56 protein-coding genes and 1 tRNA gene (2 of these 57 running past the window's edge) are annotated in these 56,498 nt (G+C 61.9%); 34 read left to right on the top strand and 23 right to left on the bottom strand.

Translation table 11 applies throughout. The features are described from left to right. Nucleotides 1-426, top strand: partial view of an oligosaccharide flippase family protein gene (locus GTZ99_RS12205; protein ID WP_227711303.1) — the final stretch only. It extends 1,134 nt beyond the left edge of the window; only the last 426 of its 1,560 coding nucleotides appear in the window; its start codon lies off the left edge, out of view; it ends in the stop codon at nt 424-426. 49 nt (nt 427-475) lie between these two features. Next, a complete protein-coding gene (locus GTZ99_RS12200; protein WP_161719175.1) occupies nt 476-2,308 on the top strand; it encodes an ABCB family ABC transporter ATP-binding protein/permease in 1,833 nt (610 codons plus the stop codon). A gap of 90 nt (nt 2,309-2,398) precedes the next feature. Here GTZ99_RS12200 and GTZ99_RS12195 read toward each other — a convergent pair whose 3' ends face one another. The 5 genes from GTZ99_RS12195 to GTZ99_RS12175 form a co-directional block, all read right to left on the bottom strand. Further along, a complete protein-coding gene (locus GTZ99_RS12195; protein WP_161719173.1) occupies nt 2,399-3,145 on the bottom strand; it encodes a TorF family putative porin in 747 nt (248 codons plus the stop codon). Between the two features lie 274 nt (nt 3,146-3,419). Then, nucleotides 3,420-3,659, bottom strand: coding sequence for a DUF1737 domain-containing protein (locus GTZ99_RS12190; protein ID WP_161719171.1), 240 nt, complete (start codon nt 3,657-3,659; stop codon nt 3,420-3,422). A gap of 12 nt (nt 3,660-3,671) precedes the next feature. Then, a complete protein-coding gene (gene hslU, locus GTZ99_RS12185; protein WP_161719169.1) occupies nt 3,672-4,973 on the bottom strand; it encodes an ATP-dependent protease ATPase subunit HslU in 1,302 nt (433 codons plus the stop codon). Between the two features lie 11 nt (nt 4,974-4,984). Continuing rightward, nucleotides 4,985-5,560 carry an ATP-dependent protease subunit HslV gene (gene hslV, locus GTZ99_RS12180; RefSeq protein WP_161719167.1) on the bottom strand — a complete coding sequence of 192 codons (576 nt, stop codon included), beginning with the start codon at nt 5,558-5,560 and terminating at the stop codon, nt 4,985-4,987. Nucleotides 5,561-5,620: 60 nt separating this feature from the next. After that, nucleotides 5,621-6,142: an outer membrane protein assembly factor BamE gene (locus tag GTZ99_RS12175; RefSeq protein WP_161719165.1), complete on the bottom strand. Its 522-nt coding sequence runs from the start codon at nt 6,140-6,142 to the stop codon at nt 5,621-5,623. A 324-nt stretch (nt 6,143-6,466) separates the two neighbouring features. Here GTZ99_RS12175 and GTZ99_RS12170 point away from each other — a divergent pair, with 324 nt between their 5' ends. Next, the gene (locus tag GTZ99_RS12170; protein WP_161719164.1) at nt 6,467-7,021 is read left to right on the top strand and encodes a ubiquinol-cytochrome C chaperone family protein; all 555 of its coding nucleotides are present in this window, start codon (nt 6,467-6,469) and stop codon (nt 7,019-7,021) included. Continuing rightward, on the top strand, nt 7,018-7,542 hold the full coding sequence (locus GTZ99_RS12165; protein ID WP_161719163.1) for a YceD family protein: 525 nt from the start codon (nt 7,018-7,020) through the stop codon (nt 7,540-7,542). The genes GTZ99_RS12170 and GTZ99_RS12165 overlap by 4 nt, the downstream gene beginning before the upstream one ends. Here the strand turns inward: GTZ99_RS12165 and GTZ99_RS12160 are convergent. The 6 genes from GTZ99_RS12160 to GTZ99_RS12135 form a co-directional block, all read right to left on the bottom strand. Then, nucleotides 7,539-7,769, bottom strand: a complete 231-nt coding sequence (locus GTZ99_RS12160) for a hypothetical protein (RefSeq protein WP_161719161.1) — start codon at nt 7,767-7,769, stop codon at nt 7,539-7,541. The two genes, GTZ99_RS12165 and GTZ99_RS12160, sit on opposite strands and share 4 nt — an antisense overlap. A gap of 38 nt (nt 7,770-7,807) precedes the next feature. Then, nucleotides 7,808-8,389: a single-stranded DNA-binding protein gene (gene ssb / locus GTZ99_RS12155; RefSeq protein WP_161719159.1), complete on the bottom strand. Its 582-nt coding sequence runs from the start codon at nt 8,387-8,389 to the stop codon at nt 7,808-7,810. Nucleotides 8,390-8,404: 15 nt separating this feature from the next. Further along, entirely contained in the window at nt 8,405-10,258 is a 1,854-nt protein-coding gene (gene feoB / locus GTZ99_RS12150) for a ferrous iron transporter B (protein ID WP_161719157.1), read from the bottom strand. Beyond that, nucleotides 10,255-10,527 (bottom strand): FeoA family protein, encoded by a 273-nt coding sequence (locus tag GTZ99_RS12145; protein WP_201742498.1) that lies wholly within the window; start codon nt 10,525-10,527, stop codon nt 10,255-10,257. The genes feoB and GTZ99_RS12145 overlap by 4 nt, the downstream gene beginning before the upstream one ends. A gap of 87 nt (nt 10,528-10,614) precedes the next feature. Further along, the gene (locus GTZ99_RS12140; RefSeq protein WP_161719155.1) at nt 10,615-11,268 is read right to left on the bottom strand and encodes a COQ9 family protein; all 654 of its coding nucleotides are present in this window, start codon (nt 11,266-11,268) and stop codon (nt 10,615-10,617) included. 27 nt (nt 11,269-11,295) lie between these two features. Continuing rightward, complete coding sequence (locus GTZ99_RS12135; RefSeq protein ID WP_161719153.1) at nt 11,296-11,907, bottom strand: ankyrin repeat domain-containing protein; 612 nt, start codon at nt 11,905-11,907, stop codon at nt 11,296-11,298. Between the two features lie 174 nt (nt 11,908-12,081). Between GTZ99_RS12135 and GTZ99_RS12130 the strand changes: the two genes are divergently transcribed. The 6 genes from GTZ99_RS12130 (at nt 12,082) to GTZ99_RS12105 (ending at nt 16,094) form a co-directional block, all read left to right on the top strand. Next, a complete protein-coding gene (locus GTZ99_RS12130) occupies nt 12,082-12,708 on the top strand; it encodes an SCO family protein (protein WP_227711302.1) in 627 nt (208 codons plus the stop codon). 7 nt (nt 12,709-12,715) lie between these two features. Next, nucleotides 12,716-13,201 (top strand): YcgN family cysteine cluster protein, encoded by a 486-nt coding sequence (locus GTZ99_RS12125; RefSeq protein ID WP_161719149.1) that lies wholly within the window; start codon nt 12,716-12,718, stop codon nt 13,199-13,201. A 19-nt stretch (nt 13,202-13,220) separates the two neighbouring features. Further along, a complete protein-coding gene (locus GTZ99_RS12120; RefSeq protein WP_161719147.1) occupies nt 13,221-13,946 on the top strand; it encodes a M48 family metallopeptidase in 726 nt (241 codons plus the stop codon). 98 nt (nt 13,947-14,044) lie between these two features. Further along, nucleotides 14,045-14,503: a hypothetical protein gene (locus GTZ99_RS12115; RefSeq protein ID WP_161719145.1), complete on the top strand. Its 459-nt coding sequence runs from the start codon at nt 14,045-14,047 to the stop codon at nt 14,501-14,503. Then, a complete protein-coding gene (gene ribD, locus GTZ99_RS12110; protein WP_161719143.1) occupies nt 14,503-15,504 on the top strand; it encodes a bifunctional diaminohydroxyphosphoribosylaminopyrimidine deaminase/5-amino-6-(5-phosphoribosylamino)uracil reductase RibD in 1,002 nt (333 codons plus the stop codon). The genes GTZ99_RS12115 and ribD overlap by 1 nt, the downstream gene beginning before the upstream one ends. Further along, nucleotides 15,477-16,094 (top strand): riboflavin synthase, encoded by a 618-nt coding sequence (locus tag GTZ99_RS12105; RefSeq protein ID WP_161719141.1) that lies wholly within the window; start codon nt 15,477-15,479, stop codon nt 16,092-16,094. The genes ribD and GTZ99_RS12105 overlap by 28 nt, the downstream gene beginning before the upstream one ends. A gap of 80 nt (nt 16,095-16,174) precedes the next feature. Here GTZ99_RS12105 and GTZ99_RS12100 read toward each other — a convergent pair whose 3' ends face one another. Next, a complete protein-coding gene (locus GTZ99_RS12100) occupies nt 16,175-17,353 on the bottom strand; it encodes an amino acid aminotransferase (RefSeq protein WP_161719139.1) in 1,179 nt (392 codons plus the stop codon). A gap of 70 nt (nt 17,354-17,423) precedes the next feature. Then, nucleotides 17,424-18,374: a DUF1134 domain-containing protein gene (locus GTZ99_RS12095; protein WP_227711301.1), complete on the bottom strand. Its 951-nt coding sequence runs from the start codon at nt 18,372-18,374 to the stop codon at nt 17,424-17,426. Nucleotides 18,375-18,626: 252 nt separating this feature from the next. Between GTZ99_RS12095 and GTZ99_RS12090 the strand changes: the two genes are divergently transcribed. Beyond that, nucleotides 18,627-18,718: transfer RNA gene (locus tag GTZ99_RS12090), tRNA-Ser, on the top strand. Between the two features lie 94 nt (nt 18,719-18,812). Here GTZ99_RS12090 and GTZ99_RS12085 read toward each other — a convergent pair. Beyond that, the gene (locus GTZ99_RS12085) at nt 18,813-19,922 is read right to left on the bottom strand and encodes a tyrosine-type recombinase/integrase (RefSeq protein WP_161719137.1); all 1,110 of its coding nucleotides are present in this window, start codon (nt 19,920-19,922) and stop codon (nt 18,813-18,815) included. 225 nt (nt 19,923-20,147) lie between these two features. Next, on the bottom strand, nt 20,148-20,351 hold the full coding sequence (locus GTZ99_RS12080; protein WP_227711300.1) for a helix-turn-helix domain-containing protein: 204 nt from the start codon (nt 20,349-20,351) through the stop codon (nt 20,148-20,150). Nucleotides 20,352-20,461: 110 nt separating this feature from the next. Between GTZ99_RS12080 and GTZ99_RS12075 the strand changes: the two genes are divergently transcribed. The 3 genes from GTZ99_RS12075 to GTZ99_RS12065 all read left to right on the top strand — a co-directional run bounded on the left by GTZ99_RS12075 (nt 20,462) and on the right by GTZ99_RS12065 (nt 23,280). After that, nucleotides 20,462-20,851, top strand: a complete 390-nt coding sequence (locus tag GTZ99_RS12075; protein WP_161719135.1) for a helix-turn-helix domain-containing protein — start codon at nt 20,462-20,464, stop codon at nt 20,849-20,851. A gap of 1 nt (nt 20,852) precedes the next feature. Continuing rightward, nucleotides 20,853-21,239, top strand: a complete 387-nt coding sequence (locus GTZ99_RS12070; protein ID WP_161719133.1) for a hypothetical protein — start codon at nt 20,853-20,855, stop codon at nt 21,237-21,239. Between the two features lie 121 nt (nt 21,240-21,360). Beyond that, nucleotides 21,361-23,280, top strand: coding sequence for a competence protein CoiA family protein (locus tag GTZ99_RS12065; protein ID WP_161719131.1), 1,920 nt, complete (start codon nt 21,361-21,363; stop codon nt 23,278-23,280). A 230-nt stretch (nt 23,281-23,510) separates the two neighbouring features. Here the strand turns inward: GTZ99_RS12065 and GTZ99_RS12060 are convergent, their stop codons facing one another. Continuing rightward, entirely contained in the window at nt 23,511-26,195 is a 2,685-nt protein-coding gene (locus tag GTZ99_RS12060) for an ATP-binding domain-containing protein (RefSeq protein WP_161719129.1), read from the bottom strand. A 63-nt stretch (nt 26,196-26,258) separates the two neighbouring features. Further along, complete coding sequence (locus GTZ99_RS12055) at nt 26,259-26,477, bottom strand: hypothetical protein (RefSeq protein WP_161719127.1); 219 nt, start codon at nt 26,475-26,477, stop codon at nt 26,259-26,261. 79 nt (nt 26,478-26,556) lie between these two features. Here GTZ99_RS12055 and GTZ99_RS17045 point away from each other — a divergent pair, with 79 nt between their 5' ends. After that, the gene (locus tag GTZ99_RS17045; RefSeq protein ID WP_320076679.1) at nt 26,557-27,216 is read left to right on the top strand and encodes a lytic transglycosylase domain-containing protein; all 660 of its coding nucleotides are present in this window, start codon (nt 26,557-26,559) and stop codon (nt 27,214-27,216) included. An 84-nt stretch (nt 27,217-27,300) separates the two neighbouring features. Here GTZ99_RS17045 and GTZ99_RS12045 read toward each other — a convergent pair whose 3' ends face one another. Both GTZ99_RS12045 and GTZ99_RS16855 read right to left on the bottom strand, forming a co-directional pair. After that, nucleotides 27,301-27,807 (bottom strand): hypothetical protein, encoded by a 507-nt coding sequence (locus tag GTZ99_RS12045; protein ID WP_227711299.1) that lies wholly within the window; start codon nt 27,805-27,807, stop codon nt 27,301-27,303. An 87-nt stretch (nt 27,808-27,894) separates the two neighbouring features. Beyond that, a complete protein-coding gene (locus GTZ99_RS16855) occupies nt 27,895-28,284 on the bottom strand; it encodes a hypothetical protein (RefSeq protein ID WP_227711298.1) in 390 nt (129 codons plus the stop codon). 295 nt (nt 28,285-28,579) lie between these two features. Between GTZ99_RS16855 and GTZ99_RS12035 the strand changes: the two genes are divergently transcribed. The 18 genes from GTZ99_RS12035 to GTZ99_RS11950 all read left to right on the top strand — a co-directional run bounded on the left by GTZ99_RS12035 (nt 28,580) and on the right by GTZ99_RS11950 (nt 47,193). Then, nucleotides 28,580-28,903 (top strand): hypothetical protein, encoded by a 324-nt coding sequence (locus tag GTZ99_RS12035; protein ID WP_161719125.1) that lies wholly within the window; start codon nt 28,580-28,582, stop codon nt 28,901-28,903. A gap of 93 nt (nt 28,904-28,996) precedes the next feature. Further along, complete coding sequence (gene traL, locus GTZ99_RS12030; RefSeq protein WP_161719123.1) at nt 28,997-29,281, top strand: type IV conjugative transfer system protein TraL; 285 nt, start codon at nt 28,997-28,999, stop codon at nt 29,279-29,281. 1 nt (nt 29,282) lies between these two features. Then, nucleotides 29,283-29,846, top strand: coding sequence for a type IV conjugative transfer system protein TraE (locus GTZ99_RS12025; protein WP_161719121.1), 564 nt, complete (start codon nt 29,283-29,285; stop codon nt 29,844-29,846). Further along, entirely contained in the window at nt 29,843-30,685 is an 843-nt protein-coding gene (locus tag GTZ99_RS12020) for a type-F conjugative transfer system secretin TraK (RefSeq protein ID WP_227711297.1), read from the top strand. The genes GTZ99_RS12025 and GTZ99_RS12020 overlap by 4 nt, the downstream gene beginning before the upstream one ends. Beyond that, nucleotides 30,682-32,034, top strand: a complete 1,353-nt coding sequence (locus tag GTZ99_RS12015) for a TrbI/VirB10 family protein (protein ID WP_161719119.1) — start codon at nt 30,682-30,684, stop codon at nt 32,032-32,034. The genes GTZ99_RS12020 and GTZ99_RS12015 overlap by 4 nt, the downstream gene beginning before the upstream one ends. Before the next feature lie 35 nt (nt 32,035-32,069). Then, nucleotides 32,070-32,927 (top strand): DsbC family protein, encoded by an 858-nt coding sequence (locus GTZ99_RS12010; protein WP_406818596.1) that lies wholly within the window; start codon nt 32,070-32,072, stop codon nt 32,925-32,927. A 3-nt stretch (nt 32,928-32,930) separates the two neighbouring features. Next, the gene (locus tag GTZ99_RS12005) at nt 32,931-33,632 is read left to right on the top strand and encodes a hypothetical protein (RefSeq protein WP_161719117.1); all 702 of its coding nucleotides are present in this window, start codon (nt 32,931-32,933) and stop codon (nt 33,630-33,632) included. 6 nt (nt 33,633-33,638) lie between these two features. Continuing rightward, a complete protein-coding gene (gene traC / locus GTZ99_RS12000) occupies nt 33,639-36,185 on the top strand; it encodes a type IV secretion system protein TraC (RefSeq protein WP_161719115.1) in 2,547 nt (848 codons plus the stop codon). Next, nucleotides 36,182-36,517, top strand: coding sequence for a hypothetical protein (locus tag GTZ99_RS11995; protein ID WP_161719113.1), 336 nt, complete (start codon nt 36,182-36,184; stop codon nt 36,515-36,517). The genes traC and GTZ99_RS11995 overlap by 4 nt, the downstream gene beginning before the upstream one ends. Further along, nucleotides 36,510-37,064 (top strand): TrbI F-type domain-containing protein, encoded by a 555-nt coding sequence (locus GTZ99_RS11990; RefSeq protein WP_161719111.1) that lies wholly within the window; start codon nt 36,510-36,512, stop codon nt 37,062-37,064. The genes GTZ99_RS11995 and GTZ99_RS11990 overlap by 8 nt, the downstream gene beginning before the upstream one ends. Next, the gene (locus GTZ99_RS11985; protein WP_201742497.1) at nt 37,048-37,590 is read left to right on the top strand and encodes a S26 family signal peptidase; all 543 of its coding nucleotides are present in this window, start codon (nt 37,048-37,050) and stop codon (nt 37,588-37,590) included. The genes GTZ99_RS11990 and GTZ99_RS11985 overlap by 17 nt, the downstream gene beginning before the upstream one ends. Continuing rightward, nucleotides 37,587-38,249: a type-F conjugative transfer system protein TraW gene (gene traW, locus GTZ99_RS11980; protein WP_161719109.1), complete on the top strand. Its 663-nt coding sequence runs from the start codon at nt 37,587-37,589 to the stop codon at nt 38,247-38,249. The genes GTZ99_RS11985 and traW overlap by 4 nt, the downstream gene beginning before the upstream one ends. Before the next feature lie 83 nt (nt 38,250-38,332). Further along, nucleotides 38,333-39,334: a conjugal transfer pilus assembly protein TraU gene (traU, locus tag GTZ99_RS11975; RefSeq protein ID WP_161719270.1), complete on the top strand. Its 1,002-nt coding sequence runs from the start codon at nt 38,333-38,335 to the stop codon at nt 39,332-39,334. 14 nt (nt 39,335-39,348) lie between these two features. Beyond that, complete coding sequence (gene trbC / locus GTZ99_RS11970) at nt 39,349-40,107, top strand: type-F conjugative transfer system pilin assembly protein TrbC (RefSeq protein WP_161719107.1); 759 nt, start codon at nt 39,349-39,351, stop codon at nt 40,105-40,107. After that, entirely contained in the window at nt 40,104-42,032 is a 1,929-nt protein-coding gene (locus tag GTZ99_RS11965) for a conjugal transfer protein TraN (RefSeq protein ID WP_227711295.1), read from the top strand. Before trbC ends, GTZ99_RS11965 begins: the two co-directional genes overlap by 4 nt. After that, complete coding sequence (locus GTZ99_RS11960) at nt 42,016-42,966, top strand: conjugal transfer protein TraF (protein ID WP_161719105.1); 951 nt, start codon at nt 42,016-42,018, stop codon at nt 42,964-42,966. The genes GTZ99_RS11965 and GTZ99_RS11960 overlap by 17 nt, the downstream gene beginning before the upstream one ends. Beyond that, the gene (locus GTZ99_RS11955) at nt 42,966-44,396 is read left to right on the top strand and encodes a conjugal transfer protein TraH (RefSeq protein WP_161719103.1); all 1,431 of its coding nucleotides are present in this window, start codon (nt 42,966-42,968) and stop codon (nt 44,394-44,396) included. Before GTZ99_RS11960 ends, GTZ99_RS11955 begins: the two co-directional genes overlap by 1 nt. A gap of 10 nt (nt 44,397-44,406) precedes the next feature. Next, nucleotides 44,407-47,193 (top strand): conjugal transfer protein TraG N-terminal domain-containing protein, encoded by a 2,787-nt coding sequence (locus GTZ99_RS11950; protein WP_161719101.1) that lies wholly within the window; start codon nt 44,407-44,409, stop codon nt 47,191-47,193. 9 nt (nt 47,194-47,202) lie between these two features. On the opposite strand, the gene GTZ99_RS11945 is transcribed toward GTZ99_RS11950, so the two are convergent. The 4 genes from GTZ99_RS11945 to GTZ99_RS11930 all read right to left on the bottom strand — a co-directional run bounded on the left by GTZ99_RS11945 (nt 47,203) and on the right by GTZ99_RS11930 (nt 53,662). After that, nucleotides 47,203-47,550 carry a hypothetical protein gene (locus GTZ99_RS11945; RefSeq protein ID WP_227711294.1) on the bottom strand — a complete coding sequence of 116 codons (348 nt, stop codon included), beginning with the start codon at nt 47,548-47,550 and terminating at the stop codon, nt 47,203-47,205. A 90-nt stretch (nt 47,551-47,640) separates the two neighbouring features. Then, nucleotides 47,641-49,767 (bottom strand): DEAD/DEAH box helicase, encoded by a 2,127-nt coding sequence (locus GTZ99_RS11940; RefSeq protein ID WP_201742496.1) that lies wholly within the window; start codon nt 49,765-49,767, stop codon nt 47,641-47,643. A gap of 65 nt (nt 49,768-49,832) precedes the next feature. Continuing rightward, complete coding sequence (locus GTZ99_RS11935) at nt 49,833-51,137, bottom strand: ATP-binding protein (RefSeq protein ID WP_161719097.1); 1,305 nt, start codon at nt 51,135-51,137, stop codon at nt 49,833-49,835. After that, a complete protein-coding gene (locus GTZ99_RS11930; protein WP_227711293.1) occupies nt 51,137-53,662 on the bottom strand; it encodes a tellurite resistance TerB family protein in 2,526 nt (841 codons plus the stop codon). Before GTZ99_RS11930 ends, GTZ99_RS11935 begins: the two co-directional genes overlap by 1 nt. A gap of 212 nt (nt 53,663-53,874) precedes the next feature. Here GTZ99_RS11930 and GTZ99_RS11925 point away from each other — a divergent pair, with 212 nt between their 5' ends. Beyond that, nucleotides 53,875-56,498, top strand: partial view of a class I SAM-dependent DNA methyltransferase gene (locus GTZ99_RS11925; RefSeq protein WP_161719095.1) — the 5' portion only. It continues 154 nt past the right edge of the window; the window shows 2,624 of its 2,778 coding nt (coding positions 1-2,624); the start codon lies at nt 53,875-53,877; the stop codon falls past the right edge of the window.

The following is a 56,498-nucleotide window of genomic DNA, read 5'->3' as shown; positions in this document are numbered from 1 at the left end:
GTGTTCAATGTCATCGACACGGTGATGTCCTTGTCGCTGCTGGCGGTGGGGTGTTTGTGGTTCGGCACGCTGGGCGCGGCGGGATCACGGGTGGTCTATGGCGTGTTCTGGGTGGCGCTCTATGCGCGGTTTCTACAAGGACTGGTCGGCTTTGACGTCCGGGCCCTGCTGATCACCTATGCCAAAAGCGGGATCGCCACGCTGGCCGCACTGGCCCCGCTGGCGGCGGTCTATGCGCTGTGGATGGGGCCACGCGTCATCACCCTGCCGGTGCTGATCCCGGCGGTGGGCGCGGGCATCGGGCTGTGGCTGGTGACGCTGGTGCTGATCCGCCATCCCGCGCTGGACGATCTGTTCGGGCTGATCACCCATCTGCCCGGCGGTCACCGGCTACGCCCGCTGCATCAGGCAATCACGGCACGCTAACCCCGCGCTTTGGGCTTTTGTTTTGGTGGCGCCGCCCTACATAGGCGCGATGCCGCCAGAAACGCCCCAATCCGCCGACAAAGCCGCCCGCCATGATGGCTGGCAGACGCTGCGCCGCTTCCTGCCCTATTTGTGGCCCGCCGATAATCGCGCGCTGCGCTGGCGGATCACGGCGGCGGTAGGGCTGATCCTGCTGTCGACCGCCACGCAACTGGCGCTGCCCTATGCGCTGAAATGGGCGATCGACGCGATGGGGCCAAACGGCGGCCTGTCCGGCCCGCGCCCGATGCAATTGGCGATGTGGCTGGTGCTGGCCTATGCGGCGGGGCGCTTTGCCGGCACGCTGTTCGACAATCTGCGCAACATCGTGTTCGAACGCGTCGGGCAGGACGCCACCCGCGTGCTGGCCGAGAACGTCTTTGCCCGGCTGCACCAACTGTCGCTGCGCTTCCATCTGGCCCGCCGCACCGGCGAAGTCACCAAAACCATCGAGCGCGGCACCAAGAGCATCGACACGATGCTGTATTTCATGCTGTTCAACATCGCCCCCACGGTGTTGCAACTGATCATCGTCGCGGTGATCTTTCAGCTGAATTTCGGCTGGGGGCTGGTGGCAGCCACGGCCGCGGCGATCGCGTCCTATATATGGGTGACGCGGACCATCACCGAATGGCGCACCCATCTGCGGGAAAAGATGAACCGGCTGGATGGCCACGCCCTGTCGCGCGCGGTCGATTCATTGCTGAATTACGAGACGGTCAAATATTTCGGCGCCGAAGCGCGTGAGCAGGAACGCTATGCCAGCGCGACGCGGGCCTATGCCGATGCGGCGGTGCGTTCTGAAAACTCGCTGGGGCTGCTGAACATCGCACAGGCGCTGGTGGTCAATCTGCTGATGGCGGGGGCGCTGGCCTATACCGTGTGGGGCTGGGCGCATGGCGAATATACCGCGGGCCAACTGGTGTTCGTCCAGACCTATCTGACGCAATTGTTCCGCCCGCTGGACATGCTGGGCATGGTCTATCGCACCATTCGTCAGGGCCTGATCGACATGGCCGAAATGTTCCGCCTGATCGACACCCATGTCGAGGTGCGCGATGTCGCTGGCGCTCCGGCCCTGATCGCACACCAGCCCAGCGTGGTGTTTGACGATGTGGTGTTCGGCTATGACCGTGACCGCACCATCCTCAAAGGCCTGTCCTTCGAGGTGCCAGCGGGCCACCATGTCGCCATCGTTGGCCCATCGGGCGCGGGCAAAAGCACGATCGGGCGGCTGTTGTTCCGCTTTTACGATCCGTGGTCGGGCCGCATTCTGATCGATGGTCAGGACATCGCGCAGGTCACGCAAACCAGCTTGCGCGCGATTCTGGGCATTGTCCCGCAGGATTCGGTGCTGTTCAATGAAAGCATCGGCTATAACATCGGCTATGGCCGGGATGGCGCAAGCATGGCCGACATTCAGGAAGCCGCGCGCGGGGCCGCGCTGATGGGCCTGATCGAGCGTCTGCCGGCCGGTTTGGACACCGAAGTGGGCGAGCGCGGGCTGAAGCTGTCTGGCGGGGAAAAGCAGCGGGTGGCCATCGCCCGCACGCTGGTGAAAAACCCGCGCATCCTGTTGCTGGACGAGGCCACCAGCGCGCTGGACACCCGCACCGAGCAGGACATTCTGGCGACCCTGCACACGCTGGCCGCGAACCGCACCAGCCTGTCGATCGCCCACCGCCTGTCCACAATTGTTGACGCTGATAGCATTATCGTCCTGTCAGAAGGCCGTTTGGCCGAACAGGGCAGCCACGCCGAGCTGCTGCGCTATGATGGGCTGTATGCCGAAATGTGGGCGCGTCAGGCAAACGAGGTGCAGACCGATCAGGCCGCGCAATAAGGCCGCCAATCCCACGCAAAAAAGCCGGGAGACCATTGCTGGTCCCCCGGCCTTTTTTGTGGTCCTGACGTCAGGCCCCAAGCGGATCGCTTAGAAGCTGGCGGTCAGCGACAGCACCGCGGCCGTCTTGGTGGCGCGATACATTTCGTTGGTGCCACCAGCGTCAGCCTTCGACACGTTGGTGCCGACCAGCTGGGCGCCCACGGTGATCGCCTTGATCTTGTACGCCACGCCGACCGAGTAGTCCATGTAGGGCTTGGTCCAGGCAAAACCACCGGCGGTGTGACCGATGTGCGCCGTGAAGGTCAGCGGGGTTTCGGGAACGGCGAAAGACAGGTCAGCATACTTGTAGACGCTGAACTTGGTCGCGGTGCCAAAGGTGGTGAAGTAGTCCTGCTTGGGCGCCCAGTACAGGCCAGCCTTGGCCGAGACCGGCCCAATGGTCTTGCTCACCGAGCCGTACAGCTCGTAATAGTTGCCAGCAGGCGCACCCGGATAGATGTAGCCATAGACGCCACCGTCAAAGGTGATGCCGGCAAAAGCCTTCGAGTAGCCGCCGTAAACGTCGATTTCGGTGCCGCCGATGTTCACAGCGCTCTGGCCGGCGCTAGCGCTCGAACCCCAGACCGACACGTAGAAACCCGACTTGTGGGTGGCGGTAACCGACATCTGCACGGCCGGCTTCTGGTCCGACTGCGAGATACCGCGGAAGCGGTACTGCGACACAACAGCGGCGCTGCCGGTCAAGGTGATTTCCGGGGTTTCCTCGGCGTGAGCAACCTGAGCGGCGAAAGCCATGGCAACCGCAGCAGCGGCGCTAGCGAACTTGATCTTCATAAGGAGCCCTCTTCGTTAATCTTTCAGGATCCCTACCTGCGTGTCAGCGTGCCTACCTCGCTTTGGGTTGATCTCCGCGACGCGGACATTGCTATGCCGCCCTTGTGCGCTGCACAATATACCGCGTTACATTTTCGCGTCATTGGAACGACACTGTGCCATTTCGGCAACTACCCGCGTGGCGAACAAATCGCCCGCAGCACAAGGCCCGGCCGCACCCATTGGTGAAACCGGGCCCATATGTACGAAAACACCGCGTGGACGGCGCGGACGATCAGATCGCCACATCCTTCCACACCACCGCCTGCCCCACTTTGACGCACGCATTTTCAACGTCATACGTCATGGTGGGGGAGCCATACAGCCGCCAGCCCTGCGACAGCGCCTCGGCCACGCGCTCGCAAAAGGCGCGGTCGTCCTTACCCGTCAACAGGCGATAGATCGGCCGGTCATCCTCGGTCAGATGGGCGGGGCGGGGCAGTTCGCAACTGGCGTCCTGGGGGGAATCAGACATCACGGCCCTCCTTTACAGAATGTATTTCGACAGATCAGCGTCACGCGCCAGCCCGTCCAGACGCGCCGCAACATAGGCCTCGTCAATGGTGATCGTCTCGCCCTTGCGGTCTTCCGCCTCGAACGACAGCTCCTCCAGCAGCTTTTCCATGACGGTCTGCAACCGGCGGGCGCCAATGTTCTCGACGCTTTCGTTCACCTGCGCGGCGGTGCGGGCGATGGCGCGGATCGCCTCGGGGGTAAAGTCCAGCGTCACCTCCTCGGTCCCCAGCAAGGCGCGGTACTGCTCGACCAGATTGGCGCGGGTTTCCGACAGGATGCGGACAAAGTCGTCCTCGGACAGCGCCGTCAGTTCGACGCGGATCGGCAAGCGGCCCTGCAATTCGGGCAGCATGTCGCTGGGCTTGGACACATGGAACGCGCCAGAGGCAATGAACAGCACATGGTCGGTCTTCATCGGCCCGTATTTGGTGGCCACCGTGGTACCCTCGATCAAGGGCAACAGGTCGCGCTGGACACCCTCGCGGCTGACCGAACCGCCGCGCACATCGCTGACCGCGATCTTGTCGATCTCGTCGATAAAGACGATGCCGTTCGCCTCGGCATTGGCCAGCGCGACGCGGGCGACGTCATCCTGATCCATCCGCTTTTCGGACTCCTCGTCCACCAGCTTGTCCCAGGCGTCGGCCACGCGCATCTTGCGGCGCTTGGTCGGCTTGCCACCCATCGCCTTGCCCAGCATGTCGGACAGGTTGATCATGCCAACGCCCCCGCCCATGCCCGGGATCTCCATGGGAGCGGCAGGGCTGGCCTCGACCTCGATCTCGACCTCCACCGCGTTCATCGCGCCCTCGTTCAGACGCTGGCGAAAGCTTTCGCGGGTGGCTTCGCTGGCGTTTTCCCCCACCAGCGCTTTCAGCAAACGGTCCATGGCAGCCTTGCTGGCAGCCTCGCGCACAGCCTCGCGGCGGCGCTCCTTTTCCAGCCGGATTGCTTCCTCGGCCAGATCGCGGCCGATCTGCTCGACATCGCGCCCGACATAGCCGACCTCGGTGAATTTGGTCGCCTCGACCTTCACAAAAGGCGCGTCGGCCAAACGCGCCAGACGGCGGCTGATCTCGGTCTTGCCGCAGCCCGTCGGGCCGATCATCAGGATGTTCTTGGGGGTCACCTCGTCGCGCAGATCGGGCGAGAGGTGCTGGCGCCGCCAACGGTTGCGCAAGGCCACGGCCACGGCCTTCTTGGCCTCGGCCTGACCGATGATATGTTCGTCCAGCGCGCGCACGATCGCGCGGGGGGTCAGATTGTCACGCATGGTTTGTCCCCTCAGCCGATCGTTTCCACCGTCACGCGGTGGTTGGTAAAGACGCAAATATCCGCCGCCACCGCCATCGCGCGGCGGGCGATCACCTCGGCATCGGATTCGTAATCGGCCAGCGCGCGGCCGGCTGCCAGCGCGTAATTGCCGCCAGAGCCGATGGCGGTGATGGTGCTTTCGCCCGTTTCCTCCGGCTCCAGCACGTCACCATTGCCGGTCAGCACCAGCATCGTGTCAGCGTCCGCCACGATCATCAAGGCTTCCAGATTGCGCAAATATTTGTCGGTGCGCCAATCCTTGGCCAGTTCCACCGCGGCGCGCATCAATTGCCCGCGATGCGCCTCCAGCTTGCGCTCCAGCCGTTCAAACAGGGTAAAGGCGTCCGCCGTCGCACCCGCGAAACCGGCGATGACATTGCCATTGCCAATGCGGCGCACCTTGCGCGCGTTGGGCTTCATCACGGTGTTGCCCATCGACACCTGACCATCGCCCGCGATGACGGTCTTGCCGCCCTTTTTGACGCCGATGATGGTCGTGCCATGCCACTCGATCAGCCCGTGGCCGGCTTTGCTGCTGCTATCCATGCGCAGCGATATGGGGGGCGTCGTGGCAATGTCCAGACCGCCCCCGCAAGATCATGCGTGTCAGCTGCCGTTGGGGCCGCGACCGCCACCGCTGGGCCCACCAGCGCCCGCGCCACCGCCGCCTGCGCCCACCGTGCCGATATTGCCAAACAAGTCTTCCAGCAGCGTGCGCTTTTTGCCCAGCGTCGGCGTTATCTCCTTGCTCGGCACGATCTGGGCCACGCGTTCGGCCCCGGCGCGGTCAACGGAAAGCACGTTGCCCTTGGGATCGAAACGCACGCGCAGGATGGTCTGCTTGTCCACGCGGGGGGTGCGGAAGGCCATCTGCTTGGTATCGGTAGCGATGTAATACCACACCTGATCGCCAAACTGGCTGGCCAGCGTCGGACGGCCCAGCGTGCGCTCGACCGATTGCTTGTTATCGACGCCCACCTGCACCGAATCGATCAGCGCCTGATCAACCAGAAAGCCGCGGTGATCGCGGATCGAGGTGCAGCCACCTGCCAACAGGCTGACCGCCAGCGCCACCGCGCCCAGCTTGCCGCCCGTCCAGCCCTTTGCCTTGATCGCCTTAGCCAGCATTGCGTTTCACGCTCCAAACTCAAAACATCGGCCGGAACAGCCGGGACGATTGCCGCCCGGTTGCCCCGATCCGGTCCCACCGGGGTTTGCATCAGCCTTACGGCCCAAATGCCCGCTTCGCAATGGCGCTTGGCACGAGGGCCGCGCCGTGGCAACGGGCGAGTGAAAGGCTGGCGCCGCCCAAGGCGTGCAAACCGGCCCCGCACAACCAAATCGTATCGCACCTGGGATGCGCTTGGGCTGGCTGGCTTTAATCGTGGATGAACAAGCCGGACCTGACCCACGCGTTTTGGCCCCGCAGCATGGAACAAAGGCCGCATAGTGATGACCAATCCCGCGCAATCCAGCCCTTCGCTGCTCAACCGCCTGTGCCGGGCAGTGTTTGGCTCGGGCTCTGACCCGGTCGAGACGGTACGCCCGCTGTGGCACCGCGTGGTCGAGATCGCCCGCGAAACACCGTGGTACGCCACCCATGGCGTGGCCGACACGCTGGGCGGGCGATTTGACGCGATCACCATGGTGCTGTCCGCCGTGCTGGTGCGGATGGAGGCCGATGACGCGCTCAAGACGCCATCGGTCCTGCTGACCGAGCTGTTTGTCACCGACATGGACGGCCAGTTGCGCGAATCAGGCGTGGGCGACATGGTGGTGGGCAAGCATATGGGCCGGTTGATGAGCACGCTGGGTGGCCGTCTGGGTGCCTATCGCGATGGTCTGGCCGCCTGCGACGATACCGCCCTGACCGCCGCGGTTCTCCGCAACGTCAGCCTGAACGAAGGCGCCGATCCGGCAGCCCTCGCCCTTGCCTTGCGCCAATTGGCGCGCGATCTGGACGCCACCGGGGCCGATGCCCTGCTGGCCGGGAGCATTGCACGATGAGCAACCAGCATGCAGGCGGCGAATTCAGCCACGTCATCGACCTGCGCCATTACGAGGATGGCCCGCTGAACCTGACCGCCACGCCACAACAGTGCAAGGATCTGGCCCGCCGCTTCGACCTGCGCGTGGTCAAGCATCTGTCGGTCAAGCTGACGCTGTTGCGCGAGGGGCCGGTGGTGACCGCCACTGGACGGATGCAGGCAGCGATCGTGCAGGCCTGCGCCATTTCGGGCGAGGATCTGCCGGTCTCGATCAACGAGGCGCTGAAGCTGCGATTCGTCCCCGAATCCACCGCCGCCATCGAACCCGACGACGAGATCGAGATCACCGAGACCGATTGCGACGAGATCCCCTTTGCCGACAACCGCTTTGATCTGGGCGAGGCAGTGGCCCAGTCGCTGGGTCTGGCCTTCGATCCCTATGCCGAGGGGCCAGAGGCCGAAGCCGTGCGCGCATCGGGCCTGCTGGGCTTGGAAAACACCAGCCCCTTTGCCGCGCTGGCCGCGCTGAAAAAGGATTAAGGCTCACTGTGTCTGGCTATAAATACAAATAGCCAGACGAGGCCGCCGAATAAAACAAAGGGGAAGGCGATCAGGCCCGCAACAGGAGACCACAGGCGGGCCACGGTAGCAGTAACGCCCACCATTATCACCGGCGCAGCCACTAAGACAGCCACGCCCTGCCAACATGTCGGCACATATTTGGAGGGGCGGCCCGGCACGCCCCGGAACCAATATTTGCCAGTCATGGCGCCGCCGCCCTCCCGTTAATCAGAAAGGTCGATCCTCAGAACGGGATGTCGTCGTCCAGATCCTCGGCGAAACCACCAGAGGTGCGGCCCCAATCGCTGCCGCCACCCGACGAACCGCCGCCAGCATTACCGCCGCCCGACGAACGGCCCCAGTCGCCGCCGCCCGATGCGCCACCACCGCCCGAACGGCCACCGCCAGAGCCACCGCCCCAGTCGCCACCGCCCGACGAACGGCCGCCGCCGCCCTGACCGCCGCCAGCACCCGGCGCGCCGTCCAGCATGGTCAGCACGCCGCCCACGCCGCCCACGCTGATTTCGGTGGTGTAACGGTCATTGCCGCTCTGGTCCTGCCACTTGCGGGTGCGCAGCTGGCCTTCGATATAGACCTTGCTCCCCTTGCGCAGGAAACGTTCGGCCACGCCCACCAGACCATCGCTGTTCAGCACAACGCTGTGCCACTCGGTGCGCTCCTTGCGCTCACCGGTGGTGCGGTCCTTCCACTGCTCGCTGGTGGCGATGCGCAGATTGGCAATGCGCCCGCCGTTCTGAAACGACTTCACCTCAGGATCGGCGCCCAGATTGCCGATCAGGATGACCTTGTTGACGCTGCCTGCCATTCTTCGCCTCTTTGCCTATAGCCCGAGGGCAATCGCCCCCCAATATGTGATTCCGGCAAAGACGTAGGCCAGCCCAAACAGATACGCCAGCATGAAGCCCGGCCATTTCCACCCATTTGTTTCGCGCCGGGTGACAGCGATGGTGGAAATGCATTGCGGCGCAAACACAAACCACGCCAGAAACGCCAGTGCGGTTGGCAGGCTCCAGCGTTTGGCCAGTTGATCGGACAGTTGGTGAGCCGTTTCATCCTCGTCGCTGCTGTCCACGGCATAGGTGGTCGCCAGTGAAGACACCGCCACCTCTCGCGCCGCCATCGAGGGGATCAGCGCCAGCGCAATGTCACGGTTGAACCCGATCGGCTCCACCACCACGGCGATGCCATTGGCGATTCGCCCGGCGATCGACGCGTCAACCTGGCTTTCACCTTGTCCGGCGCGCGGAAAGTTCAGCAACAGCCACAGCACGACCGTCACGTAAAAGATGATCGTGCCCGCGCGGCGCAGGAAAATCCACGCGCGCTGAAACAGGCCCAGCCCCAGATCGCGCAGGCGTGGCATCTGATATTTGGGCAGTTCCATGATAAACCCGCTGGCCGCGCCCTTGGTCACAGTGCCGCGCAGCGCCAGCGCCGCCAGCATCGCGCCGACAATGCCGATCACATACAGGCCAAACAGCACCAGACCCTGCATGCCGATCATCCCGCCCGGCCCTACCGGCCTATTGGGGATGAACGCCGCGATGATCACCGCATAGACCGGCAAGCGCGCCGAACAGGTCATCAAGGGCGCGATCAGGATGGTGGTCAGCCGGTCGCGCGGATCGGTGATCGAGCGTGTGGCCATGATCCCCGGCACCGCACAGGCAAAGCTGGACAGCAGCGGGATGAAGCTGCGCCCCGACAGGCCCACGCCCGCCATCAGGCGGTCCATCAGGAACGCGGCCCGCGCCATATAGCCTGATGCTTCCAGCGCGAGGATGAAGAAGAACAGGATGATGATCTGCGGCAGGAACACCACCACCGATCCGACCCCCGCCAGCGCGCCATCGGTGACAAAATCGCGCAGCAGGCCAGGGGCCATGTGCCCCTTGACCATTTCGGTCAGGATCCCCACCGCGCCTTCCAACCCATCGGCAAAAGGTGCGGCCCAGCTAAACACCGCCTGAAACACCACAAACAACAGCGCAAACAGGAACACCGGCCCGATAAACGGGTGCAACAGCACACGGTCAACGCGCGAATGCAGACGATGCTTGGCGCTTTCGGAAATGATCGCGGCGCTGGCGATGGCCTGCGCCTCGACCCGGCGTTCGACCATGTCCAGATGCGCGCGCGGATGGGGCGTATCGCTGGCATGCGATTCGGCCTCGGCAATGGCGGCGGCCAGTTCGGTCAGGCCACGGCGGCGCACCGCCACGGTCGGGATCACCGGCACGCCCAATGCCTGCGCCAGCACCTGCGGGTCCAGCACCAGCCCGTCACGCTCGGCCAGATCGACCATGTTCAACGCCACCACGGTGGGTTTGCCCAGCGCGATGACTTCCTGCGCGAACACCAGATGCTGTTCCAGATTGCTGGCGTCCAGCACGATCACCAGCACATCGGGCGCGGCCTCTCCGGCCAGTTCGCCCAGAATGACGCGGCGGGTCACTTCCTCGTCGGGACTTGTGGCATGCAGGCCATACGATCCCGGCAGGTCGGTCAATTCGACCGGCTCGCCGCTGGGCAGGATCAGGCGCCCCGCCTTACGCTCGACCGTAACACCGGGATAGTTGGCGATTTTCTGCCGAGCCCCGGTCAGCGCATTGAAAAGCGCGCTTTTGCCTGCATTGGGATTGCCAACCAGCGCGGCAGAGCGTTTCCGGCTCATGCCCCCACCTCGACCAGCGCCTCGACCGACATTGCGCAGGCATGCACCCGGCGCAGCGCCACCATCATCCGGCCGATGCGGATCGCCAACGGATCGCGCCCGAACAGCACGCCGCGATGCTCCACCCGCACCACCGCGCCCACATCCAGCCCCAGCGCCCGCAAACGCCGCGCCTCTTCCTCGACCAATTGCGACCAGTCGACCGCGCTGATCCGCGCGGGCGTATCGGTGGGCAGATTATCCAGTGTTATGGTTGTGACGGTGCTCATGGTCGGGGACGCTGCCAGAAAGGCGGATTAATTGCAACTGGTTCGCAATAACCCACCTGTGGCAGATTGCCCCACCCCGAGACAGCCCTATCGCGCCGGATAGCGCAACCGGCCCAGCAGACGCACCGGGCTGAAATGCATCCCATCATTGCGCAACAGCTGCGCCTTGGCCTTTTCAAAGCGCATGATGCCGTCGATCCGCCGCTCCAGAAACGCCATCGTCTCGGCCTTGTCCGGCGACGTGTCATTCACCACCACCGCCAGACAGGCGGCATAGATCGCCGCCAGAGTCGTCCGCTTGGTATAATGGTTATAGTCAGCCGCGCGGTCGCCCGCCTGCCGCCACATCAGATCGGCGCTGGCCCAGCCCATCCGCAGGCTGTCGGGCATATGGCGAACATGTGCCATCAGCGTCTGCGCGCGGCGCAACGCCTCCTCGCGCCCGGCCACCGCCATCAGGCGAAACGCCAATTGGCGGCGGATCCGTTCACGCACCGGCAGCTTGGCCAGCAGATCGGCAGGCAGGGCAGCGGTCATTTCAGCATCGATATGCGCCACCCAGGCCGCGATCATCGCCACCGGCCCACCGGCAAAGGCATAGGCGGCGACATCAGCAGGCACACCGGCAACAGCGGCCGCATCAGCCACCGCCGCCGCTGTCCAGCCGTCAAACACCGCCGCATCGGCCAACGCCGGGGCCATCCGCAACCGGATCGCGTCCAGCGTCTGATCGTCCTGCATGCTTGTCGCCACCATCACGCCCCCACTTTACAGTCGCGGGCCATAGACCGGGCCGCCACCGGCCGGGCCGGATTTGGCATTGCTTTCGATCTCCTGCAACACTGTGCCGCCGCGATCCAGCTTGGCATAATCGCGGGCGCTGCGGCCCGAGCTGTCGGCGCGGTCGGGATTGGCCCCCGCCTTGAGCAACACCCGCATCATCGCCAGATCGCGGCGATGCACGGCAAAGATCAGCGGCGTTTCGCCCGTGCTGCCGGTTTCATCCACCCGCGCGCCAGCATTGATCAGCGCCTGCGCCCCTTCGACAAAACCCAGATTCGAGGCGATCACCAGCGCGGTCGCACCCTTGTTGTCGCGGATGTTCGGATCAGCCCCACGGCTGATCAGAAAAGCGATCCAGGCCGCGTCCCGCCGGGCGGTAACAATATGCAGCGCGGTTTCGCCGGTGGTGCTGTCCTGCGTGTTGACGATCGTCGTGCCCGGTTCGGACAAGGCATCGGTCACTTCCTGTCCTTCGCGCTTGCGCACGGATTCAAGGAATTTATACCCCTTTTGGAACTGGGCGGCAGCAGGCGTGGGCGCCAACAGCGCCAGCCCGGCCAGCGCCGCGATCATCGAAACCCAAACGCGCTGTGCCATCCCTTGCGGGGGGTACGAGCGGAAAACACGCGCAAAGTTCACTGTATTCATCCTCCTGTGCCGGTGCGGGCCCGCGTTGCCTTGTCTCGTGCCGCCCCTGTGGCCAAAGCCGCGCGCATTGCCCGCAATCGCACCTTGCACCGCGCGCTTTAGCAGAGCATGAACCGCTGCGCCATGACACTTGCGTTCAAAAATCCCGCCGTTTCCGTATTACGCGCCTTGGGCGTGGCGCTGCTGCCCGCCTGCCTGCTGCTGACCGCCTGTGGCGGGCCGGGGGCCGCGACGGTGGACTATCCGCTGGCGGGGGCCAAGATCGGCGGGCCTTTCACCCTGATCGACAAGAGCGGCAAGACCGTGCGGTGGAGCGATTTTGACGGGCATTACCGCATCGTCTACTTCGGCTATACCTTCTGCCCGGACGCCTGCCCGACCGATGTCGCGGTGGCGATGCGCGGGCTGGACATCTATGCCAAAACCCATGGCGCACAAGCTGACGCGCTGCGCCCGATCTTTATCTCGATCGACCCGGCGCGCGACACGCCGCAGGTCGTGGGCCAATTCGCCGCCGCCTTCAGCCCGCGGCTGATCGGCCTGACCGGCACGCCGCAACAGGTGGATGCGGCGGCCAAGGCCTTTGCCGCCTATTACGCGCGGGGCAAGGACAGCGCCGATGGCGGCTATTTGATGGACCACAGCCGCAGCGCGTTTCTGATGGCCCCCAATGGCGATCCGATCACCATGCTGCCGGTCGATCGCGGCCCGCAGGCGGTGGCCGATGATCTGGCCAAATGGATCAAGTGACCCCACGATGAGCACCGTTTTGCGCGACCGTTTCTGGGAAACCCCCTTGCACAAGCTGTCCAAGCCCGAATGGGAGGCGCTGTGCGATGGCTGTGGCCAATGCTGCCTGCACAAGGTGGAGGACGAGGACACCGGCGACATCTATATGACCAATGTCGCCTGCAAGCTGCTGGACCTGCGCACGGCGCGATGCAGCGACTATCGCAACCGGCGCGATTTCGTGCCTGATTGCATCAAGCTGACCGCCAAATCAGCCGGGCGCCTGTCATGGCTGCCCGACACTTGCGCCTATCGCCGGCTGGCCAATGGCGAGCCTTTGCCCGATTGGCATTACCTGCTGACGGGCGATGAGCAGGGGGTGCACCGCGCGGGGGTGTCGGTTGTCGGCAGGGCGATTTCGGAAACACTTGCCGGGCCGCTGCAAAACCATATCATCTGGCCCGAAGGCATGGCCCCGCTGGAGATGTTCGAAGACCCGGACGGCGAGCCTTAATAGGAGCCGCGAACGCCTGATGCTGGACTGGTTGCGCCGCAAGCCACAGGACACACCCACTCTGGCGGTGGGCGGGCGCAGCCTGCCATTGGCCATCCGGCGCATGGCGCAAGCCCGGCGTATGACGTTGCGCCTCGCCCCCGATGGCAGCGAGATCCGCGTTACCATGCCCAAATGGGGTATGACGCAGGACGCGCTGGATTTCGCCCGCGCCCGCATCGACTGGATAGAGGGGCAATTGTCCCATGCCCGGCCGGTGCAGCAGATCCTGCCTGGTATGCAATTGCCGTTTCGCGGGCGGCTGGTGACGCTGTGCCACGATCCGGCGGAGCGGCGCGTAATCCGCCTACAGGGGGATTTGCTGATGCTGGGGGGTGCGGTCGAATCGATCGAGCCCCGGCTGGCCCGCTGGCTGAAGGCGCAAGCGCGCGAGCTGTTTGCCGCCGATCTGGCCGACTATGCCGCGCGGGCGGGTGTGCCGATGCCGCCGCTGGCCCTGTCCAACGCGCGGGCGCGCTGGGGCAGTTGCTCGTCCACCGGGGCGGTGCGACTGAACTGGCGGCTGGTGATGGCGCCTGACGCGGTGCGCCGCTCGGTCGTGGCGCATGAGGTCGCGCATCTGGTGCATTTTGACCATTCGCCCCGCTTTCACGCGCTACTGGGCTCCCTGTTCGAAGGCGATATGGGCACCGCCAACAGCTGGCTCAAACGGCACGGACGCAGCCTTTACGCGCATTTTGCCTGAACTGCGCGCGCTCTGTTGACCATTCGTCTGCGCGGCGCTGGTAATCGCGGCCAATCCTGCCTATTTGAGCGACCATGATATTCAAGCGCAAGAATCCCATGTGGCAAGACGTGTCGCCCACCGGCGCCATCAGCGATTTTCTGCTGGTGTGGCGTTCTGCTGGCCGCGACCGCTGGTGGTTTCTGGCGCTGGCGGCGCTGGCCACCTTTGCCATCTTCTCGCTGATCATTCAGGAAGAGCATCGCGCCCCGCCGCGCGCGCCCTCGATCACCTATATCAACAGCTGGCGGGCCGACCGCTCGGACGAGGAAATCAAGGCCTCGAACAAAGAGAACCAGTGGATCAAGGATCAGGTGGCCGCTGAACGCGCACAGGCCGAGGAAGAGACGCGCAAGCTTTACGAAACGCTGGGCCGCATTTCGGGCATGGATGTCGACAAGATCAAGCGCGACGCCGCCGCCGAAAAGGCGCGCGAGGCCGCCGCTGCCAAGGGGCAGGCACAACATGACGCCAATGTCCGCGGCGGCGCGGGTGCGGCGGTATCGGCGGGGCGTTGATGGTATCGGCGCAGGACCGCCGCTGGCTGGCCGCGGCCGCCCGGCTGGCTGACCTGCGCGCAAGGCCATTGTCCCGCCCCAATCCGGGCGTGGGCGCGATTATCGTCGCCGATGGCCGGGTGGTGGCGCGCGGCTGGACACAGGCCGGTGGCCGCCCCCATGCCGAAGCCATCGCCCTTGCCGCCGCAGGCACCGCCGCGCGCGGGGCGACGATGTATGTCAGTCTGGAACCCTGCGCGCATATCTCGGCGCGCGGGCCGTCTTGTGCCGATCTGACGGCGGCATCTGGATTGGCGCGGGTGGTCGTGGGCTGTGGCGACCCCGATCCGCGCACGGCGGGCTCGGGCATCGCCCGCATCCGCGCCGCCGGCATCACGGTGGATCAGGCCGATTGCCCGATGGCGCATCAGTCTTTGGCCGGCTACCTGATGCAGCGCACCGCCGGCCGGCCGCATGTGACGCTGAAACTGGCGCTGTCGCTGGATGGCTGCATCGCCATGGCCAGCGGCGAAAGCCAGTGGATCACCGGACCGGAGGCGCGCGCACACACCCATCTGATGCGTGCCCGGTCGGACGCCATTCTGGTGGGCGGCGGCACGTTGCGCGCCGATGCGCCCCGGCTGGACGTGCGCCTGCCGGGCCTGGAATCGCAAAGCCCGCAGCGGTGGGTGCTGACCCATGGGGCCGTGCCCGAAGGCTGGCGCGCCCTGCCCGCGCCCGATGCGATCCACGGCGTGATGCCCCATGTGCAATATCTGTTTGTCGAAGGCGGCGCGGGCGCGGCGGCGGCTTTTGTCGCGGCCGGACTGGTGGATCGGCTGTTGATCTATCGCGCGCCGATCATCATCGGTGGCGGCCGGCCGGGGATTGCCGACATCGGGCTGTCACGTCTGGCTGACGCGCATGGGCAATGGCGCTTTGTCCGCAGCCAACGGCTTGGCAACGACGGGTTGGAGGTTTACGACCGGTCCCCATGTTCACAGGCATCATCACCGCCATAGGCACCATCCGCGAGGTGCGCGGCACCAGCGACATCCACGCCATCATCACTTGCCCGTTCGATCCGGCAGGCATCGCCATTGGCGCGTCCATCGCCAATTCGGGCGTCTGCCTGACGGTGGTGGACAAAGGCGGCACCGCGGGCGACGCGTGGTTCGCGGTCGACATCTCGGGCGAGACGATCGCCCGCAGCGTCCCCGGCCGCTGGAGCGCGGGCACGCAAGTCAATCTGGAACCCGCGCTGAAGCTGGGCGATGAATTGGGCGGGCATATCGTCACCGGCCATGTCGATGGCGTGGGTCATGTGGTGCTGTCCCAAATGGTGGGCGATTCGCTGCGCATTGACATTGCCGCCCCCGCCGATCTGGCGCCCTATATCGCGGCCAAAGGGTCGATCACGGTCGACGGCGTGTCACTGACCGTCAACGCGATTGCCGATCAGGACGATGGCAGCTGCCATTTCAGCCTGAACATCATCCCCCACACCGCCCATGTCACCACCATCGGCACGTTGAAGGCAGGCGATGCCGTCAATCTGGAGATCGACGTGCTGGCTCGCTATCTGAAGCGGATGCAGGCGCTCAAGGGCTGATCCCCTTTTGCCACCGCCATACAGCAAAAGGCCCGGTCGGTTTCCCGCCGGGCCTTTCGTTTATCTGCTGGTGACGCCGATCAGGCGGTCACATCGGCCACGGCGGCGATGAACTTGTCGATGTTGCCCATCGTCAGGCCCGCCACGTTGATACGGCCCGAACCGGCCATATACACGCCATGCTTTTCCCGCATCGCCAGCACCTGATCGCCCGTCAGCGGGACGATCGAGAACAGGCCGTTCTGCGTGCCGAACGGGGTGAAATCGACCGACCCTTGCGTGCCGGCGGCGCCCAGCTTGGCGCGAACCTCGTTCATGCGGGCGCGCATCACGTCCAGCTCGTTCAGCCACGAAGCGGTCATCGCCGCGTCCGACAGCACCAGACGCACCACCGCGCCGCCGTGATCAGGCGGCATCGACCAGTTGGCGCGGGCCAGAGTCGCGCCGTTCGACAGCACGATGTTCAGGCTTTCCGCGTTCTGGGCCAGCACATACAGCGCGCCCACACGGTCGCGGTAATAGCCAAAGTTCTTGTCACAGCTATACGCGATCAGCGCCTCGGGCACTTCGGCCAGAACGCGGCGCAGGCCATAGGCGTCCTCTTCCATGCCCTGACCCAGACCCTGATAGGCCAGATCCAGCAGCGGCAGAATGCCCTTGGCCTTGATCAGACCGGCGATTTCGTCCCATTCGGCGTTGGTGTAGTCAATACCGGTGGGGTTGTGACAGCAGCCGTGCAACAGGATGGCATCGGTGGGTTCAGCCGCGGCAATGGCGGCACGCAGGGCGTCCATGTCGGCAAAGCCAGCCTTGGTCGCGTGGTTGAAGCCCTTGACCTCAACGCCGACATCGGCGGCGATCTGGGCGTGGTTGGGCCAGCTGGGCGTGCCCATCAGCACACGCTTGACGCCCGCCTTCTTGGCCAAGGCCACCGCCAGACGGACCGCACCAGTGCCACCGGGGGCCTGCATGCCATCGATGCGGCCATCCATCGTCGGATTGGCCGCGCCAAAGACATAGGGCATCAGCGCATGGACAAAGCCCATGTCGCCTTCGGGGCCCAGGTACGCTTTGGAGTCCTGCGTTTCGAGCAGGCGCTTTTCAGCGGCCTTTACCGCCTCAAACACGGGCGTGGCGCCGGTGTCTGTGCGATAGACCCCCACGCCAAGGTCAATCTTGTCCTGACGCGGGTCGTTGTTGTGGAGCTTGATCAGCGCCAGAAGCGCGTCGGCGGGCTGCTGCTGGAGATTCGTCAACATAATGGCGCGGCCCATACCGGCATGCGCGGGCCGGGGCAAGGGGCAATGCCACCCCGCCCCAGCGCCGCGATCAGAACGGCAGCCAGCGCGACTTTGGCGTGATCTTCATATAGCCGCCGTTGACGCCCAGACGCATCCCCACGCCCAGACGCACCGGGATCAGCACCACATTGCCGCGCCGCAGATAGGACACGTGGAAACCGCCCACAAAATAGGCCTGCCCCTCGCCAGCGGCAAAGCGATGGTAGATGTCGTCGGTGTTGTACAGGTTATAGACCAGCACAAAGGTCTTGGCCGCATTGGCTCCCACGTCGAATCCGACCGAAGGGCCCGTCCAATAGACCGGCAGGCGCCCTTCGACCCGGTGGTACAGCGTGCCCGAACCATAGCGCAGGCCCGCGACAAAGGCGCCACCTGCCTCGCGGCCGGTGATATAGGCGTTGGGCTCGCCCTGCTTTTTCAGGATGCTGCTGATGACATCGGCCAGCCCGCGCGCGCCCTTGCCAAAAACGCCCTCGGCCGCGCCGATCAGGTCGTCCTCGTGATAGGTGCGGCCATCGGCGGCGGGTGGCGGGCCATAGGCACGCGGCGGCGAATAGCCCCCGGCCTGTGCCGGAGCGGCCGGATACCCACCCTGTGCCGGATACCCACCCTGGGGCGCGTAACCAGCCGCAGGCGCGCCACCCTGCGGCGCATAACCGCCCGCCTGTGCCGGGGCGGACGCGGCCGGAGGCGCATAGGGCGCGCCATGCCCCGCCGGTGGTGCATAGGCAGGCTGCGGCTGCGGCTGGTATGCAGGCTGGGCCTGATACGGCTGCGCTTGGGGCTGGCGCTGGGGTTGGGGCTGATACGGCGGCTGGTATGTCGGCTGCGGCTTGACCAGATCGGCATCCACCCCGGCCTGCTGCGCGGCATGCAGCGCGCTGCCCGACAAGCCCGACATCACCATCGCCAGCGCGCCAGCCACCACGGCCACACGCCCCCGCAACGGTGACAGCCACGAATTCTGCTTTGACGACATGATCCCATCCAATCCTTGTTGGCCCACCGTTCCGACCGGGCAGACATCTGGCACAATGCCATAGCTGAATCGATGTGAACACAGCCTGCAAACGTCCGGCGACGAGCCGAGTCGTGCTTGCGACAGATCGCTAGGGGCTTTGCCGTAAGCGGCTAGAATTCAGAGATATCTGTGCCAAGCGCAAATTTATGCCGATACCCCCTTGCGAGGTTGGAACACCCCCGTTATAGGCCGCCCTCGCCGCTGCGATCCGGAGACGTGGGTGAGTGGCTGAAACCAACGGTTTGCTAAACCGTCGTACCCTAACTGGGGTACCCCGGGTTCGAATCCCGGCGTCTCCGCCAAGATCGTTGATTTAGGCCATTTTTCCATCAGCCTCTTTCCTCGCTCTTGGCGCCACCCGGCGTAAAACCGTTGGCGCTGTGCCGACTTTTGTGCCTACCCCATCTTGGACTTGAGCTGCTGATCGGGCGTCAGGTAGGCCAGATAGATCTCTGTGGTCTTGACGCTGGTGTGACCCATAATCCCCTGAAGTGCGTAGATTGAGCCGCCATTTTGCAGATATCTGACCGCGAAAAGGTGCCGCAAATCGTGGAATCTGAAGCGCACAAAAGTGCGCCGGGACTGTGCCGACTTTTGTGCCGACCCCTGTGCCGGTTTTTGTGCCGGGGCCTTTGCCAAACGTCGGGCTGTTTTGCCGAACTGAGTGGAAACCCAATCCATCGTCTGGCCATCCGACCGGTGAAAGACGATGAGCGAATGGGGCGACTTTGGCTGCCGCTTGAGGATCGCCATGGCCTTGGCCGTCAACGGCACGGCGCGCAGCTTACTGCCCTTAGTCTTATGTATCGTGGCGATACCGCGACCCAGGTCTATGCAATTCCAGTCGAGTTGCACGATCTCATCCTGACGCATGCCTGTCTCGATCGCGAAAGCGCATATATCGGCGACCTTAGGGGGGAGTTCCTCGAGCATGGCATCGATAGAAGCGTCCGTCGGCAGCATAATCGGATCTCGCCGCTCAGGCATCCGTTTTCGATTGATCATGAGAGCTGGATTGTCCTCGATCCAACCTTCATCCTGCGCCACAGTCAGCACTGCGGAAACTGCTGTAAGGTCGCGCCTGAGTGTAGCATTGCTCAAACCTAACGCTCGCCGCCCTTTCAGCATATCCCGCAGCCTTGCCACGTCGATCTGATGGATCGCCTTCCCATCCAGCCAAGATCGGCACTGATTCAAGCTAACCAGATAGCGCTTGAGCGCTTTCTCAGAGAGCGAGGCATGCGCCTGCTCGTGCCATGCGATCACCGCTTCTTCCCATAGTTTGGGCGGCGTAATCCCATGGCGTATCTCGTCTTCGATCTGGGCGCGGATGCGTTCTAGCGCTTGGGCCGCCTTTGCCTCCGCCCGCCGCGCTGGTTCAACACGGACATGTAGAGATTTGCGGTACTCACGTCCGGCGACCTGGAAACGGCCCCAGTAGACGCCGTTACGAATGAAGATGTTTTTCGGCATGGCAGTGTGTTTTCCGGTGTTTGCCGCGCCCATTGCCGCAGCTGGGCAATATCGAAGGTCCAGCGGCCTGCCGGCTTGGCAGCACCGGGAATGACACCTTGGGCAGCGAGATTTTGGAGGGTCCGCATCTTCAGACCGGAGATCTGAACTGCCTGACTGATAGACACGCGCTCGATTCCAAGCGGTTCGTTGTAGTCGGCACCTCGCATCGAGGTCCTCCTCTGGTCACGACTGATGTGATTTCGATCCTGGCGACAGCTATGCCCCGGCAGGCTGAGCCGATCCGGAGCCGTTTGCTTCGACAAAATGTTTCGCGACGTAGTCGTCGATTGCCGTCTCCGGCAGCATGAGCCGGCCATTCACGCGGATGTGGGCAAGCTGCTTTCGAGCCACCATTCGTCGAATACGAGATTCGGGCCAGCCACTTTGAGCGGCCAGTTTGGGGAGTGTCAGCAATTGCATGACTTTCACCTCTGTAGTAGTTTGAGATTAGAGTTTGGCAGAAACTCACGATAGTTGGAGTAACTCATGTTTGTGAGTTTCGTCAAGGCGGAATCGTGCGGCGGTGCAGTGTGAGCATCGGCGCGCGTTTTCTGGAGATCCGTAAGGCCAAGGGGCTGAAGCAGACCGATGTCGCGGAAGCGATCGGCATTTCGCACGGCGCCTTGGTCAATTATGAAAAGGGGCGTGAGCCTCCAGCCTCGGCGATCCTTGCCTTCAGCCAAGTCTACGGCATCAGCGCAAATTGGCTTCTGACCGGCGAAGGTCGACCGGATGTCGAAAGCCTGGACAGTATCTATGCCCGTTCAATCGCGACCGCTTGGGCTTTCCTGAGCCGCGGTGGCGACGATGTGGAACAGGACGCCCTCATCAAACTCGGCGGCGCGCTGTTTCAATACCTGCTGGAACATGGCGAGATCAGCCCTGCCATGAGTGAGAAAATTTTTGCCTTGAGCGCCTGAGATGAACGACAACCAAGTTTCACCAATTGCCGACGAACGGCTCCTAGCCGCGATGAAGGCCGTCAGCCCTCCGGTAGAAAAGCTGATGGCTGACCGCCTCGCACTGCGTCAGGAGATGAGGCAAGCCAAAGATGAACTCGAACGTGTCCGCCATCACTTGATCCCGAGGTACATTGGCATCGTCAAAGCCATCGCACTGGGGGCAGCGACCTTGGCTCTTATCGCCTTGGCCCTTGCCCTTTTCAAAGGCCTCTTCGAGGTCAAAACCACAGCAACCCTCTTTGCTTCTCTCCTGTTGCCAGTCTGGATCGTCGATCAGGCCGAAAAGCATTTTGGGCGTTGGGTCATTCATCGCGATGGTCGGGCGGAATATTTCGGACACGACTAACTCTAGGAGCAAAGTCGGCAGACGTTCCGAAACGGAAAGTTCCACGTAATTGAATTGCGATGACAAACACTTCTCTGGCCACCGGAGAGTGGAAATGAAGCGCAATTTCTCGTTAAACTGAATGCTGCGCTTGGCATTGCGCCCGCCAGCCCTTGCGCTACTATCAGATTTCTATGCAGCCATATCACCAGACTGGATATCCGTGAAAGACAGTTGGCACCCCACGCAAGCGGTCGGGCCTGACGGTGAAAGGGCTGACGTCAAGGATGTTGCCAACGGTCTGCAATGTCGCTGTTTGTGCTACGAATGCGGCCAGCCTGTACTTGCCAAGCAAGGCCCTAAAGTGCGCTGGCATTTTGCCCACCACGCTCCCACCAATTGCAGGCCCACCCCGGAATCGGAGTTGCATTTCTTCGCCAAGACCTTGCTGGCGGAGAAGCTATGGCTCTGGATACCTGCCGTTCAGGCCAAGGCGGCGGGACGAACTGAGTCGATTTCGAACCGCCAGCAATTTAGATTCTCGGCAGTGAAAGTCGAGAAAGCAGACGGCAATGTCCGACCGGACCTGCTTCTTATTACAGACCGTGGCAAGGCTCTACATATCGAAATTTATGTCCGCCATCGTGTCGACCCTATCAAGCTGGAGAAGCTCAGAAGCCGGGGCATTTCCTCGGTCGAGATTGACCTGTCGAAGCTCGATTGGGACGATCGCGGCGCATGGAACGACGCCATCCTGGAAACGGCACCTCGCGAATGGCTGCATAATGCCATAGCGGCCAAAGTTCAGGATGGCATGGAGTTACAGGCAGCATCAGAAGCCAAGGCAAAGCAGCAAGTTCTGGATGCCGAATATGAGAAGATCGCGGAAATCTGGAGCAAGGTCGAGACGGTCCGTGAAGAGCCAAACGAGCATCTGACCGAGCAACATGGTCTGGCGTTGAAGCGCGGCTTTTCTCAGAAGATCGGCCATGCAGTGAAAGGGGCAGCATGCTTCCGGGTGTCTCCCATCTATTGGCAAGCTCGGTTGGTGAACCGCTTTCTTTGGGACAAAGCGACCGCGTCAGCGAGCGTGTTCGAAACCGGTGACGCCCTCGCCTATGTCAGAGACCTCATATGGCCGGGCCTCAACCGTATCTCCAAGGAGACGTCTGCCAGGATGCAACAGGATTTTCCCGCATTTCAGGATCCTTGGCACGCCGTTCACAGCTATCTCAAATGGCTGAAAGACCAGCATTGGATGTTTTCGAAGCGCGTCGGCGGCAAAAAATGGCTGCCGTCGAGCAGTGCCGTGCACCTCCGCGAGGAGCAGGAAGCAAGCTGGCAGCAGGAGCGAGAGCGGAAAGAGGAAGTGACCGATTGGCTTGATATGATTTTATCGGACATCCCGGAGAGCGAAACCGCCGGCTTTGATCGGGCCAAGTGGGTCGATTGGTTTGTGACCTCATATGATGTGGGAGAAGCGCGCGCATTCCATGAAGCAATATATGGTATGGTGGTGAGCGGTCGACAGCTTGTCGATGACCTTCTGGGACTTCCGTTACAAGCCGAATATATGCGCCAGGAGATCGCGCAGGCGGACCGCCGGGCTCAAAATGAGCGGGAACGGGTCACCCGATTGTTGCAGGCTGAACAGGATCGGCGGATTTCGAGGATCGAGGACAAAGCGTCGTCGGTGCTGGGCGAGTTAGCGCAGAATTGGCTGCTTGCAGCAAACGATCAGCTTGATGGCAAGACACCGCTCGATCTCGCAACCCAATCCGACGATGGTCTGGTGCGTGCCACGTCGGAACTTGCGCGATTGCACAACGAACGGCGCGATGCCGAAGCCCGAGAGGCTATGGTATTGCGTCAGCAAGCCGCATTGGAGAAAAATCGAGTGGAGCTGATCACCCTTGCCCGAAAACGCGCGCGTGACCCAGCGAGAGCCGAGCTTTGGTGTAAATCGTCGAACCCGAAACTCGGCGGGAAACGGCCGTTCGATTATTGCGTAGACGATCGCGCGCTTCGGACCTGCAAAGACATAATGCCAACCGCTCTCTGAGAACCTTGACGATTACAATAAGCGGCCCGTCAGTCCAAAACACCGCGATTGAGGGTGAACTAACGACCGCCTCCGACGCTGCTGCCAAAGACTTTGAACGTCAGCCTCCTTCAGCCAGTTATAATGCCTTCAATGGCAGTTTGGGTGGCAGTAGCTGTGGCTGCAAGCGTCCTGGCCCGGTTCCACCAAGAAAATCGGGTGAACCGAGCGCAGGCACTCTTCGGTCGAGATCACATTCGGGCGGGCCAGCGATTGATGAGATCGGATTCAAGGGCACGAATGCCCTCGGGAAGGTGATCGCCAGCGACAGCAAGGCCGAGGAAGGTGGCGGCGCGGGTGGCGCCGACATAAAGGTAGCGATCGAACAGGTCGGGCTTGTGGATCGCAAGATTCTCGATGCCAATGAAGAAAACAGCTTCGAACTCGAGACCCTTGACGTGCTGGACATCAAAGATGCGGATGTCGCCCTCCTGGCCCTTCACGAGGCCGCGAGGACAAGCGACCGCACGCATGTTCATCTCCTCGAGACGCGGATTCAGAGCCGCCGCCAGATCGTCTAGTTTGCCCTCGTCATCGACGAGTAGGGCGATCGAGGGCATCACGCCATCGCTCATCAGGACGCCGATCTCGCGAATGCGCTCGGCCAACCACTCTGCCAGATCATCCGGATCGGCAAGTCCGGTGCCGAGCACGGGGTTCCACCCTTCATTGTCCTTGAAGTCCTCGGGCGATTGCTCGGTAACGGTCGCTCCCTGCAACTGAGCCAAAGAGCCAGCAAAGGCAGCGAGCTTGCGACTCTGCCGGTAGGTAACCGAAATTGGAGAGACCTTGACACCGGGCACTGCCCATTCGAGCTCGTCGGTCGAGCGACTGCCCCAGATCGTCAGGCGTTGGTTGAAATCGCCCGAGATGAACACGGCGTCGGTTCGCGTATCAGCGAGTGCGCGCATGGCGGCGAGTTGCAGTGGCGAGAAGTCTGTCGCCTCATCCACCAGAACCTGGTTGCGACGCAATTCGGCCGCCGCCTCCAACAAGGCCGGGCGATTGTCACCCAGCCGGACCATCAAGGTTACATTGGTTGTCATCTCGCGGGCCTGCGAGAGGATCGCGAGGATGATAAGATCGAGTTCGGCCGGCTGAACATCCTGAGCGCCGAGCGGGCCTGGCGCATACCACTGCCCCTCTGCGCGCATGGCGCGGCGAAACTTGCGATAGCGGAGCGACAATCCCGAAAGCCAGGCGTGCGGCGCGCGAGCCAGACGACTAGCTGCTCGCTGGATAAGGAGCCGCTCGCCAACCCGACGCAGGTCGGGCAATTCAAGCCCGCGTGCGGTGATGAAAGCAAGAATCTTGCCGGCCCGCGTGTTCGCGCCCGGAGCGCGCCCAGAGGCCTGTCCAATGGCACGTGCGCGCATGGCTCGCCGGAAAATGTCAGCGATCTGGCGGCGCCCGACGAGCGAGTTCTGGTTCTCGACTTCGTCATCTTCGTCCTCGGTGTCGTCGTCGAGGTCATCCTCGGCATCCGCCGAGAGCGAGCCCACAAATTCGGCCAAGGCATCAAGAAAGCCAGGTGATCGGGCAAAGCTGTCGAGTGGCCGCTGGAGGTCCACGCGACTTTCCTGCCCAATCCCTGCGGCAATCTCGCGCAATTCGGCGGATCGCCCTGCTAGTTCGCTTAGCAGCACGGTAACGCGCTCGGCGCTCCGATCGATGGCGCCCTTGACCTGCCGACCAGCCAAAGCCTGGCGGGCATCTTGGCTCGCGGCGAGGCGTTCGGCCTCGACCACAAGCTGGCTAGCGAAATCCTCGCGCTGGAAGGCGTCAAAAGCTTCGAACCAAGCGGTCTGGTTGGTCAGGGTGTCGGCCTGCAGAATACCCGCATCGGATTTTAGCACCAGTCCACGTCGGACAGCGGTGCGCAGCAAGTTCAAAGGCCGCTTAGCGATCTCGCGGCGGTAATCATCCCAGACTTGGAGGCGCTGGTCGTGGACAGGAACGCCTTGTTTCCCCAGCGCCTCCTTCACGTAGAGGCGCAAGAGCTCCGTGGGCGTAAACATGATCCAGCTATCGGCGTGATCAAGGCTGCTCTGACTGGCTTCCATTACCAGTTCCTGCTCGGCCTCCTCCAGATGGCGGACATCTACGGTGCGACGCAGGCGCTTGATCATGGTTGTGGTCTTGCCGGTGCCCGGTGGGCCAAGCACCGCAATCCTAGTATCGAGCGGCAAGCGCAGGATCTCGTCCTGATAGCGGTCGAGCAACTGCTTCACCCGCAGTTGCATGGCCGTCAGCGTCTCCTTAACGATGCCGTCCTCGATGAGTCCATTCTCGTACTCATCATCGCTACCCAACCACGCTGCAAGAGCGTCCTGCTCCCCTTCAAGGACCAAGCCACCGCGGAGCAACTCGCGCAGCGACTTGATCGTGCGGGGCGTCTCCTGTTCACGGAACTCCACCGCCGGCCGCGAATCCCATTCGCCGCTCCATTCACCCGGCTGGAAGGTAACTTTCTCGACGACATAGAACCAACGCTTGCCGCCGGGGATATGGATTTCTTCGCCATCGCCGGGTCTAAGCGCGGCTAGGCGGCCCTTGGGGCTGAGATAGCTGCAAGATTTGATGCCACGCGTATCGACGGTGCCGACGGGCGAGATATAGATCACTTCTTCGCGGTCATCATCGTCGGCGACGACGAGGCGTGCGATGGTGGGTTCTCGGCGAAGGTGCAGACAGTCGCTGACGCGCTGAGCGTTGCGCTCGCGCATGTCTTTCGCGATGCTTTCAGCCGTTGCCTCGTTGACAACGGCAAGGCTGCCGAGACTGATGCCCTTTTCTTGAAGCCGCAGCGTTGCCGCATCGGCAATAGCGCCGAACGTGTTCAAAGCCTCTTCTGCAACCTGTCGCAACTTGTCCATGCGATCCCCTTTCACATCCGACATTACGGGGATATTTGATAAATTCCAATGCGCAGCGTCGCTCTATTCAGCATTATCAAGTCCTTCGGAAGCCTCCCGATCAATCGCTTTGATCGGTGGTTCGATCTTCCAGACGAGCGTCACCTTTTGGGGCATGAATGCTTGCGCAAGCAGGACCAAATACCCCATAGTGTTGGTGCGATAACCGAACCCGACCCAACCATGGAATTGGGCCATGATCCTAAGATTGTTTCTAGCCAGCTCCTGTTCGTTGGCGGTCATTCCAAGCACTTATGCTCAGGGGATAGCCCTGAAGACGTTCCCCCTTGCTAGCGGTAGTCAGCAACCTTTTTCCCTCCAAGTGGCAGGGTGGGACAGAATAGAAGGCGATCCCAAACTCGACGCCTTCGGCGGCTTGGTTAAAGAGTCCGTCGCATTTGAAGCCGAGAAATCCCGAGCCCAGTCGGACACCTCAGTTCATCGCGGCAAAAAGATGGCCAAGGGCACTAAGCCTGCCTCCCTCCCGTCACGCTTCGATGCTGCCCGCCCGTGGGAGGGATGCGACTACCCACGCAACGCCCCGAGCCCCCGACTTACCGCAGCGGCTGAGCAGCGCCGTGCCATCTGGTATCCGGCTATGGCGGAAGCCGCTTGTGAAGCGGGCGTGCCAGCTCCCCTTTTCGACGCCCTCATCATCCAGGAAAGCCGCTACAACCCCGTCGCGATCAGCCCAAAGGGCGCGACTGGCCTAGCGCAACTCATGCCCACCAGTGCCCGCATCCTTGGTGTGCGCAACATACTGGACCCGCGTGAGAACATGCGTGGTGGTGCGCGCTATCTGCGATCCCTGCTCGATGAATTCGGTCGTTTCGATCTGGCGCTGGCCGCCTACAATGCTGGCGCAGGCCGCGTGCGAGCGAGAGGTCGGGTGCCCCGCATCACTGAGACCATCCACTATGTCTCGAACATTCTGGTGACGATGCGAAGGCAGCTTTCCGCGCCAATGCCACTCCGCGAATAGCTCTGGCTCCCTCATTTCGTTGCGGCTGCTGGCGACCCGAAGGGGATGCAGCCGTTTGCCCTTGCTGTGCGGGCCGAGGGGATTTCAAAGCGATGAAGTGCTGACGAATTGATCCCGCCTTTGACGGATTTGCGCCTGGTTGGTGACGAGCGTTTCGGCAAGCCGGGTTGTTAACTCTTCCTGAGCCTTTTCGGTCAATGGCTCCATCGGAAAGTCGGCGATGGCGTCCACTTTTCTGAAGACCGGCGCCAACATCCCGATGAGGATGCCCAGCATCGGGTCGTCATAGGCACTCCAGTCGCCGATCACTTCAATGGCAATAACGGCCCGTGCAGCGTTGAGCCCGAGAATGTCCGACAAACGTCGGAGATCGCTGATCCGCAACGGTTTCTGGCCGGCAAGGATACGGCCGAGCTGGCGTCTGCTCATCTTTGCCAAGGCGGCGATCTCCGCCAATGGCCGACCATCCCGGTTAATCTTGTTGCTCAGCAGGGCGCGATGGCTCTCGGAAAACGGGGCATCAGAGTCCGAGGGCGCGCGTCCTTGGGATACTAAAGTATAGTCAGTGTTTGGAGTGATGGGCTCAGTCATAATACTCCTCGGCGCGCTGCGGCGTTAACCAATACCGGCGCGGGAGGGTGACCTTTGTCAAGTTGCAGGCAAAGTCGTTGCTTTGGCTCAAAGACCCTCGTTCAGCACATGGGCACAAGCGTTGATCGCCTCGATCACGCTGACCGATCGGCCGAGCCTACGGCCCGCATCGTCACGAAAATCACGCAGCCGATCATTGATCCTGGAGTCGATCCGAATGTTGATCGCTACCTCGCCAACCAACGCGTCGTGATGGCAAATTCCATCCAAGTCACTCAAAGGTATATGGAATATTTCACGCTTCGATGACGAGAGCACCGTGGTCAGCAGTCGTCTGGGTGAGCAAAGCTCAAGCTCGCGCGAGGAAAGATTGTGCAGCGCCAAGCTGAGCGCCCGGAACGCCGCCGGGCTCATCTTCAAGCGATGTGCGGTCTGGGATCGCGAGCGATGACTATCCCCTGTCTGATCCTCTTTCATTGACAGCCCCCATGTCAAACTCCTGTTTCCTCAAGATTTCAGCCCATAGATGGGCGCTTTGCGCCCATTGACGTGCCAGATCGAAACGGGCCCAGCTTCGTTTGCGCCCCGTGCCGGGCGCTTGCGAAACCCCCTGTGGGCCGAATCAGTTCGAGCATAAGTCAGGACGCAGAAATTTACTTGATTTAGCGCCAATTTGGCGGGACCCGACTTGTCGGTGAGTCCCCGTCTGGCGGAGCCTTCGGATCGGCACAGGAACACATTGCGTCCTGGCCCTCTCGAAAGGACTTACCCCATGACGTCCCTTGCACTGCCGGCGCCCAAACGCGCCTCGATCTTGCCCTATCTCGGCATCGCCGTGGTGGCGGCCGCCATACTCGGCCCGGGCGCCGCCTTTGCCGGCACCGACACCTCGTTCAACACAGCGCTGACGCAGTTCACCAATTTCCTGTCCGGTTCGGGCGGCAAGGTGATCACCGTGCTGAGCCTGGCCGGCGGCATCGTCGGTCTGGCCTCGGGCCGCTTCTCGCTGGCGCAGGTCGCCGTGCCGGTCGGCACCGGCGTCGCCGCCGGCACGGGCGTGCCGATCGTCACCGCGATGGTCACCGCGACCATCTGACGACAAGGCCGGCTGCGCAGGGCTTCTTGCCCCTCCCAACGCCCCGTGCAGACCGGCCCGATCCCCCACCAACTCTTGTGACGGCGGGCAGCGATGGAACGCTATGCGATCCCCAAACATCTGGATGATCCGGAACTTATCGGGTTCTGGACGCTGGACGAGTTCCTGGTGATGGTCACCCCCTTCATCTGGGGCATTCTGGCTTCGCATATCGTCATCGGGCTGGTGTTCTCCACCGTGGCCTGGTTCGGTTATCGCAAACTCCGCGCCGGACGCTCGATGGCCTGGATCCTGCATTTTGGATACTGGCACCTTCCTGGCGAGTTTTTCGCCATGAGGAGCTTCCCGCCGTCCCATCTTCGCGTGCTGGCGGGCTAAGATGGACATCGATCTCGCCCACGACAAATCGCAAGCGGTTCTGCGCCAGCGCAATGGCCTGGCGCTGCTCTCGCTGGCCCTCGGTCTCGTTGCCGTCAGCAGCGTGGTCTCCGCCGGCCGCAAGGACCGCGAGGTCGTGCTGGTGCCGACGTTGCGCACACCGCTCACACTGACCAGCGCCAAGGTCTCGCCCGACTATCTCGAGATGGTGACCCGCGATGTCGCGATGGTTGCCCTTAACCGTTCGCCCCAGAGCCTGACCTACTGGATGGATTCCATCCTTGAAGTGACCGACGAGCAGGCACGTGGGCAAGTCAAGAAGGCGCTGATGAAAGTGGTGGCCGAGCAGCAAGGCTCGCAGATCACCCAGTTTTTCACGCCCGATGCGATGTGGGTCGATCCCGATACGCTGACCAGCACGGTCGGCGGCACGCTGCACACCGTCGTCGCCTCCAAGGAGGTGACCACCGAGCATCGCACATTCCGCTTCACCTGGACCTACAACGGCGTCTCCCTGAAGCTTAAAGGCTTCGGGATGATCGCCAAGCCGGAGGAGACGCCATGAGCGGCCCATTCCCCGGCACCATCCCACAAGGGTTTTCCTTTATGGCCATTCTGGAATTGTCGGCAGGGGCAAGCCTTGCCCCGCGCCGTTTGTGGGCTGAGCGCGCCCTCGGCATCGCCTTGGTGAGCGCCGGCCTTGCCACGGCCGCGCCAGCCTATGCCGATCAGACGCTGCTGGTGGCCGACAATGGCACCGTCCACTGCGAGGCCTCGGCCAAGGATCTGACGCGGATTTCGCTGAAGGATGACCAGTTCGCCTCGGTCTCCAAGGTGCAGGCGCCCAATCCCGCCGATGACTTTCAGGTGGTCAATGAACCCCTGCGCGGCGACATCTACCTTTCGGTCGCCAATGGCTTTTCCAAGCCCACAATTTCCTTCTTCGGCACGACCCGCAAAGGCTTCGTCTATAAATTCATTTGCGCGGTGGGCGGCAGTGATGCGCGGCAGGTGTTTATCGCCAATGCCGATGTCGAACATCCGCGCCCGGTCGGTGAGACATGGCCCGCCGGCCTGTCACCGCAGGATGCCTCGGCGCATCTGATCGCGGCCATGTATGCTCAGAAGCCGGTTGAAGGTTTCGACATCACCTGGCGCGCGCTGGTGCCCGTCGACATCGACACGCTCTCTGTCCAGATGGTCGGGCAATATGTCGGGGCGAGCTATACCGGCAAGCTCCTCAAGATCACCAACCGCGGCAACAAGCCCGCGGTCCTGATCGACGACAAGGTCGCGCCCGCCGACGCCATCGCAGTCAGCATCACCAACCCCCGTCTGGCGCCCGGTGAGGCAACCACCGCCTTCATTGTCCAGCGCAGCACAGAGACCGGAGGTCAGCCATGAACGCGCCGAGCGCACAGGGTAGCCCTGCTGCCCCCCCATCGCCGACGGATGATCTTGCCCGCAATGCTGCTACCCGCCGCCGTCAACAGATTGCCATGTGGGGTCTGGGCGGTGTGCTGGTGATGGCGGGCATGTGGTGGATTCTGGCTTCGCCTGCGCCCCAGACGGGCAGCGCCGATAAGAAAGACGACCCCAAGGCGATCAAGATTTCGACCGATGACATGGTCAACCGCTCGATGGCCGACAAGGAATGGATGGCTCTGTCGGAGAACCAGCTTTCGACGCAGGGCAACCAGATCAAGACCCTGCAAGGCGATTCCGTCCGGCTCGACCAGCTTCAAAAGCAGATCGAGGATTTGCAGGGGCAGAACCAATCGCTCAAGACCGATGGATCGAAGGTACTCTCGGCCTATCAGACCGAGAACGACCAGCTTCGCTCCCAAATTTCCGCGCTCTCGACCCAGATGCAGCGGGCGACCGCCGGGCCAAGCGCGCTGTATGGAACGGGCGCACCGCCCACCTATCAGCGGTCGTCGTCCATCCCCAGTGGTTCGCCTCTGACACCACCATCGGGTGATACGGCTCGCAGCGCGATCGATCCGGCCAGCGCGCCGCGTTCCAGCGAGGTCAAACTGCTGTCCTTCGGAGGCGATGCTGGCGGAACGGGCACACGCATGGTGCCAGGCAAGACCACCCAGTTCACCGACAGCGAGAACTACCTGCCGCCCAATTCGATCGCGACGGCCAAGGTGGTGGTGGGCGTCGACGCCACGACCAACACCAAGAGCCAGACTGACCCGCTGCCTGTGGTGCTGCGCATCACTGGCCCGGCACGCTCGGTCTATGTGGCTGGCAAGTTGCTCAAGACCAACATCGTGGGCTGCATGGTCAATGGCGCGGCGCTCGCCGACCTCTCTTCGGAAAAGGTCTATGTGAAGCTCCAGCGCATGACCTGCCCGCAGCCGGGCGGCAAGGTGGCGGTGAGCGAGGTCAAGGGCTTCATCGCCTTTGGCGGCAAGACCGGCGTGCGCGGCCGCGTGGTCAACCGCTCGGGCAATCTGGTGGGTCAGGCGTTCATCGCCGGCGTGCTGGGCGGTTTCGGGCGCGGCTTCTCGACCAATTCCTCGGCCTATCTGACCTCGCCAACGGTCAGCGTGAACGGCCAGCGCTCGACGCTCTCGCCCTCGGACATCGCCCAGGGTGGGCTTGGCCAGGGCGTCGCCCAGTCCGGCGACATGGTCTCCAAATATCTGATCGAGCGCGCCGAACAGTACCAGCCTGTCGTGGAAATGCCGACCGGCCTCGATGTCGAGGTGGTGTTCCTCGACGGCGTCTTCATCCGCAATTGAAGGGAAAACCTCGCGTGTCTCACTCCCGATCATTCCTGCGCCTGCTACCCGTTCTCGGACTGGCTTTGAGCACTCTACCGACCATCGCCGAGGCTCGCGCCGCGACGGCCACGCGCACTCGTCCTGCTCTGGCGAGGGATGCGGCAGCGATGCGGGCTTTGACCCAGCGTCTTCCGCGCACCACCGTCACCAAGGTCGATTGCGGCCAAATCCCGGGCATCTGCGAGGTGCAGGCGGGGACCAACCTCTTCTACATCGATCCCTCAGCCCGCTACCTCATCGTCGGGCGGATCTATGACATGGAGACGCATCAGGATCTGACGGCGGCGCGCTTGCTCGCCATCAATCCCGATATGCTGGTTGGCGCTTCGGCCACAGCCAAGGCGCCAGAAGCGAACAGCGCGGGCCTCGCGCCATCGCATCCCCAATCTGCGTCCGCTCCTGCCTCGGTTCCCGCTCAGAAGGTGAGCCTTGCCAGCCTTCCGGCCAATGGCGCCATCGAATGGGGAGGCGCGGCCAACGCTCCCAAGGTCACCGTATTCAGCGATTTCCACTGCGGCTACTGCCGGGCGCTGCACCAAACCCTCAAGGCGATTGGAGCGCGCGTCACCGAGCGGCCGATCTCGATCCTCGGCACACGGGCAATTTCCGAAGCCGTGATCTGCGCCGAGGACACGAGCGCCGCCATGGAGCGGGCTTACGGCGATCAGGACATCTCCCAAAAAGATCAAGGCGCACGCGCCTGCGACACCAGCGGCCTCGATGCCAATGAGGCCTTCGCGCGCACCCATGGCTTCACCGGCACGCCCGTGCTGGTTCGCGAGGATGGCGCTGTGCTGCTGGGCTTCCGCCCGCGTGAGTTCCTCGAAAGCTGGCTGAAGGGAGGCGCCTGAACCATGCGCATGTCCCCCATCATCGCCGCGCTTGGCCTAATGCCGCTGGCTGGTTGCTCAATGCTCCACTCCAACGTCAAAGGCGGTTTCGTGTGCAGCGCGCCGCGCGGCACCTGCGCGCCATCGACCACCATCGATGACAGCGCCATCCACGCGATCGATGCCGAGGCTGAAGCCAAGGACGCGCCGCCCACGCCCGATGCCGTGCCCGCCGCCAACGGTTTCCAAGCATCCACCAATCCCAAGGAGAAGAAGGCATGGACCTTCGTCGGGCCGGTTCGTTCTGGGCTCAGGCCGGTGCTCAGAATTGTCTATATGCCCTGGCGCGACGGATCGGGTCGCCTCCATCCCCGCACCACAGGTTTTGTCCCCGTCGATGCCCCGCATCTTACCGAGGTGTCCAGCGCTCCGCAGGGCGGAATGGTTTGGGGGGCGAAGTCCATGGGCGCAGGCGCCGACATGAGCCTGCTCACCCTCGCGGAAATGGCGCCCGACATGGCGCTGATGGCACCGGCCACCACCAAGTCGCCCGAAGGCGACAAGCCCGCACCGGCACTGCCCACGGATCCGACGGCAGCGATCAAGGACAAGGTGAAGGCGATCCTGAACCAGCCCCAAGCGCAGCCCAGCCCGCCGAAGCCCACCACACCTCAGACCATAACGCCAAAGAGCGGCGCGGCGACTTTCCCGCCGCAGGTGGACTGAGGCGCCATGCTCGCCCGGCTCATAGAACTCGTCACCGGCGACAGCGAGGCGCCAGAGCATCGCGCAGAAACGCGCGATGTGCCCATGCTCGCGAGCTTCCTCGGCTACCGCGCCTATGCGGCAGAAACGCAGATCTTCCATCTCACCCGCTCGAAGGGCTTCATCCTCGAACTGGCCCCGCTCATGGGGGCCGATGAGCGCATCGGCGACATCCTGACCTCGATCATCTCCGATGTGCTGGTGGCGGGCTGCGAATTCCAGATCATCAATTATGCGTCACCCCGTATTGCCGAGAAGCTGCAAGAATGGGCATTGCCCCGCATCCGGGCGGGCGCGGTATTCAACAAGCTGGCCCGTTACCGGCTCGACCTGCTGCGCAGCGGCGCCTGGTCTTCCCTCGCCTCCGACGGCCCCTTCCATCTGCGCCAGTTCCGCGTGCTCTTTGCTGTAGGCGTTGGCGTGGGTTCGGGCGTCGATACCGAGACGCTGCTTGGCATCCGCGACGGGATCACCTCGGCACTCGACTCAATCAACGTCAAGACGCGGATCTTCAGTCCGACCGAGCTCATCCGTTTCATCGACGATGTGGTCTGCCCCGCGACGGGCGCAGGCGATGACGCGCCCGATTACAGCCCCTTCGATCCGATCAACGAGCAATGCATCCGCCGCGATCTCGTCACCCGCGTTGAGAAGGACCGGCTGATCCTTGAGGCGCCCTCTTTGCGCCCCTCCGGCGTGGTCATTGATGGCGCCCCCGAGATGGCGGATATGAGCCCGCATGAGTTCGACGTGCGGACCATGTCGGTGCGCTATTTCCCCGAACGCTGGGCACCCTGGGACACGCAAAAGGTCATCGGCGACATCTTCAATCCCAAGCTCTGCCTGCCATGCCCGGTGCTCCAGTCGATCGCGGGGATCATCCCGTCGGCCGAGACCTCCGAAGCCAAGGCGGGCTGGAAATTCACTCGCACGACGGCGCTCGCCGATGGCAAAGCCGCGCGCCTCGTGCCCAGCCTCAAGACCCAATCGGCTGAGTGGGAGCATGTGCAGGCGCAAGTGCGCCTCGGGCAGAAACTGGTCCAGATCTATTACAGCGTCACTATGGTCTCGCCGCTTGGCCGAGGCGATGTGAATGAGCGCACCCTCAAGGCGATCTACAAGGCCGCTGGCTGGGATCTGATCGACGAGACCTACCTTCAGACGGGCGGACTGCTGGCATCCTTCCCGCTGACGCTGGCCGATGGCCTCTCGCGCGATCTCATGCGGATGCGGCGCTTCCGCACTGTGCTTTCGGCCAATGTGGCAGCGCTCGCGCCCGTCCAGGGCGAATACAATGGCGGCGCGATCCCGCACCTGCTGTTCATCGGGCGGCGCGGTCAGCCCCAGTTCTGGTCGCCTTTTCAGAACAATGCCGGCAACCACAATGTCGCCATCGCGGGCAAGTCCGGCTCGGGCAAATCGGTGCTGCTTCAGGATCTGACCGCCAGCTTTGCCGGGGTTAACGCCAAGACCATCGTCATCGATGATGGGCGCTCCTTCGAGCATATGGCGAAAGCCTTGGGCGGCACCTTCACCGAGTTCAAGCTCTCGTCTGGCATCTCGATCAACCCATTCCGCATGATAGACCTCGAGCTTGCCGCGGGAGACGAGGACTATCTCGTCGACTGCCTCGCGATGCTCAAGGCCATCATCAGTCAGATGGCGCGCTACGAGAACCGGCTCAACGACACCGAGCGCGGGCTGATCGATGCCGCAGTCAATGCCGTATGGAACGAGAAGGCGCGTGACGGCACCGTCGATGGCATCATTGCTGCGTTGCGCGCTGCCGGTCACCCGCAGGCCGATGATCTGGCGACGGCGCTGCTACCGTTCTCTGACGCCGGAACGTATGGGCCGTTCTTCCTTGGCGACACCAATCTCGATCTCTCGGCCGATCTGACGGTCTTCGAACTGTCGGACCTTTCCTCACGCGAGGAACTGCGCAGCGTCGTCCTGACCTCGATCATGTTCGTTGCCTCGCAGACGATGAGGAAGCTCGACCGGCAGATCCCGAAGGCGCTCATCATCGATGAGGCCTGGGCGATGCTGAAAGGCGGCGCGATGGCGGATTTCGTGGAGACCTATTCGCGCACTTGCCGCAAATATGGCGCCTCGCTCATCACCGCGACCCAGTCGATCAACGACTTCTACAAATCAGGCGGCTCTAAGGCCGCGCTTGAAAACTCCGACTGGATGCTGGTGCTCCAGCAGAAGCCGGAAACCATCGCCGATTTCCGCAAGTCCGACCGCTTCGAAATGGACAATTTCACCGACGCGCTGCTGCGTTCCTTGAAGCGCAACGGCACCGAATATTCCGACCTGCTGATCCGCGGCCCGGACACGCAGACGGTCTGCCGTCTCGTGCTCGATCCCTTTTCCGGCACGCTCTATTCCTCAAGCCCGGCTGTCTATGCCCGCATCGAGGCCGAGGTCGCGCGCGGTGCCACTATGGCCGAGGCAATAGAATGCGCCGCCTATGGGCTGGATCGTCAGGCCGTGGGAGTGCGGCCATGACGCGGCGCGCAACACCCATCAATTGGGGGGCAGTCGCCGCATGCGGCTTACGCCTCACGGGCTGGTTCGCCGTCAATGTGCTGGCCGCTGCCGGCGCGATGGCGCTGATCCTCTTTGCCATCGGCGACTTCTCATTGCCCATCACCATGGCCCAGCTTGCCAATCTCGCTGACCGCTATGTCGCGGCCAACGCCATCCGCCGCGACCAGTTCGACCAAGAGATCATCATCGGCTTCTTCGCGATCCTGTTGGCTGTCGCCTTCTTCCGCCGCAGCGGCTTTGCCCGGGCCTTTGAAGACCCCATTGGCAACAAGGATTCCACCGATGCATGACGATACCCCACAGCCGCAGGGCGAACTGCCTTTGGGGCTGGAAGCCGCTGGTTCGCCCACTGACGTGACTGGCAAGCGCCGCGCTCTGTTTGCCTTCCTTGTCGGCAATCGTCGCCAGATCCTGGCCATGGGTCTCACCGGCGCCTGCCTGCTCTGGGGAAGCTGGGCCACACACAAGCTGCTGGGACTTGAGCAGCGCGTGACCACGATCCGGAAAGTGGCGCTGGCCGATCTCGTCCGTGAGTATGTGCAAGGACAGGCCCGCAGCGGGGCTACGCCTGACCAGATTACGGCGGAGACCGGCGCTTACCTTCAAGCGCTGAACCTCGCGGTTGCCCGCCACGCGGCTCAGGGCGAAGTCCTGCTGCTCAGCAACGCCGTCGTCGCCGGCGATGTCCCCGACATCACGCCGCAGGTTCGCGACGAGGTCTATGCCAGCCTCGCCAAGCCGCAAGGCGGGGCTGCTGCACCATCAGCGCCGAGCCCATCGGTCCAGATGCAGCAGTTCTTCGATGCCAAGGGAGCCGACCATGGCAGCGGCAAGTGAGATCGCGCCTGTGCCGGCTCAGCGCCAAACATCATGGCGGCTGAGGCTGGGCGGCATGGCGCTGATCGGCGGTGCGGCCTTGAGTTGGTCAGCGCTCAAGGATTGGCACGACCATCATGCCTTCCTTATCAACGCCAGTGAATCGCTTCCCAACTGGGCGCTGCTGGTCGAGACTGGGCGCTTTCCGGCGCGCGGTGACTATGTCGTTTTCGCGCCGGGTCACGATCCACTGGTGATCAAGCATTTCGGGGCTGATCCCAAGCCCTTCGCCAAGATCACCTATGGCGTGCCGGGCGATGTCGTCACCCGCACAGGCGACGCCGTGCGGGTGAATGGCAAGACCATCGCCCACTTGAAGCCCAAGACCCATCAGGGCGAGGATCTCGTACCCGGCCCCATCGGCACGATCCCACCAGGGTGCATTTATGCGGGAAGCTCGCACAAGGACGGGTTCGACAGCCGCTATGCCGCGATCGGGTTTGTCTGCCGCGACCGGTTGATCGGCATCGGGACACCCATCCTGTGAGGCGCGCCGGTCCCGCCTCGATCCTGCTCGCCGTGCTGGGCATTGGCTCGGCGCCGATGATGGCGAGCGCACGTGATTTCGGGACGTTCGGCCCGACCTGGTCGATTGCCGAGCCGGACCTGCTGGCGGTCATCAAGGCGCGGCTCGAAGCAGCAAGGCAGAACGGCAAGCTCGATGCGATGAACCAGCGCTTCGTCGAAGCGGCACAGGCGAGCGTGCGCCGACCCCATACCGTGGCGGGCATCACCCCTGCCACCAGCGACCGGCACTGGAGTTTCGATCCCAGCGTTACGCTTTCACAGGACATCCGCGATGCGCGCGGGAACCTGATTGCCGCGCAGGGCCAGCGTTTCAATCCGCTAACCCATCTCAATCTCGCCCACAGCTTTGCTTTCATCGATGGAGACAGCGCGGTGGAACGCGAGTGGGCTCTGCACCAGGGCGCGCCGGACAAACTCTGGATCGTGCTGGTCGCAGGTTCGCCCACTGATCTCATGAAGGCGACCCAGCGCCGGTTCTATTTCGACCAGATGGGAAGCCTGACGGGCAAGTTCGGCATCGCCCATACGCCCGCGCTGCTCGTCCAGCAGGGCGACCTTCTCGACATCCGCGAGGTGGCGCTGCCAGTAACCGGAGAACGGGCGGGAGATCGCCGATGAAGCGCATCCGGCCTGTCTTCTGGCAACGCTTCGGGCGTGGGCTCGACACCGGCAAGGCAACACGCCGCGCGCCCCGCCGCCGCATGGGCAAGTTCTGGGCCATGATCGCCGCGAGCATTGCACTCGGCTCGGCGCAAGTGGCGCAGGCGCAGGGCTCGCCCACCTGTCATGGCCATTTCCCCAATCCCATCACCGACATCTGCTGGGATTGCTTCTTCCCTCTGTCAATCGGCGGCTTCGACCTCTGGCCGAGTGACAAACCCGATCCCGGAAATCCCAGCCTGCCGGTGTGCTTGTGCGGCATCCGGCCGGGCCTATCCTTCGGCTTCTGGGAGCCGGTGCGCCTGATCGACGTGACCACCAAGCCCTTCTGCTTCCCCAACCTGGGCGGGCTGACGATCAATCCGGGCATGTATGTGGGCAACGGCCATGTCTCGGCCGCCGCGCAAAAGGGCGGAAACACGCAAATGAGCGCCCAGTATCAGGCGCATTATTACGTCTACCCGCTGTTCTATCTGCTGGAGTTGCTGGGGGATTTCATCTGCTTTGAATCCGCCTCCTTCGATCTCGCCTATATGACCGAGATCGACCCGACTTGGAACGACGATACGCTGGCCGCGCTCGTCTATCCTGAAACGGTCATGTTCGATTTTCCGCTGGCACAGGTTGCTTGTGCCGCCGATTGCGTCGCCGCCACCGCCGCGCTGCCGCTCGATCAGCTCTTCTGGTGCGCGGGCTGCAATGGCTCGATGTACCCAATGACCGGCAACATCGGGAACAACGATACGATGGACCAGTCAATGCGGCTCGCGGCCGAGCGCATGGTCTTCAAGATGCACCGCACCGCGCTCGCCTGGGGCACGATGGGCGAGTCCGGCCTCTGCGGCAAATACATCATGCCGATCATGCGCAAACAGCAATACCGGCTGCAAATGGTGAACCCGGTCGCGGCCACCACGGGCCGCTATGCCTGTCAGCCTCCCGGTGGATCGACCGCCGTCCAGCTCACCTCGCACACCTATCCGGTGGTAGGTGAGGACGTTGGCTACCTCCTGTGGCGCAAGCGCAATTGCTGCGCGTTCTGATGGGAGGGTCAAAGATGCGCAAATCTCTCCTTCTGCTCGGCTCGCTGGTCGCCGTCGGCGGTGTCGGAACCGTACTGGCCCAGACTACGGTCGATGGGCTTGATCTCGATGCCATCAACAAGGCCGCACAAGCCCATGCCCGCAACCTCGGCCAATTCGTCGATCAAGTGCTCGGCCATCAGGCCGAGGCCAGCGCCGATCTTGCTGAGGATGTGTCCGCGCTAGTTGAGAGTTCTCAGGCCAAGGTGAAGGCCGAGGCGGCCGCAAGGGCCAAGCCGCACCCGACTGGAGATCCGGTAGATCTCGATGCGCTGGTGGCCGACGCTGGGCGCAGCATGACGCCAACTCCGCAATCGGCGCCTATGCTGATTGCCTTTGCCAGCCTGTCGATGCCGCCTGAATCCCTGAAGCGGATGATCGCCGACGTATCCAAGGCAGGCGGCATGGTGGTTTTTCGTGGCTTCTCGCCAGGCGGCCCCAAGCCCTTCATGGCCGCGCTGCATGAGGCCATCGGCGATACGTCCGGCGCCCATATCAGCATCGATCCACGGCTTTTCCGGGCCTATGGCATTGAGGCGGTGCCCACCTATGTCGCGGCATCCTCGAGCTTCGACCTCTGCTCTGGGGAAGACTGTGCCAGCAGCCCGACGCCCTATGACCGGATCGCGGGCAATGTGACGACCCATTTCGCGCTCGAGACCATCGCGCAAGGGCGTGGCCCCGGAGCGCCGGTTGCAAAACAAGCGCTGACCAATCTGGAGCGGGCACAATGACGGCGCGCGCGATCCTGCTTCGCGGGTTGGCCTCCAGCGCGTTAATGGCCTCAACCCTGTTGGCCAGCACGCCGCTTTCCGCCCAGACCGTCGATCCCAAGGCTGCGGCCAGCGCGATTGCCAGCCAGTTGCAGGGCCAGGTCACCGGCAATGTCACCAGCCAGTCCGCGCCCAATGCCGTGCCGGGCTATGGCGGCGCCGATCTGCCGCAAGGCCAGTATCTGTCCAACCCGAACAGCCTTGCAGGGGACGGCGCGGTCGCCGCAGTCACCTCGCAGCCCTATGCCATCGTCACCAACCCGAACCGACCAGTGGTCGATGCCTCAAGCCTTGGCCTCTCGAGCGCCAAGCAGGTCGAGAGCAGCCCGACGAGCTACACCGGGATAGTGGGGAGTTCACAGGGCAATTGCCAGCCCATTCCGGCCAGCAGCGGCACGAGCAGCACCTATTACGATTCCTGCCAGATTGGCACGGCCGAAACCGACAGCAGCTTCTCCTGCACGATTGGCTGGACCAACCAGTTCACCAGCGCCTACCAATACACCTGCCACACATCGGAATGGGACATCTACAACCCCAACACCGGCGGCACGTTCTATTGGGGCGAGGTTTCAGACTGTGGCAGTTTCGCCAGCCAGTCTTCCTGCACGCAGGTCAGCCAGACCAAGAAGCCCTCGGTCACCAACTGGCCGCCCGGCGCGGGCCTCGGCATGGTTTTCACCGAGACCGATACGACCTACAATTGCGGCGCGCAGACCAATTACGGCGCGAGTGCCTCGAAGACCTATTGCATCAATCACACGACGCTCTGCTTCGAGCCTCCGCCGCAGGATCAGGCGCCGGGTGTGCCGGGCGCGGCCTATGTCGGGCCAATCCAGATCTATCAGGGCTCGAGCGTCGACAATGCCGATTGCCAGGCCAAGCTGAAGGCTCTGCCCACGGGCCAGACCTGCCTGCAACCCAGCCAGGTCTGCGTCGATGCCTCGCCTGCCACCCGCAGCATCAACGGCATCGCGGTCACGCACGATTGCTGGCAATGGCAGGCGAGTTACCAGTGCAGCACACTCTCGAATGCGAACGACTGCGCAACGCTGTCGGCCAAGAGCAATTGCAGCTTCGACCACGAGGTCTGCCTCGACAGCCCGCAGGTTGGCGCCTGCCAGGTCAAGAGCGAGGTCTACAAATGCACGACCCCGGCCACGAGCCAGACCACCCAGGCCTATTCGTGCAGCGGGGACGTCTATTGCATCGATGGAAGCTGCACCCAGCTTCCGACCTCGCCAGCGCCTGATCTGGCCAAGACCTTGGTCGCGATGAACGCGATGAAGGACGCCAAGCAGCAGTTTGACGCCAACAAGCTGACGATCTTTGATGGCGATGCCACCGGCTGCCACAAGCCGCTGTTCGGCCTTGTCAATTGCTGTGCAGGCAAGGTTTCCGGCCTGTTGACCGGCGCTGCGGCCGCCACGGCCGCCATCGGCCTCGCCTCGGGCAATCCGGCCATGCTGCTTGGCCTTGTAACCCAGTTCCTGCCGCTCTTCATGTGCTCGGGTGAGGAAATGCAGCTCGACGTCAAAGACCGCATGGGCCTGTGCCACTATGTCGGCGAATATTGCTCGGAGAAGGCGCTCTTTGTCTGCACCACCATGCGCAAGAGCTACTGCTGCTACCAGTCCAAACTTGCCCGTGTGATCCAGGAGCAGGGCCGTGCGCAATTGGGGCTGGATTTCGGGAGCCCGCAATCGCCTACCTGCACCGGCTTCACCGTCGACCAGTTCTCCAAGCTTGATCTCTCCAAGATGGATTTCGCGGAAGTCTTTGCCGACTTCACCAGCGCCGTTTCGCTGCCCGCCTCGCTCCAGACCTCCGCCCAGATCCAGCAGAAGGTCCAAGCCTACTACCAAACCCATGGTCAAGGATCCTGACGCCATGTGCAAAGCTTCACGCCCGATCACCGCCACGTTCGCCGCCTTACTCGCTGGCGTCAGTCTTCTTGCGGCCAGCCCGCTCATGGCGATGGACAGCCCGCAAGCCAGCCCCACACTGGAACAGGAGGACGTGTCCAATCGTGAGGATGCGAACCCGTCCACGCGTGAACAGGTGGACAGCCTCACAGGTGAACATGTGGACACGTCCACCGTTACCGGCGATCCCTTCTATTGCGGCGAGCGCAAGCTGGGCACCTGGTTCTACTGCGAACGCCCGAAACCCAAGCCCAGCGAGCCGGCGGCCTCGGCCAGCGCCGCCTCTCCAACCTACCGCCAGCAGCTCGACAAGATCGGTGCGCGGCTTGAAGAGTTGAAGGCCAAGGCGATCCTCGAGCCGACCTCGGACAACATCATCGCCTATGTCCGCTACCAGCGCGAGCAGCTCGACCGCGCCTCTACCTTTGCCGATGTCTGGGAACGCGCGATCTGGCAGCACCCCGACCTCGATTACACGCTCCAGCGCCCGGTCAGCACGCTTGGCAAGACGGCATGGCTCGCCCAACGCAAGACCGACCGCGAGGCCGTCATAGCCTCGCTCTCGGAACGCTATGGACTGTTCTTCTTCTACTCGTCATCCTGCGGGGCCTGCGAGGTTTTCTCGCCTATCGTCCGCACGCTCTCGGACAAATACCACCTCTCGGTCCTGCCGGTCTCGATGGACGGCGGCCCGACCCCCGCCTTTCCGCGCTATGTCGTCAATCAGGGCCAGTATGAGAAGATGGGCCTTGAAGGCGGTCAGGTGCCGGCGCTCGTGCTCTTCGACACCTATCTCAAGAAGCCGATCCCCATCGGTTACGGCATCATGGCCGAGGATGAGGTGCTGCAACGCATCTTCTATCTCACCAGCGTCAAACCGGGGAGCGACTTCTGATGCGCTGGCCCCATGCGATCCGCCATTGGCTGGCCCGCGCCCTCACGGTGCTGGCGCTCAGCAATCTGCTCTGCCTCCAGACCGCGCAGGCAGACGTCAACGGCCAGCTCAACTCCTTCTTTTCCAATCTTGGCGGGGCGGCCAACGCCACCGGCCCGGTCGCCTATAACGGCCAACAGGGCGGGTATTACTCGGGCGGCAACCTCTGGGTGCGCTTCCCCGCCCAAACGACCTACCAGTTGGGCTCGCTGCAAATGCCCAGCGTCAAGGCGGGCTGCGGCGGCATCGACATTTTCACCGGCGGCTTTTCCTTCATCAACACCGACCAGATCGTGGCGGCCATGAAGGCGGCGGCCAATGGCGCGCTGGCCTTCGTTTTTGACCTCGCGATCAACGCCATCTCCTCGCAGATCGGCACCTCGATCGAGAAGATGATGCAGAAGGTCCAGCAGTTCACCCAGCACAGCCTCGATGCGTGTCAGGCAGGCCAACAGGTCGCGGCCGGGCTTGCCGGTATGGTGGGCGCGCGCGACAGCCAATTCTGCAAGATCATCGGCAACAGCCAGGGCGTCTTCTCTGACTGGGCCTCTTCCGAGCAGGGCTGCGGCACAGGCGGCAGCCAAAGTTCGACCATCAAGGGCAATTCCGACAGCACAATCCCTGCTGGCCCCTACAATTATACCTGGTCGATGCTGAGCCAGAAATACCCAAGCTTCGACACGGCCTTTAAACAATATCTGATGAGCCTTGTCGGCACGGTGATCTACCAACCCGGCACCAGCGACACCCAAGGCCCAACCTTCAAGTTTCTGGGCCAAGGCGATCCAGCGCTCATCACTGCGCTGCTCGATGGCGGCAACAGCGCCACCGTCTATGCCTGCGACACCACCGACAAGTGCCTCAACCCCTCGCAGACCAGCCTCTCGGTCAGCACCAGCAATGCCCTGAAAACCCGCGTCTACAACCTGCTGATCGACATTGCCGGGCGCATCCAGGGCAACCAGCAATTGACCTCCGAAGAGATCGGCCTGCTCGGCGCCACCACCATCCCGCTTTACAAGATCATGGTGGTCAATGCCGCGGCGAGCTTTGGCGGCATGAACTCGGCGGACATTTCCAGCCTTGCCGAAATCACCTCGGTCGACCTGCTCGAGACCATCGTCGGCCAGTTCTACAAGATGGTCACCGACGGCCAGTCCTCCTTCCAGAACGCCGATCCGCTGACCCTCAAGCAGTGGCAGGATCAGCTCCGCGATGTAACCAAGACGCTGGACGCGCAGGTGGTCCATAATTCCGAGCGCCTGACCCGCACCGAGCAGATCCTCGAGCGCACGATCCGTATCGAGGCCACTTTGCGCAACACCATGTCCCCCCAGATGACCGCCGCCCTCCAGTTCGAGAGGTCGCTCGGCCAGCACCCCCTTCAGTGAGATCAGCCCCATGACCGTCAATGTCATCACCAGCGGGGGCGGTCAGTATATCGTCAACGTCCTGAACGCCGTCGCCGCCTGGACCGGCGGCGGCGGTTTCCGCTCGATGCTGCAAGTCGTGATGGTGATGGGCCTTGGCTACAGCCTGCTGGTCATGGCCTTCTCATTGAACTGGCGGGTGCTGTTCCACTGGTTCCTCTCGGCCACCGCCATGTACATGTGCATGATCGTGCCCACGACCACGGTGGTCGTCTCCGACACGATCAACCCGACGGTTGGCAATGGCGCGGTGGCCAATGTGCCGATCGGCCTTGCCATGGTCGCCAGCTTCTCCGCCCAAGTGAACAATTGGCTGACAAAGACGGCAGAGAGCGTTTTCACCATGCCATCGGCGCTGACCTACAGCGCGGGCGGGATGATCTATCCCACGCGTCTCAACGATCTCACCAGCCAGTTCACGATCGCCGATCCGATCATGAAGGCCAATGTCGAGGGCTATCTGGCCCAATGCACCTTCTATGACATCCTGCTGGGCCAAGGGAATGGCTGGTCAACACTGGCGAGTTCGCCTGACCTGCTCTCCGCCATCGGCCCGGGCTCGCCGGCGCGCTCGACAACCTGGATCCCTGCCGGCGGAGGCACAGCCACGATCATCGGCTGCCAGAGCGCCTATCAGGCCATTGTTCAGGCCTTTCCAGCCCTGACCAACGCTGGGATCAACGCAGCGGCGCCCGCCTTCTATCCCAACCTGCCTGCCGCCAGCGCAGTGACCAAGCTCAAGAGTGATCTGCCGACCATGGCGCAGGCCTATTACGGCGGCACCTTGATGAGCGCGCAGACAATCTTCCAGCAGCGCTCTCTGGTGAACGCCTTCATGGAGGCGCGGGCCAATTTCGGATCGGGCGGCGGCGACACCTTCGCCGCGCTTCACGCCGATGTGCAGGCGCAGAACAGCTACATCTCCGCCGCGCGGCAGGCGATGACCTGGGTGCCGGTGCTGAACCTTGTGCTGACCATCGTCTTCTATGCGATGTTCCCGGTGGTCTTCCCGCTCTTCCTTTTTCCGCAGACCGGGCCGGCGCTGCTGAAGGGCTACCTCACGGGCTTCTTCTATCTCGCATCCTGGGGACCGATCTATGCGGTGCTCCACATGTTCATCACGCAATATTCGGCGGCCCAGCTTTCCGCGCTCGCGCCGAATGGGATGACGATGGCGACGATGGCGGGCATCGATTCCGTCAACCAGAACATGGAAACGCTGGCCGGCTACCTCCTCATGTTCGTGCCGGTCATGGCCGCCGGCATGGCCAAGGGCGCCATGTCGATTGCGTCCAACACCACCGCCATGCTGGCGCCCGCAATGCATGCGGCCGAGGCTGCCGCCGTCGAGCGCACCACCGGCAACTATGCCTATGGCAACAGCCAGTTCCAGAATGTGACCGGCCATCAGGTCAACACCGCGCCCACCTGGACCGTCTCAGCCAGCCCGATCCCGCAGGTCAACATGCGCGGCGACAATGGCACGATCACCTCGACCATGCCCGACGGCTCGACGGTCTATAACACTTCGCAAGGCATCAGCCGTTTCGGCTTCTCGGCCAGTGAGATGCAGAGCGTCACGGGCAACCTTCAGCAAACCGGCGCGCAGTATCACACACGCGCAAATGCCATGCGGGAAACCTCGGCCGAGCGCTGGAGCCATGGGATGCGCACCCTCGACAGTCTCTCGTCCGGTTCGCGCCGCGCGAGCGGTAGCGAAGGGGCGACAGGCGGTCAGGGCGGGAACACCACAACATTGTCCGACCGGCAGGGGACCGATTCGAAGCAACATACCGGCACGAACCGCACGATTGGCGAGACCCTGACTTCGGGCCGCTCGCTGGGCCATACTGAGACCAACACGTTTGGGATCAATGCGGGCGCGAAGGCGGGCGTCGGCGGCAAGGTGCTGGGGGCCGAAGTCGGCGCCTCGGCAGGCGGCACATGGGATCATCGATGGGCGAAGACCACCGGCGATCAGGAAGCCCATGGAACCAGCGACAGCCTCAGCCAAAGCCAGGGCAGCAACGTCACCCGCTACCATGCCAATGGGCAGGATATCACGCTCACCGATGGCGGCTACTGGCGTGATGGCACCTTCCACCGCGTCGAGAACTTCGCCGAAAAGCGGCACGCCATCGAGCGCGACTTTTCTGAAGCGCAATCGCTCGAGCGTCAGGCCACCCGCTCCGATGAGGTCGGCTCGCGCCTCGAAAGTATGGCCTCGCTCTCGCGCAGCAACGGCTACCAGATCTCCGACGACATGAGCCAGGTCATTGCCTCGCGCTATGCCGAAATGGCGGCAAGCCCTGAATTCCGCGATCTGGGCGCGCCCTCACTCACCAACACCACACCATCCCCCCATCAGCGCGAAGTCCGCAACATGATCGTCGGGCGTATTCTGGAGCAATATGCGGCCGAGGGCTTGGAACCGGTTCGGGCGGTTTTGGTAGATCCGGCTACAACGATGGGGGGCGTGCCAGCGCCCGCTGAGTTTTCCATGCCAGAGGAAACGCCTCGACCGCAGGGGCGCCGCGGCTTACGATCAGCGGCTCGCCATGCGCCTCAAGGATCGGCGGATGGGTCGGGAACGGGCCGTCATGCGCCGGGCGATGACGCTGCTAGGGCAGCAATTCAGCGTGGTGCGGCAGAGGTGGCTCGGGATGACGCCGGGGCCCAGGAAGCGTTCCAGCAAAAGGCGGCGGAACGGGCGCCGCGAAATGCGGGCATTAAACGAGATGTCGACGACAAGCCTTGAAACGTACATCTATTTTTTCGCTTTCAAGGCGGGATCTTTCCAGAAATCATGTTCAACGCTTGCCTGAAGCCGCCGCATTTCTTCCAACTGCTGATGGTCCCGATAAGCATAAAGCCCGCCAAAAACAGCAACCGCAACGAGTATCAACGGCACGACAACCATCACCGCTGTGGCGATCTTTCGCTGCCAGGCAATGGCCTGATTGCTCTTCAGGAAGGTGGGGATACGATCGTACTCGAGCGCCATCAGCGCTTCGGCCTTCGACCCACGAAAGCCAGCCTCGCGCAAGGCTGCATTCTCAGCAGTCAATTGGTCGACCTGAGCCTTGAGTTGGGAGATTTCGTCTAGTTCTGACATAGCAACAGAATAGGCAAAACAGGAACATATTGCAAACAAAACTACTCACCGATGAATGGGCAGATGGAGCAAGGCTCTCCACAGCCCAAATCACGCCAGGTGAACCAACTGGCTATCGAAAAGGATAGTTTCAGAAAGCGTAGGTAGGCAGCTTTCATCAAGACGAACCGTCAATGCGTCAATTTCAAGCAACCTTCGTGAAAGATAAGGATGAAACTTCTCCGTCATCAAATTGGCATTATCGGCAAACAGCTTGGCATCGCAGCCATCAGCAAGGTCTCTCAGCACTACTTCAAGAGGCTGCGTGCATTTTGCAATCAAGACTTCAAGGAAGCCATCATAGATTTGAACGGTAAAGCCCCGCGCCCTCAATGCAAAGGCAAGCGTGGTTGTCTTGACCGTCCCGCAGCCAGTAGCGACAATCCACTCACCTTCGCCGATTTGTGCGATCCTCCCCCGAGAAAATTGCATTTGGGAAAAGTTTGAGCGCGCTTCCGCCAGTAGCACCTGAGCCGTAGCGTCCATGTAGGCGGGGCAGTCATTCCGCTTCAGCACTGAGAACATACGCTCAATCACGACGTCATGAATGATACCTGCATCACCGCCAAATATCGGTGGGGTGCCGGCCTTCGCAGGCGTGACAAGAATGACCTTGGCACGATCATCGACCTCTTGGACCAACCAGCGCCGCCCAGAAAATATGAGCATCATGCCCGGCGCGACCATATTGTCGACCGGGAGAGTACCCAACTCCCTTCCATCAGAAATCAGGCGATATTCCTCCGGTGTCTGAAAAACGGCGTAAAAGCTGTAATGGGAAACCAAAGTTTCTCCCATCGGCCCCAGCAGCAATAGGCCGTCCTTGGTCTGCTCAATCAGAGCGGGATCTGCCTGACCCATGGCGCGCAAAACATCAGCAAAAATGGCGGAACTGACCTGGCGGAACGGTCCGTCTTGACAGAGAATACGATAGAGCCGAGGGGCATGGGCACCACCCTTTTCGGCAATAATCGACAATATCTGGTGCACCAACGTCGAGAGGTGCAAAGCCCCAGTTTGCGCTGGCTCGCACCATTTCTCGAGTAACAATTCGATCATGGCGGTTGATCGGATGAGGCCTAGCCGGAGCCTGTCGGCAAAACTGCTTTTCGAGTCGAGCGCAGCTTCAACAGCATATTGGCGCAGGATCGCCGGCTTGCCAGCGCGGCGCCCTGATCTACCGAGGCGCTGCCGGAGAGAGGCAACGCTGAAAGGGGCGCCAATCTGCGCCACACAGCTTACATCCCCGATGTCGATCCCCAGTTCCAATGTGGAGGTACAAATTGCCGTAGTGGGCAATCTGCCATCCTTGAGCCGCCGTTCGACAAGATCGCGGTGGTCGCGGGAAAGGCTGGCGTGGTGAGGATAAAATTCCTGCGGGAGGCGGGCATCCTCGCACATAGTCCGCAAGCGATCAGCGTAGATTTCAACCGATTGGCGTGAGCCCGCAAAGACCAGGTTGTCGGTTCCACGCAAGTGATCGAATATATGCTTCGCAATCAGGTCTGTTGGCGCCGGGATGCTTTTGTCAGTTCCGCCCGCCAGGTATCCTCGAAGTTGCAAACGAAGCTCAGCCTCTCCGCCGGCCGCTTCAATCGCCTGAACATTGGCGGCATCATCAGGGCGCAGATAAACACAAGCCTGTGCCATATCGCCCAAGGTCGCGGAAAGCCCTATTCGCCTGACTGGCCGGCCGATGGCCAGTTCCAAGCGAGTGAGCAGTGAGCGCAGTTGAACGCCGCGCTCACTGTCGAGCATGGTGTGGACTTCGTCGAGTACGACCGCACGTACAGAACGAAAAAGCCGCGGAACATCAAGTCCACGGCGAATGAACAGCGCTTCTAGCGATTCAGGCGTGATCAGCAAAATGCCGCGCGGGCGCTTGGTCGCCCGGGTCTTGATCGAAGCCGCAACGTCACCGTGCCAAGGCACAACTGGAAGTTCCGCTTCTTGGCAGATTGCCTCCAGTCTGTTTGCCTGATCGGTTATCAGCGCCTTGAGCGGCGCTATATAGAGTAGATCAAACCCTCCAATTCCGCCGACCTCCGCTTCCAGGACATCGGAAATCAAGGGCAGGAAAGCAGCCTCGGTCTTGCCGCCCGCTGTCGATGCGGCAACGATCACATCGGCCTGGCAGTCCCTGATGACATGAATCGCCCGCGTTTGAATATCGCGCAATTCTCGCCAGCCTTGAGCCCGGATCCATCGCTGGACTGGCCTGGCGAGTTTATCGAAAGCGGAAGTCACAAACGGAAAGCGGCGAGGTCATCGTCGACCGGTGCAGCCCCGACTTGTTCATCGATGTCGGCCATGTCATCGCCCCGGTCTTCCCTGACCTCAATCTTCTCGATCAGGTCGGTCCATTCAGTGCCAGGGTTTTGCTGCAAGACCGCCACCATGTTGACGAATGCCGTCACGGTGTTTCTGGGCGTGCGGAAATACGCCTCCCCGATCCGCGAAGAGCAATGCGCCATGAATGCCTCCAAACTGGCATCGGGCAATGCATCGTCCTCCCCCTGCATGATCGCGCGAATATTGGACAGAAGGACGAACAGGTCTTCCGGCGTTAGACTGGCAAGGCGAATGACTGGCCCTGACAAATCGATCAGGCCGTCACGAGCGAACGTGTTTTCAGCCAGTCGGGATTGCAATGCCTCGTAGCTGTACAAGCCGCGGCGGGTGTTCATCAGGAACTCCGGCGTGCCTCCCAATAGAAAACCCAGATGTTCGGCGCTGCCCTGAAGCACGTCATTGAGAATCCGCAGAATCTGCTCATAATTGGCATTTCGAGCCTGCGCCGAGCTTAGCTTGAAGAGGTTCACCATTTCATCCAGGCCGACGAGCAAGCCCTTGTATCCCGCCTCGCAGACGAAGGCAGACATCAACTTCAGATGATCATAAACGCTCGCATCATCAACGATCGTGCGGACGCCAAGCGCTTTGCGGGCATCGGTCTTGGTTGAGAATTCGCCACGCAGCCAACGCAGAGCGGCGGATTTCAGATCCTCATCGCCTGCCTCATGCCCCTCCCAATACCGCCGGATCACCTCCGCGAAATCGAAACCACCCGTCATTTCCTCAAAGTGGGAAAGGCGCTCCCGGATCACACTTCCAGTCAACTGATCTTTGGCTTCCGCCTCCTGCTGCACCTGACTGACAAAGCGCTCAACCACGCTGGTCAAGGCTCCGCCATCAGGCTTGGAGCGCGTGGCGAGATTCCGGGCCATTTCGGCATAGAGGCTGCGCGCCTGTCCGCTCGTCGCATGTAATCGGCGGTCCGGCGCGAGATCGGCAAACATGACAACCAGCCCCTTTTCCAGCGCCACCAGCCGGATGAGGTTCATGAAGAAGGTTTTGCCAGAGCCATATTCGCCGATGATAAACCGAATGGCAGAACCGCCATCAGCTATCCGATCAATATCCTTGACGAGTTCCTCGATCTCGTGCGCCCGCCCGACCTGGAGATGCCTCAAGCCCAGCTTCGGGACAACGCCTGCGCGGAGCGCCTGAACGATGGCGTCACGTTCGCGGGGCTTAAGCTTCGACATCAGGCTACCTCTTTCTCAAATTGCGTTTTCAGCGCTTGCGCGATGTCATCCGTGACGTCGTAACCGTCATGCTCATCCAGCAAGGCTTCGTCATAGGTCGCAAACGACCATTCGTTAATGGCCTCAAGCGCGCCCAAAGGCATCAGGCCGTGCCGTTTGGCCAGATCTGTGAAATCGTCCTCGCTCCAATAGTCCTTCGCTATAAGATCGCGGACCAAAGCGGCGCATTTTGCATCAAGGCCAGCAATGGGTGACACTGAAGTGCTGGGCTCTGGCTCGACATCCGGCTCACTCTGGAAAATTTGTCCAAGCACGGAAGAAACTCGGGCCGTATCAGAGCGTATGGCCGCGATCCGGCTCGGATCGAGCCGCGACTGTGGAGTCGAAGGATCGTCTGGAATGGCCTCTCCTGGCGCGCCCGGCTCTGCCGCCTTCACGCGCACCGGGGCGTCGGAGACTTCGCCAGCATGCAAATCAGAGTAGACGGTTGAGGGGTCAAGCCCAAGAATGCGATAGATCCTTTCGATTCCGGCCACCTCCTCGGTCTTGATCAAGCCGTCGGCATGAGCAATCGCAATCATTGCAGATCGCAAGGCCATCTTCTGATCGCCATCGACATCCTTGAGTCGGCTTCGCAAGGTCGCAATATCGGCCGGAACAGCCAGAAACCAATCCAAATTGGCCTTAAGCAACCTGCACTCGAGCGCAGAAACGTCCCTCACTCGTGCTATCCGGTTGAACAGAGCATGCCGCTCACTCTCGCTCACTTGGCCATCGGCTTGTGCAATAAAGGCGCCAAGCGCCAACTCGATCAAGGCATTGCGATATTCAGTGGACGCGCATTCGGCATCCCAGGATCCATCCCATTCAAAAAGGACGACGGGCTCACGTTCTTTTGGCATGCGAAGGCCATAACGGGGATCGGGTGCCAATCCGAACCCAAGACTGCCCAACGCGTCGGCCAAGTCGGTTAGCTGGCGCTTGGTTCTTTTTCCTGCTGCTTGATTCCCAATCTGGCCGAACACCTCGCCCACGGGGACCAAACCTCCCGCTTCGATGCGAATCTTGACCCAATTGATCAGATCCTGACGCTGCTCGGATGGGAACTGGTCCCAAAGGCAGGTTGGCAACAAGGCATGGGCCTCAAAACTCCCTTTGCGTTCCGGGTTGCGCCCCAGAAAGCGACTGAGCTTATCCAACTCGTCCATCGCCTCATCGGCTATGGCCTGTGCCAGAGTGACTGGCTTGGTTAGACCCGAAACATCCAGCACAGGCCGCCCGTTTGCCGTCACTGGCAGATCTCTACTGAACTCGCCGGAAGCAGCGCGATAGCTACATTTCAGTTGTTTTTTGGATTTTGCGACCTTCAAACCCTTGGGATACCTCTGGTCAAATTTTTTACAAAAGAGCGCTTTAAACTCATCCTCGCAGCGGTGCGCTGGTGTGCGAAGCCGCTTTTCGCCGTGGCAAAGGAACCAACTCAGCAGCCAATCGGCGCTCAACGGAATGTCATTGGCGATCATACCCCCAAGCGTGACCTTCAAAGAGAGCGGAAGCTCCCAGGTCCAACTCTTGAACACGGGCGCTTTGAGATCGTCGGCGCTGAGGACGAGGCCGGCGACGTCAATGAAATCGCCAAGGTAGCGCTGGACCGAATGGTTCGCACTGAACAGCTCTCGCAGGCGCTGAACCTCAGCGAGAATCTCTCGTTTTTCATCCTCAGGTGGATTGTCGACGAGAAAGCGTCGTTCCAATCCATAAAAATAGAGAAACATATAGCCTGGATTAACGGTGGGATCCTTGGCGCCATCTGCCAACCAGTCGAGATAAGTTGCCCGACAATTTGATGAAATACTGGAATACCCAGGCCAGTACGGCATGGAATCTTCGCTCTTGCCCGCACGGACGGATGATACCGACTGTTTCTGATCGATATAGGCACGGCAACGCTCGCCATAGCCACCGCCGACAACACTTGGAGCTGCCCCAACGTAGACCATGCCCGGCAAGACCCGGCCGGCGATAACAACCGTCTGGCCCTTTGGCACCCAGCCTTGCAAATGGCTGGTCTGCTGGATTTTCTGGACTGATGCTGCTCTGCGCTGTGCGGCTTCTGCCAATGCTGAACGCGCCTCACGCCCAGCCTGAATAAGCTGCGCGTTGTCCTGATTAGGCTGATAAGGTGTCAAAGCAGAATGCCCGCGCGCCCGAGGGCTCACGATATCGCCAGCAGTGTCAGTGACGCTCAGGCTTTGCACACTATCTGCCGACTCACGGGCAATTCTTTCTGCTCTCGCCCGCGATGCCTTGATGAGTTCGGCATTATCTTGTCTTGGATGGTATGAAGGACGATTGGCGATCTTCTTTTCAGACACTGATCGCCTCCACCAGACCACGCCCCCTGGCACTCCAAATGCAAATAGCATCTGCATGCCCGCTGGCCAGCTTTCGAGTGCCGTGACCACAACAAACATGCAGGCAATGAATGCCAGAACGTAGGTCAAGGCCCCCTTGAGAAATTTCAAGACCAATTCCTTTGTTGAATTCTCTTACACAATAGCCAGCAGCCGGTGTGCCGCAAGTGGGACTGCGTGCTGAAAGCAAGCATTTTCAAACACCAATCACAACACCAATTTGGTTACAGGGCACCAACTTGCCTACTCAACGGGCAATATACGCAGCCGATCCAGTCGCCTTCGGCTTGCGACAGATACCGCAATTGGCCTAGTGATCAGCCATGAACGCCGTTGAAATCGAACAAGCCATCACTGACCTTGCCGCCGCTCCGTTTGATGCGGCGGAATTTCCGTATGCCTTTCTGGAGGCCTTTGGAAACAAAGCCACCACGCTCAAGAAGCTGCGCACTGGGGCGTCGAACGGTTCGGACATTCCGGGCGGCGTTCTTCAGCGCAGCAACATCCACATTGCCACCTGCCCCGCGGGCGAAGTCGATGCCACGCTTCAGGCCCTGCGCGCCAGCCCCAAGACCCAAGCCGCCAAGGCCAAGTTCATCCTCGCCACCGATGGGGCGGACTTTCAGGCAGAAGAGTTGGCCACCGGCGAAACCGTCGCCTGCCAATATGCCGATTTCCCCAATCACTTCGGGCTGTTTCTGCCTCTGGCAGGCATCACCACGGTCAAGCAGATCCGTGAGAGCACCTTTGACATCAGGGCGACGAGCCGCCTCAACAAGCTCTATGTCGAACTGCTGAAGGACAACCCCGACTGGGCGGCTGCCGAGCGGCGCGCCGACATGAACCATTTCATGGCGCGGCTAATCTTCTGCTTCTTTGCCGAGGATACCGACATCTTCAACGGTCAAGGGCTGTTCACCGCCACGGTCGACCGCATGTCGGAGCGCGATTCCAGCAACACGCATGAGGTGATCAGCACCATCTTCAAGGCGATGGATACGCCCACGCGCCATGAGGGCAAGCTGGACGACCGCTATCGCAAGGCCGCAGGCACCCCGCGTTGGGCCGACGTGTTCCCTTACGTCAATGGACAGCTCTTCTCGGGCAGCACCGATGTGCCGCGCTTCAGCCGCATTGCCCGGTCCTATCTGATCCAGATCGGCAATCTGGACTGGCAGAAGATCAATCCTGATATTTTCGGCAGCATGATCCAGGCTGTGGCCGACGATGATGAGCGCAGCGCGCTGGGCATGCATTACACCAGCGTGCCCAACATCCTGAAAGTGCTCAACCCGCTGTTCCTCGACGATCTGCGGGCGGCGCTAGAGGAAGCGGGCGACAATCCGCGCAAGCTGCTTAACCTGCGCAATCGAATGGCGCGTATTCGCGTGTTTGACCCGGCCTGCGGCAGCGGTAATTTCCTTGTGATCGCCTACAAGCAGATGCGCGAGATCGAGGCGGCCATCAACGCACGACGCGGCGAACCGGACCGCAAGAGCGTGATTCCCGCGACCAATTTCCGGGGCATCGAACTGCGCCCCTTCCCCGCCGAGATCGCCCGCCTTGCACTGATCATCGCCGAGTTTCAGTGCGATGTGCTCTATCGCGGGCAAAAGGAAGCGCTGGCCGATTTCCTGCCGCTGGACAGCCAGAACTGGATCACCTGCGGGAATGCGTTGCGGATCGACTGGCTGAGCCTTTGCCCCCCCACCGGTAAGGGTGTAAAAGTGCATGGGGATGACCTGTTCAACACGCCTTTGAACCAGACCGAGATCGATTTCGAGAATGAGGGCGGTGAGACTTATATATGCGGTAATCCGCCGTACTTAGGAAATACGTGGCAGAGCCCTGAACAAAAGGCCGATATTCGAGACGTTTTAGCTGGCAGGTCGAAATCGAGCGGCTTTCTCGATTATGTATCTGGCTGGTTTATAAAAGCGGCTGACTGGTTAAACCACGTTCAAGGTGCGGCAGCTTTCGTAAGCACGAATTCGATTTGCCAAGGACAATCTGTACCTATCCTGTGGCCAGTTATTTTTAATGCAGGTTGCCAAATCAGATTTGCTCACCGCTCTTTCAAATGGGCAAATCTGGCCAGCAATAAGGCTGGCGTAACGGTGGCAATCATTGGAATTTGTCCTACCTCAACAGCGGCTTGTTCGCTTTTTGAAAGTGGTGCTCAAGGTGAGGTAATTGCGAGAGAAGGCCCTTCGATTACTCCCTATCTCACGCTGGGTGAAACTGTAATCGTCGAAAAGAGAAGTGCGCCAAATGGTGATTTGGCCATTATGGAGTTTGGAAACAAGCCAAGCGATGGTGGCCATCTGCTTCTCAGCAGAGACGATCTAAAGGGACTTAAACTGAATGCCACGCAACAAATGAAATTCACGCGCCGAATCTATGGTTCCGAGAATTTCATCAACGGTGGCGAACGGCTTTGCCTATGGATCGAGGATGAGTTTTTGGATGAGGCCCTATCGATTGATGCAATCCGTCAACGCATCGAAGCTGTGCGCCAAGTGAGGCTCGCAAGCCCTGATAAGGGCGCAAATGCACTTGCCCGTCGCGCCCATCAGCTTAAGCTCATGCGGATCGGCCAGCAGCACACAATAGTAGTACCGGCAATTTCATCAGAGCAGCGTCCATTTTTGCCGGTGGGCGTTGTCGACCAGCATAGCACCGTCTCAAACAAGTGTTACGCTCTCTACGACGCACCACTCTGGAACATGGCCCTGATCGCCTCTCGCCTGCACTGGGTCTGGATCGGCACCGTTTGCGTCCGCATGCGCACCGACTTCTCCTACTCCAACACCCTTGGCTGGAACACCTTCCCCGTCCCCAAACTGACCGAACAGAACAAGGCCGACCTCACCCGCTGCGCCGAGGACATCCTTCTGGCGCGCGAGGCGCATTTCCCGGCCACCATCGCGGATCTCTATGATCCAGA

It is taken from the genome of Novosphingobium ovatum (assembly GCF_009909235.1).
Lineage (GTDB): Bacteria > Pseudomonadota > Alphaproteobacteria > Sphingomonadales > Sphingomonadaceae > Novosphingobium > Novosphingobium ovatum.
Note: the sequence above shows the minus strand (reverse complement) of the source record. Positions and strands in the feature narration are given on the sequence as shown.

Coding starts and splice junctions, on each gene's coding strand:
- GTZ99_RS12200 (WP_161719175.1), top strand. CDS start 476: ATGCCGCCAGAAACGCCCCAATCCGCCGACAAAGCCGCCCGCCATGAT.
- GTZ99_RS12195 (WP_161719173.1), bottom strand. CDS start 3,145: ATGAAGATCAAGTTCGCTAGCGCCGCTGCTGCGGTTGCCATGGCTTTC.
- GTZ99_RS12190 (WP_161719171.1), bottom strand. CDS start 3,659: ATGTCTGATTCCCCCCAGGACGCCAGTTGCGAACTGCCCCGCCCCGCC.
- hslU (WP_161719169.1), bottom strand. CDS start 4,973: ATGCGTGACAATCTGACCCCCCGCGCGATCGTGCGCGCGCTGGACGAA.
- hslV (WP_161719167.1), bottom strand. CDS start 5,560: ATGGATAGCAGCAGCAAAGCCGGCCACGGGCTGATCGAGTGGCATGGC.
- GTZ99_RS12175 (WP_161719165.1), bottom strand. CDS start 6,142: ATGCTGGCTAAGGCGATCAAGGCAAAGGGCTGGACGGGCGGCAAGCTG.
- GTZ99_RS12170 (WP_161719164.1), top strand. CDS start 6,467: ATGACCAATCCCGCGCAATCCAGCCCTTCGCTGCTCAACCGCCTGTGC.
- GTZ99_RS12165 (WP_161719163.1), top strand. CDS start 7,018: ATGAGCAACCAGCATGCAGGCGGCGAATTCAGCCACGTCATCGACCTG.
- GTZ99_RS12160 (WP_161719161.1), bottom strand. CDS start 7,769: ATGACTGGCAAATATTGGTTCCGGGGCGTGCCGGGCCGCCCCTCCAAA.
- ssb (WP_161719159.1), bottom strand. CDS start 8,389: ATGGCAGGCAGCGTCAACAAGGTCATCCTGATCGGCAATCTGGGCGCC.
- feoB (WP_161719157.1), bottom strand. CDS start 10,258: ATGAGCCGGAAACGCTCTGCCGCGCTGGTTGGCAATCCCAATGCAGGC.
- GTZ99_RS12145 (WP_201742498.1), bottom strand. CDS start 10,527: ATGAGCACCGTCACAACCATAACACTGGATAATCTGCCCACCGATACG.
- GTZ99_RS12140 (WP_161719155.1), bottom strand. CDS start 11,268: ATGCAGGACGATCAGACGCTGGACGCGATCCGGTTGCGGATGGCCCCG.
- GTZ99_RS12135 (WP_161719153.1), bottom strand. CDS start 11,907: ATGGCACAGCGCGTTTGGGTTTCGATGATCGCGGCGCTGGCCGGGCTG.
- GTZ99_RS12130 (WP_227711302.1), top strand. CDS start 12,082: ATGACACTTGCGTTCAAAAATCCCGCCGTTTCCGTATTACGCGCCTTG.
- GTZ99_RS12125 (WP_161719149.1), top strand. CDS start 12,716: ATGAGCACCGTTTTGCGCGACCGTTTCTGGGAAACCCCCTTGCACAAG.
- GTZ99_RS12120 (WP_161719147.1), top strand. CDS start 13,221: ATGCTGGACTGGTTGCGCCGCAAGCCACAGGACACACCCACTCTGGCG.
- GTZ99_RS12115 (WP_161719145.1), top strand. CDS start 14,045: ATGTGGCAAGACGTGTCGCCCACCGGCGCCATCAGCGATTTTCTGCTG.
- ribD (WP_161719143.1), top strand. CDS start 14,503: ATGGTATCGGCGCAGGACCGCCGCTGGCTGGCCGCGGCCGCCCGGCTG.
- GTZ99_RS12105 (WP_161719141.1), top strand. CDS start 15,477: ATGTTCACAGGCATCATCACCGCCATAGGCACCATCCGCGAGGTGCGC.
- GTZ99_RS12100 (WP_161719139.1), bottom strand. CDS start 17,353: ATGTTGACGAATCTCCAGCAGCAGCCCGCCGACGCGCTTCTGGCGCTG.
- GTZ99_RS12095 (WP_227711301.1), bottom strand. CDS start 18,374: ATGTCGTCAAAGCAGAATTCGTGGCTGTCACCGTTGCGGGGGCGTGTG.
- GTZ99_RS12085 (WP_161719137.1), bottom strand. CDS start 19,922: ATGGGCGCGGCAAACACCGGAAAACACACTGCCATGCCGAAAAACATC.
- GTZ99_RS12080 (WP_227711300.1), bottom strand. CDS start 20,351: ATGCAATTGCTGACACTCCCCAAACTGGCCGCTCAAAGTGGCTGGCCC.
- GTZ99_RS12070 (WP_161719133.1), top strand. CDS start 20,853: ATGAACGACAACCAAGTTTCACCAATTGCCGACGAACGGCTCCTAGCC.
- GTZ99_RS12065 (WP_161719131.1), top strand. CDS start 21,361: ATGCTGCGCTTGGCATTGCGCCCGCCAGCCCTTGCGCTACTATCAGAT.
- GTZ99_RS12060 (WP_161719129.1), bottom strand. CDS start 26,195: ATGGACAAGTTGCGACAGGTTGCAGAAGAGGCTTTGAACACGTTCGGC.
- GTZ99_RS12055 (WP_161719127.1), bottom strand. CDS start 26,477: ATGACCGCCAACGAACAGGAGCTGGCTAGAAACAATCTTAGGATCATG.
- GTZ99_RS12045 (WP_227711299.1), bottom strand. CDS start 27,807: ATGACTGAGCCCATCACTCCAAACACTGACTATACTTTAGTATCCCAA.
- GTZ99_RS16855 (WP_227711298.1), bottom strand. CDS start 28,284: ATGAAAGAGGATCAGACAGGGGATAGTCATCGCTCGCGATCCCAGACC.
- GTZ99_RS12035 (WP_161719125.1), top strand. CDS start 28,580: ATGACGTCCCTTGCACTGCCGGCGCCCAAACGCGCCTCGATCTTGCCC.
- traL (WP_161719123.1), top strand. CDS start 28,997: ATGGAACGCTATGCGATCCCCAAACATCTGGATGATCCGGAACTTATC.
- GTZ99_RS12025 (WP_161719121.1), top strand. CDS start 29,283: ATGGACATCGATCTCGCCCACGACAAATCGCAAGCGGTTCTGCGCCAG.
- GTZ99_RS12020 (WP_227711297.1), top strand. CDS start 29,843: ATGAGCGGCCCATTCCCCGGCACCATCCCACAAGGGTTTTCCTTTATG.
- GTZ99_RS12015 (WP_161719119.1), top strand. CDS start 30,682: ATGAACGCGCCGAGCGCACAGGGTAGCCCTGCTGCCCCCCCATCGCCG.
- GTZ99_RS12005 (WP_161719117.1), top strand. CDS start 32,931: ATGCGCATGTCCCCCATCATCGCCGCGCTTGGCCTAATGCCGCTGGCT.
- traC (WP_161719115.1), top strand. CDS start 33,639: ATGCTCGCCCGGCTCATAGAACTCGTCACCGGCGACAGCGAGGCGCCA.
- GTZ99_RS11995 (WP_161719113.1), top strand. CDS start 36,182: ATGACGCGGCGCGCAACACCCATCAATTGGGGGGCAGTCGCCGCATGC.
- GTZ99_RS11990 (WP_161719111.1), top strand. CDS start 36,510: ATGCATGACGATACCCCACAGCCGCAGGGCGAACTGCCTTTGGGGCTG.
- GTZ99_RS11985 (WP_201742497.1), top strand. CDS start 37,048: ATGGCAGCGGCAAGTGAGATCGCGCCTGTGCCGGCTCAGCGCCAAACA.
- traU (WP_161719270.1), top strand. CDS start 38,333: ATGGGCAAGTTCTGGGCCATGATCGCCGCGAGCATTGCACTCGGCTCG.
- trbC (WP_161719107.1), top strand. CDS start 39,349: ATGCGCAAATCTCTCCTTCTGCTCGGCTCGCTGGTCGCCGTCGGCGGT.
- GTZ99_RS11965 (WP_227711295.1), top strand. CDS start 40,104: ATGACGGCGCGCGCGATCCTGCTTCGCGGGTTGGCCTCCAGCGCGTTA.
- GTZ99_RS11960 (WP_161719105.1), top strand. CDS start 42,016: ATGGTCAAGGATCCTGACGCCATGTGCAAAGCTTCACGCCCGATCACC.
- GTZ99_RS11955 (WP_161719103.1), top strand. CDS start 42,966: ATGCGCTGGCCCCATGCGATCCGCCATTGGCTGGCCCGCGCCCTCACG.
- GTZ99_RS11950 (WP_161719101.1), top strand. CDS start 44,407: ATGACCGTCAATGTCATCACCAGCGGGGGCGGTCAGTATATCGTCAAC.
- GTZ99_RS11945 (WP_227711294.1), bottom strand. CDS start 47,550: ATGTCAGAACTAGACGAAATCTCCCAACTCAAGGCTCAGGTCGACCAA.
- GTZ99_RS11935 (WP_161719097.1), bottom strand. CDS start 51,137: ATGTCGAAGCTTAAGCCCCGCGAACGTGACGCCATCGTTCAGGCGCTC.